We start from the raw sequence: 47,626 nt of genomic DNA, 5'->3' as shown, positions 1-47,626 counted from the left end.
TGGCAGGAATCCCGGCGTGAACAGCAGATGTCCCTAGCTCAGGCGCTTTCGCCCTTTTGCGCGAATCACCGACTGGCCGAAACTTCGGCCCTTCTGGCTCTGACCCTGTTCGATCATGCGCTTGTACGCTGGCTTGATTCTCCGCAGCGCACCCTGCGCGAGGTCTTGGATGAGGCCTTCGATTTCGCTGCGATGATTGACGACAAGTGGGCCGTGAAGTCCTGATCCTGCACGCTGAGCGAGGCAAGCGCAGTACTTCCAAGGCGTTCGTCAAAGGGGTAGGCCGTTGAGAATCCTCAGCTGGGCATGACCTGAGGCACCGGAAATTCCGCCGAACAAACGGTTGATGATCGGATCTTTGCGCCCTAGGCAAGATCGCTGTGCTTGGGTACCTTGCGCACGTAAGCTGAACCTACCTAGAAGTCGCAGGTGGCTTGCTGGGATTATGGTCAAAGGTGGATCCCACCGAGTTCCCAAGCATGATAGAGAGCACCAACGAATGAGCATGGAAAGTGCCGCTTGGCATTCCCTTTGGAAACTGTCAGGCGACAAGGGCAAGGCCTACGCTTCCACCACTCCTAAACGAGTGCTCGGCTTCGCCGCCGGCTACAAATCACGCCTGCTGGTATTCGTGCTCTTCTCCATCCTGGCCGCAGTGCTCGCCGTCATCACGCCGGTGCTCGCCGGCCGAGTAGTCGATGAAATCGTGGCCCAGTCCGGGATTCGGATCATCATCAATCTCGCGTTGATCATGGCGGTCATCGCGATCCTGGACTCAGTGGTTTCCGTGGTGGTCCGCTGGTTCTCGTCGCGATTGGGCGAGGGAATCATCTACGACCTGCGTACCGCGGTCTTCGACCATGTGCAGAAGATGCCGGTCGCATTCTTTTCCAGAACCCGTACCGGTGCACTGGTCAGCCGCTTGAACAACGATGTCATCGGTGCGCAGTCCGCTTTCGCCGGAACCCTCTCGGGCTTGGTGTCCAATACCGTGGCGCGTATTCTCACCGCGGCGGTCATGTTCAGCACCTCCTGGCAGGTCACGCTCATCGCGCTGGTGCTCTTGCCGTTCTTCTTGCTTCCAGCCCGCCACTTCGGCAAGTCCGTGGCACTGCTTCGTCGTGAATCTGCGGAACTGAATGCAACCATGGGCAACCAGATGACCGAACGCTTCTCTGCTCCCGGCGCCACCTTGATCAAGCTCTTCGGCCGCCCCAAGGACGAGTCCGAGCAGTTTGCCCTGCGTGCGGGCAAGGTCCGCGACATCGGCGTGAAGATGGCCATGCGCCAGTTCTACTTCGTGGCAGCACTGACCCTCGTTGCCGCGCTGGCCCTGGCCTTGGTCTATGGTCTGGGCGGCATGTACGCGGTGCGCGGGGATTTGGCCGCCGGCGATGTGGTGGTGCTGGGCATGCTGCTCACTCGGCTCTACACTCCGCTGACCGCGCTGGCCAACGCCCGCGTGGAAATCACCAGTGCACTGGTCAGCTTTGACCGCGTCTTCGAGGTGCTTGACCTTGAGCCGCTGATTGCCGATGCGCCCAATGCCCGCGTCTTGGACGCCGGCCCGGTCAGCGTGAAGTTCAACCAGGTCAATTTCTCCTACCCGAGTGCGGATAAGGTTTCGCTGGCTTCGTTGGAAGAAGTGGCGGTCTTGGATACCCGCGGGGGCGAAGAAGTGCTGCACGACATTAATTTCGAGATTCCTGCCGGGCAGACCTTTGCGCTGGTCGGCTCCTCGGGCGCGGGTAAGTCCACCATCGCTTCGCTGCTGGCACGCCTGTATGACGTGGATTCGGGCAGCGTGGAATTGGCTGGCGTGGATATCCGCCAGCTGCAACTCGGATCGCTGCGGTCCACGGTGTCCATGGTGACCCAAGATGGCCACCTGTTCCACGAGAGCATCCGCTCCAACCTCACCTTGGCCAGGCCCGAAGCTACCGAAGAGCAGATTTGGGAAGCGCTGGAACGTGCCCGGCTCAAGCCGGTCATCCAGTCCCTGCCCGACGGCCTGGATACCGTAGTGGGTGAACGCGGCTACCGGCTGTCGGGCGGCGAACGCCAGCGCATGACCATTGCGCGCCTGTTGCTGGCGGCGCCCCAGGTGGTCATCCTGGATGAGGCGACCGCGGCGTTGGACTCGTCGAATGAGGCGGCGGTGCAGGCGGCTCTGGGCGAGGCGCTGGAGCACCGCACTGCGCTGATCATCGCCCACCGCCTGTCGACCATCCGCTCCGCCGACCAGATCCTGGTCGTGGAGGGCGGGCGCATCGTCGAGCGCGGCACCCACAGCGACCTGCTGGCACTTGGCGGGCGCTACAGCGAGCTGCACGCCACCCAGTTCGCGCAGTAGCGCGCCGGTTCGGAGGTTCCGGAGGTGATCAGGTACCAGCTGGAACTGCCGGATGCGGGATCAGTCCGCGGCGGCCACCAGCTGACGGCCCAGTTCACGGGCGGCTTCCTGCAATACCGGCACGGCCCTCTTCGTGAAGGCCTCATCAACTCGGGTCACCGGGCCGGACACCGAGATGGCCATGGGCGTTGGCGCGCCCGGTACCGGCACCGCGATGCAGCGCACGCCCAGTTCCTGCTCTTCCTCGTCGATGGCGTAGCCACGTTCGCGGGTGGCCTCGACATCGGTGAACAGCTTGCCCAGGGTGGTGATGGTGTTGGCGGTCTTCGGCGGCATGCCGGCCTGCGAGACCAGGCGCTGCACGCGCTCGTCGTCGAGGACCGAGAGCACGGCTTTGCCGACCCCGGAATTGTGCAGCATGGCGCGGCGGCCGACCTCGGTAATCATGCGCATCGAATGCGCTGACTGGACCTGGGCGATGTAGGTGACCATGTCGCCATCGAGCACAGCGATATTCGCCGATTCGCCCAGTTTCGCGACCAGTTCCTTCAAGGCAGGGGAGGCCAAGGCGCCCAGCTGGCGGTTGGCTACCTCGCCGAGCCGGATCAGCCGCGGGCCCAGCGAATAGCGGCGGTTGGGCAGCTGGCGCACATAGCCGACGCCCACCAGGGTGCGCAGCAGCCGGTGGATGGTCGGCAGCGGCAGAGGAGTGTCGGCGGCAAGCTCGCTGAGCGCCGCTTCGCCGCCGGCCCGCGCGATGACTTCCAGGAGCTCAAAAGCACGTTCGACTGACTGGACGCCGCCGGTGGTGGACTTGCTGGCAGTCTGCGTCATCTTTGCTCCTCGTAAAGGCCTTGGTTTTCGGAAACGGACTGCACTTTTCTTCTACGATGCGAAATCCTAGTCCCAAGAATAGCGCAGAAACAGCCATTTCTTCCACGATCCGATATTGAGCCGTCAAAAAATCGTGCTCCGCACCACAAAACACTCTTGCATTTTCATTTTGAGGATAATAGTATCCACTATACGGAAACTTTTTACAGGAGGAACTGATGGCAGCACCAAGCCCGGGGTATTCATTGACGCTTCGCGTACAGACGCCAGCTTCGATCACCGCGACCAGCGAACTGGCCAGTGCTGTTGGCTCGGCCGGCGCCCACATCACCGCCTTGGACGTCACTGAATCGCACCACACCCACATGGTGGTCGACGTTTCCTGCAACACCACCGACGTCTCCCACGGCGAAATCGTGCGCGATGCGCTGAACAACCTCGACGGCGTGAGCGTGCGCAACATTTCGGACCGCACCTTCCTGATGCACCTGGGCGGAAAGCTCTCGGTCACCCCCAAGGTGGCCCTGCGCAACCGCGATGACCTCTCCCGCGCCTACACCCCTGGTGTTGCCCGCGTGTGCTTGGCCATCGCCGAGAACCCCGCCGATGCACGCAACCTGACCATCAAGCGCAACACCATCGCTGTGGTCACCGATGGTTCAGCCGTCCTTGGCCTGGGAAATATCGGCCCAGCCGCCGCCCTGCCGGTCATGGAAGGCAAGGCCGCGCTGTTCAAGCAGTTCGCCGACGTCGATGCCTGGCCGGTCTGCCTGGACACCCAGGACACCGATGAGATCGTGAAGATCGTCAAGGCTCTGGCCCCGGTCTACGGAGGGGTGAATCTCGAGGACATCGCGGCACCGCGCTGCTTCGAGATCGAAGCCCGGCTGCGCGAAGAACTGGACATCCCGGTCTTCCATGACGACCAGCACGGCACCGCCATCGTTACCCTGGCTGCCCTGCTCAATGCGGTGAAGGTCGTGGAGAAGAAGATCGCCGACCTGCGCATCGTCCTCTCCGGCGTGGGCGCCGCCGGCAACGCGATTATCCAGCTGCTGATGGCCCGCGGGGCGAAGAACATCATCGCCTGCGGACGGGCTGGGGCGATCAACCGCAGCGAAAGCTATGCCGATGCGCATCGCAGCTGGCTGGCGCAGCACACCAATCCGGAAAACTTCACCGGATCCCTCAAGGAAGCCATGGTCGGCGCGGATGTCTTCATCGGCGTTTCGGCACCGAATGTGCTCGATGAGAACGACATTGCCGCCATGAACGAGCGCGCAATCGTGTTCGCCATGGCTAACCCGGATCCCGAGGTGGACCCGGAGATTGCCGGCCGCCATGCGGAGGTCGTCGCCACCGGCCGCAGCGACTTCCCCAACCAGATCAACAACGTCCTGGCATTCCCAGGTTTCTTCCGCGGGCTGCTGGATGCAGGGGTCATCGAGATCACCGACGCCATGCTCCTAGCCGCAGCGGATGCCATTGCCGCCCGGGTCAGCGCATCAGAGCTCAACCCCGGATTCATCATCCCGTCGGTGTTCGACCCACAGGTCGCTGCCGATGTCGCTACAGCGGTGCAAGAAGCGGCGGCCGGCAAGTAGGCCCCGCGCGCAAGACCTTCAAGGTGCACGTCAACGCACCGATCATTGGAACAGAGCACAAGAAGCAAGGAGCAATCCATGAGTATTGAAATCACCGCCATCCCCGACGTCGCAGATGCCAAGCAGATCCTCTCGCCCGAAGCACTGGCCTTCATCGAGAAGCTGCACCAGAAATTCGTCGGCACCCGCGACGAGCTGCTGGCCGCACGCGGCGTGCGTCGCCAGCAATTCTCCGCCGCCAAGTCCATCGACTTCGATCCGGAAACAGAATCCGTGCGCACCGGCGACTGGAAGGTCGCCGAAGCCCCTGAGGCGCTGCGCGACCGCCGCGTGGAGATCACAGGCCCGGCCTCCCCGGCCAAGATGGCCATCAACGCACTGAACTCCGGTGCGAAAGTCTGGTTGGCCGACCTGGAAGATGCCTCGACCCCGAGCTGGTTCAACGTCATCGACGCGATTTCCAACCTCTCGGCCGCCGCCCGCGGCACCTTGGCCTTCACCGATGCGAAGAGCGGAAAGTCCTACGCGCTGCGCACCGACGCGCCACGTGCTGTCGTGGTTGTCCGCCCGCGCGGCTGGCACCTGCCGGAGAACAATGTGCGCATCGACGGCAAGCCGGCCGTGGGCGCGCTGGTGGACTTCGGTCTGCACTTCTTCCACAACGCCAAGGTGCTCGCCGAGTCCGGCCAAGGCCCGTTCTACTACCTGCCCAAAATGGAGCACTACCTGGAATCGCGCCTGTGGAATGAGGTCTTCACCTTCGCTCAGGAACAGCTCGGCATTGATTACGGTACCGTGCGTGCCACGATGCTCATTGAAACCATCCCGGCAGCCTTCCAGATGGAAGAATTCCTCTACGAACTACGCGACCACGTTTCGGGACTGAACGCCGGGCGCTGGGACTACCTGTTCTCGATTATCAAGACCTTCCGTGAAGCCGGCGAAGCGTTCATCATGCCTGACCGCTCCGCGGTCTCGATGACCGCGCCAATGATGCGCGCTTACACCGAACTGCTGGTCAAGACCTGCCACAAGCGTGGTGCCTTCGCCATGGGCGGCATGGCAGCCTTCATCCCGAACCGCCGCGAACCAGAAGTCACCGCTGCCGCCTTCGACAAGGTCCGCGAGGACAAGACCCGCGAGGCCAATGACGGTTTCGACGGCTCGTGGGTGGCCCACCCGGACCTGGTGGAACTGTGCAAGGAAATCTTCGACGCGAAGCTGGGCGAAAAGCCGAACCAGCTCGATCGCCAGCGCCCGGAGGTAGAGGTCACCGCAGCCCAGCTGCTGGATGTGGCCAGTGCACCGGGCGATGTCACCGAAGCCGGGGTGCGAGCCAACCTCTACGTGGCAGTGAATTACGTGGCCGTCTGGCTTTCGGGCAACGGCGCGGTCGCCATCCACAACCTGATGGAAGATGCCGCCACCGCCGAGATCTCCCGCTCGCAGATCTGGCAGCAGATCCGCAACAAGGTGGTCGCGGCCGACACCGGCAACACCATCACCGCCGAACTGGTCGCTGGCATTCTTGCCGAAGAAGTTGAACGCCTGCGCGGCGAGGTGGGCAATGAAGAGCACTTCAATGCCTACTACCAGCCGGCAGCGGAGCTGATCGCCAAACTGACCAGCGGCAAGGACGAGGACTTCGCAGACTTCCTCACCACCGGTGCCTACGAACTATTGGAAAAGGAATACGTGACCAAGCCATGAGCAGCACCTTCGATGAGACCACGCTAGCCAGCGTAGAAGCAAAGCTGGCCGCCACCGACCGGCTGCTGGAAACCTCTTACCCGGGAGACTCCGGCGCGCGCCAGCCGATCCACACCGTGTACGTCCCAGGGGACAAGTACACCGCGGATCTGCCTGCCGCCTGGGGTGCCAACGCCCTGGCCGCCGCGGGCGACGCCGCAGGCCTGGCCGAGCTCGCCGCGAAGCTGAACTTGGCCGAGCCCGAGCGCCTGGGCGAGCTGGTCGCCGCGAAACTGGTTAGCGAACCCATCGAAGACCTGCGCCTCGATTTCGAGGACGGCTACGGCAACCGCCCGGATGCCGAGGAGGACGCAGCAGTCATCGCTGCCGCCGACTCGGTGTCCGCGGCGGTATCCGCTGGCAAGGCTCCGGCCTGCATCGGCATCCGCTTCAAATGCTTCGAGGCCCCCACCCGGGCCCGCGGCATCCGCACCCTGGACCTGTTCATCACCCGGCTGCTGGAAAACGGGCCGCTGCCCGAAGGCCTGCGCCTGACCCTTCCGAAGGTCACCACGGTGGCGCAGGTCGAGGCCATGGTGCACCTTGCCGAGCAGGTCGAACGGGTCCATGGTCTGGAAGCTGGACGGATCCGTTTCGAGGTGCAGGTGGAAACCCCGCAGGTCATCCTGGCCGCCAACGGAACCCATCCGGTAGCCCAGCTGATCGCCTCGGGCAAGGGCCGGGTCTCCTCGCTGCACTACGGCACCTACGACTACTCCGCCTCGCTGGGCGTGGCCGCCGGCTACCAGTCCATGGAGCACCCGGTGGCAGACTTCGCCAAGGACGTCATGCAGGTAGCCGTGGCCGGCACCGGCGTGGAACTGTCCGACGGCTCCACCAACATCATCCCGGCCGGCGACCCGGAGAACATTGCAGCCGCCTGGGAGCTGCACGCCCGTCTGGTGTCCCGCCACCTGTCCCGCGGCATCTACCAGGGCTGGGATATGCACGAAAACCACCTGGTCACCCGCTACCTGGCAACCTTCGCCTTCTTCCGCGAAGGCCTGCAGGCAGCTGGCACCCGGTTGCGCAACTACGTCCACCAGATCAACTCGGCCATCATGGACGAACCAGCCACCGCGCGTGCCCTGGCCCGCTACATCCACCGCGGGGTCGCCTGCGGTGCTGTCACCGCCGACGAGGTCACCGAACTGGCCCAGATCACCCTGCCCGAACTCGAGACGATCGCCTTGAACCGCTCCCACGCCTAAGGACTGCACCATGACTGTTCCTGCCATCCAGAACTCCTCGTCCTACTACTCGAACTTCGGCGGCCATCCGCCGCAGAGCGATCTGCTCACCGACCGCGCCATCGTCACCGAGGCCTACACTGTTATCCCCAAGGGCGTGCTGCGCGACATCGTCACCAGCGTCTTCCCCGAGTGGACCAACACCCGCGCCTGGGTGCTCAACCGTCCGGTTGCCGGTGGGGCCACCACATTCTCCCAAGCCATTGTGGAAGTCGCCCCCGGCGGCGGTGCCGAGAAGCCGGAACCGCAGGCGCAGGTGCAGGGATTCATCTTCGTGCTCACCGGCCAGCTGACCCTTCTCATCGAGGGCACCGAGCATGTGCTGGTGGACGGCGGCTTCGCCTACCTGCCAGCCGGCGCCACCTGGTCAGCCCGCAATGACGGAACCGAGCTGACCAGCTTCCACTGGCTGCGCAAGCGCTACGAAGTCCTAGAAGGAGTGGCCGCACCGGCTCCCGTGGTGGGCAACGAGCGCGATATCGAACCTGGCCCGATGCCGGGCACCGATGGCAAGTGGCGCACCACCCGCATGCTGGATCCCAACGACGTCGCCTTCGACTTCGGCGTGAACATCGTGACCTTCGAACCAGGCGCATCGATTCCGTTCGCCGAAACCCACGTCATGGAGCACGGCTTGTACGTGCTTGAAGGCAAGGGCGTGTACCGGATGAATGGCGACTGGGTCGAGGTCGAGGCAGGGGATTACATGTCCCTGCGCGCCTTCTGCCCGCAGGCTTGCTACGCCGGCGGCCCGGATAACTTCCGCTACCTGCTCTACAAGGATCAGAACCGCCAGATCGCGTTGTAAGCGTTCATTTCCAGAGACTGCCGGGGCCGCACCCCGCGCTGACCCGCCGATTATCGGCACACCGTGTCCTTTTCATGTTCCAGTGATGTTTCCTTTGCTCGGACGTGGTGGGCTGACGGCAGGGTCGCGCGGGATGCGGCCTTCGGCTTTGGAGTCCCGGGGTTGTTTCGTGAGGGCTAAACCATCATTCGGAACTCTTCATCACACACATCGGCAATACCGGTCCCATCCCCTGAAATCGCGGGCCCCACCAAATCGACCAACGTTGGTTGATCTGGAAGTGGGTTGCGACCCTGCACCCGTGGGAGAGTGAAATCGACCAACATTGGTCGATTTCAAAGTGGGGATCAAGCCCGAAAAGCGCAGGCAGCACTTTAGTTGTTTCCGCAGGAAAGTTAGTGGATACGGGTTCGCGTCTTTTCGTGGGTCACCGTCGCGCCCGCCGCCAGGCCACCAGACAGACCAGGAAGTCCAGAACCGATCCATGCGCCCGGGGGTGTTCCCGACTCGAGGTAGTACCTCGTCAACGCAGAAACGCCGTCACGATCCCCATCGCCGATGACGACAGAGTTCAGCAGATACCGGTATCCGTCACCGGCGGTCATCACCCTGATCGACACCGTCACACTCGACAGGTGCGCTACGACCTTTCCAACTGGACTACACCGAGGATGAGGTGCTTCCTGGGCGATAGTTGGCGCTAACGAGGTCCGGTCTTCCTGACGGAAGATTCAACATACTCAAGGAATCTGATGCGACGCTCGACAGTGTCTTTGGGTCCGTCCATCGAACCAAGGATGTGGGTCTTGTCCAACCTGATGCCGCAGATTCCGAGGACGTGTTTGCGCAACAGCCGTGCGGGCGAGTTCGGGATAAGCCTGGTGTAAAAGCCGGGCGCCCAGCTTGTCGCAATCAGGGACGCGGTCTTGCCTTGCATGAGACGTTCCGGTCTTGAGTGATTCATTCGGTAGGCGTAGCCGGGAGTGAGCACACGCTCGAACCATCCGTGCAGCACGGATGGAAACGTCGTCCACCACACGGGTGTGATGATCACGAGGTGGTCGGCCCAGGCGAGGTCGGCTTGGCTGCGCTCGATGAGCTGGTCGGGTTCCATCCGTTCGCGGTACCCGTATCTGAGCACGGGGTCGAAGTCCTCGATCCCGAGGTTGATTTCGCGCACATTTTCGGCGCCAGTATGAGTGCGTAAGCCGCGCTGATAGGCGTCGGCGACGGCCTGACCGAAGCTCGCAGTGTTGGGGTGGCCCTGGATGATCAGCGTCTTCATCAGCGGCGCGCCTGCAAACGCGTCATTTCTCGCTCGACCTGTTCCTGTCGCACCCGGAATGGCGTCCTGCCGTAGATGGCAAGGCCCCAAATCACGGCGGCGATGCTCATGCCGAGGACGGGCCAGATGACCCAGAAGTATCCGCTCGGTGTCGTCAGCCACCAGATGAGCAGCATCCCAACAGCGGCGATCGCCCAGAGTGAGACGACGCCTTTGTAGACGTTGCGGGCGATGACGATGGCGCGCGCGCGGCGTTCCAGGTCGTGCTCGTCGATGTTCATGCTTCTCCTCCTGTTGTGTCGGGATCCGTGGGATGTTCGGCTTCGAGCGCGAGGCCGAGCTCGTAGTGCGCTAGTCGTCGCAGCGCGAGCAGGACTGGCTCGTAGAGCGCAGTACCGAGCACCGCAAACGCAATCGCGGCGTCGGGCTGCTCCCAGGGGATGCGAGCGAAGTCGGCGCGGGCAATCACGCGGGCTGCGTCGCCGTAGACCGCGATCTGTGCGTCGTCTAGCGTGATCCCCACGCTCTCTGCCAGTTCCAGAGCGGTCTCAAGCTGCCGGACGCTGGGGGTGTCTGCCGCGAAGCGGTAGCCGAGACTCGCGAGCAGCCGGAGTGCCCGTCTCGGTTCCTCGGTGGGCGAATCGTTGCCGCTGGTTCCGATCGTCGGCAGGGCTGAGGTCGCTTTCCCCATCGCTTCGAGCGGGCTCTGGTCGGGGGTCTCGATGATCGAGAGCACCTCGCGAACCTGTGTGACAGATGCGCCGAGAACGTGCACCATGCCGCGGATCAGCCGCAGCCTCGCCAGGTGCTCCTCGGAGTACGCCGACTCGCGTGCGTTGAGCACCTCGCCGGGAGCAAGGAGCCCCTCGCGGAGGTAGTACTTCACCGTCGCGACGGGCACGCCCGAGCGTTCCGAGAGTTCCGAGATGCGCATCGTGCCTCCTGGGTTGACCAACCACTGGATAACAATGCTATCTTGTGAGTGTCAATAGTGCAACTATCCAGTAAGCTTTAGGAGGCCGTCATGGTGCAGCAGGGTCAGGGTTCGAGGCTCGGAGGGGTGATCGCGGCCGCATCGATTCCGATGTTCATGGCAGCGCTGGACAACCTCGTGATGACGTTCGCTTTGCCCGTCATCCGTGACGATTTGGGAGCGACGCTGACCGAGCTGCAGTGGTTCGTGAACATCTACACATTGCTCTTCGCGACGCTGATGATGCCGGCAGCAGCTCTCGGGGATCGAGTCGGGAGGCGGCGGGTGTTCCTCGCCGGGATCGTGATCTTCACTGCGGCTTCGGTCGGTGCGGCACTCTCCGACAGTGTGACGGCCCTCATTCTTGCGCGGGCTATCCAGGGCGTCGGTGCTGCGGCGATTGTGCCCCTGTCGCTCACGATCCTCTCGGTCGCCAGCCCACCTGCACGGCGAGCGATGGCGATCGGGATCTGGGGCGGTGTGAACGGGCTAGGGATCGCAGTCGGGCCGATCGTGGGCGGAGCAGTCCTCACCGGTCTCCACTGGTCGGCGATCTTCTGGCTCAACCTCCCCATCGGCGCACTCGCCCTCATCCTTGGCTGGCGACTTTTGCCTGAGAGCCTCGGTCGACCCAGCAAATTCGACGCCCTCGGCATCGTGCTCGCCGCGGTGTTCGTCCTGCCCCTCACCTGGGCGATCGTCGAGGGCATTGAGCGTGGCTGGACAGCAACCCCCGTGCTCGCAGCGTTCGCCCTCTCAGCAGCCGGGCTGATCGGGTTCCTCTTCCGAGAGCACTACAGCTCCGCAGCGTTTCTCCCGTTGCGACTGTTCCAGAATCGCACGTTCTCTCTGGCGAACCTCGCCGGGTTCCTTTTCTCCGCCGGAGTCTTTGGGGCGATCTTCCTGCTCAGCCAGTTCCTCCAAGTCTCGATGGGGTACGGGGCGCTCGAAGCCGGGCTGAGGGCCACACCGTGGACGCTCGCACCCATGTTCGTCGCACCCCTCGCAGGCCTACTCGTCGCTCGCATTGGAGTACGCACCGTCCTGATCACCGGAATGAGCCTGCAGACACTCGCCCTGCTACTCATGACGCTTATCATCACCGCCGACGTCGAGTACCCGTTGATCGTCGCGCCAATGCTGCTGGCAGGGATCGGCATGGGCCTGAGCTTCGCGCCCCTGTCCACCGCAGTGCTCACCGGACGCCCCGACACAGAACATGGAATCGCCTCGGGCGTGAACAGCACACTCCGGCAACTCGGCATCGCAGTCGGCATCGCCATCTGCACCGCGATCTTCGCCACCACCGGCGAGTACCTGCCCGGTCAACCGTTCGTTGACGGCCTGCAACCCGCTCTCATCGTCTGCACCGTCATCCTCGCCGTCGCGACCCTCAGCGTCGCCGTGCTGCCCCAGCGCGCGAAGCACTTGGCTCACGGTTCCAAGGCCACCGAATGGAACTGAAGCCGCCAGCGTCACCTAGGGTTCCGGGAGCTACTTCCGGCGCGACTATGGATGCTTCGCTCAAGATGTTCGCCAGATCCATGGAAGAGGGCGATGTAGGACCACGGTCCTCGCCGAGGGCCAACCGAAGTGGTCGAACAGCTCGGCAAGCCTATGACTAGCCATGCAGACAAGAAGCCGCGCACTTGCTCGCAAGGACGTCCAATGCTGGTGCGGGAGCAGACAGCGTCTTCTCCGTCCGGGCCGGTACGAGTGTCGTCAGCGAAGGTGGTGTTCACAATCTCTGGCTGGGCACGGGTGCAAGGGCCGTCAGGCGATGCGTTCCTCGAAGCGGGGAGCATACTGACAATCCCACCAGGGATGGAATGTCACGGGTTCCCTGAAGGGTATACGCGGACAGTGACGTTCTACATTCACGCAGACTACCTGGCCGACCAGCTGCGATGGCTGCCCGTCACACATCCACTCGTGCACCACCTGCACGGTGCACTGAACGGGTGCGCCGATCTGCAGACGCTGCAACTCGCGTCGACGACAATGCATGCTCTCACACCTGCTCTACTCGGCCTGACCCAGCCTCGGGCCGACTGGCAGGGAGACTTCGCGATGTTGTCGAACGCATCCGAAGTATTCGATGCAGTGGGACGATTCAGCGGCGTCTCGACGGGAAATCGCGACGTTGCAGGGATGTGGCCCCGCCGGGAGATCGCCGTCGCGATTGCGTTGCTGCGAGCGGATCTGAGCAGACCCTGGAGGGTTGATGAGCTCGCACGCGAGATCTCGGTGTCTCCGGCACACTTGGCTCGGCTATTCCGCGCCCAGATCGGGATCTCACCGGCGGCGTTTCTTCGTCAAATCCGTGCCGACCATATGGCCGAGTTGCTGCTGACCACGGACCTCACCGTGAGGGATGCGGGTGCCGCTGTGGGATGGGAGGATGCCGCGGTCGCATCACGCTCGTTCAAGCAGCGACATGGGGTGGCTCCGCGGGTGTACGCGAGCACGTATCGGCGATCAGTGGCAAAGTTCGAGACTTTACCGCGCCAATCACCTAAGCCGTGACCAGCGACCCTTGCCCGAGGCGGGATGTGACTTCCGATGCGATTCGTCATCGTCCATCGTTGATTGCCGATCGTGTGTGGAAGAAAGCTGGCGCTAGAAATCAGCCAGCCGCAGGCACCTCTGGCCTGTTTCGTGCCATGTTTTGAAATCGTAAGACCGATATGAATGTTGACTTGCAGCTTTAGGTGGCACCAAAGCGTGATGTGGTTACTAAAAATAGGTATTTCGGTACGCTGAAGAGCATGGGATCACGATTCATTCGCAAAGTTCGCACCGCATCCGGTGCGATAGCAGTGCAAATCGTGGAGAAAAACGGCAGAACCGTGATCGGCATTGAGCATCTCGGCTCCGCCAACACCGACGAAGACCTTGCCGTCCTGCTTGCTTCAGCCAAGGAACGGCTGCTTCCTGGCCAGGACACCTTGGATTTCAGTGTCGAGCAAAAACCCGTCGCAATGGGTGATCTTCCGAACTGGACCGCTCAAGAACTACCCGCAGAAACACGCTCCGCAGGCAGGCCACGCAGCGCACCGGTTGCTGCCGACGCGAAGGTAATCGCTTCGCCAGCCACTGAGCTCTGGGAGATCCTCGAAGCAGCTTACGACCGGCTGGGATTCAACATCCTTGATGACACTGCATTCAAAGCCATGGTGCTGGCGAGGCTGATCGAACCCATCTCGAAAGCCCAGAGCATTCGAGTGCTCCAACAGATCGATGCACCCCACCCGTCCCTGCGTACGCTGTTCCGCAGCCTGGGCGCCTGCATCGAGAAGGACTACCGCGACCAGCTGGCCAAGGCCATGGTCGCCTAGCGGTCATTAACCGCAGGCTTGGCATCCTTAGTGATGTATGACGTGACCACCTTACATTTCGAGGCGAAAGACGAAGATAAGCTACGCAAAGTCGGGATGAGCAAAGAACGCCGCGTCGACCCGCAAATCCAGGTCGGGCTACTCGTGGACCCGGCAGGATTCCCGCTGGAACTGCACATGTTCGAAGGCAACAAGGCCGAAACGACCACCATCATTCCCGTGCTCCAAGCATTCCAGGCACGCCACGGAATCACCGACTTGGTCGTCGTCGCTGACGCGGGCATGCTTTCAGCAAACAACCTGAACGCGATCGAGGATCCCGGATTCAAGTTCATTGTCGGCTCCCGGCTGACCAAGGCACCCTATGACCTGCAGGAGCATTTTGATACGAAAGGCAATCGGTTCACCAACGGGCAGGTCCTGGAATCCACGCGGGTGATGGGCACCGGGAAAAACGCTCGGGAACGTCGGATTGTTTATCAGTGGTCGGCCAAGCGTTTTGCTAGAGATAACCGCAATATCAACCTCATGGAGCGCAAGGCTTTGGCGGTCGCCGAAGGGAAATCGCCGATGAAGAAAGTGCGGTTCTTGAAAGTGTCAGGGGCTGAGAAGGAGCTGGATGAGAAGGTCATCGAGCGGGCCAGGATGCTGGCCGGGCTGAAGGGCTATGTCACTAATATGCTCGTCGATTCTGTGCCTGCCACGCTGGTGATCAGTGCTTATCACGACTTATGGCAGGTTGAGGCGTCGTTCAGGATGACGAAATCGGATCTGCGGGCCCGACCGATTTTCCATCGTGAAAAGGATTCCATTGATGCGCATTTGACGGTGGTGTTCGCGGCGTTGGCTATTGGCCGGCATTTGCAGGAATTATCTGGTGTGCCGTTGAAACGGCTGATCACCGATCTGAAAGCTATCCGCTCAGCGAAAGTACTGATCAATGGCCAAGTGTTGACCTTTGCAGCGCAGGTCCCCGAAGGGTTGGAAGAAGTGCTTACGAAGCTTCGTGGTGGTTACTAAGGCATTTGGCACGACACAGGAGGAATCGTGTTCTTAGCAGGGTTAGTTATTGTAAGACTGTTGAAACGCGTTGTTACTAAAGAAACTTAGCAGCACTCTTCCGAGGTCTTTATGGCGTTTCTTCTGTATTGCATATTGAACTTAGGGATGCGCTTTTATTTGTTACATGCGTTGATCTCACGAATCGGCTTCGTCGATCGATGCAAGAATGAGTGGTAGCCTCGCGAAGATTGATGTGTTGATCTATTACTGATGAATCGGTGCCACTCTGTCTGTCAGGGTGGAGCGAGTCCAGCCCTTCGTTGCAACACCTCGCACCCAGACAAGGGCGTGTACCGGATGAATGGCGCTGGGTCGAGGTCGAGACGGGGGATTACATGTCCCTGCGTGCCTTCTGCCCGCAGGCTTGCTACGCCGACGGTCCGGAGAACTTCCGCTACCTGCTGTACAAGGATCAGAACCGCCAGGTCGCGTTGTAGGGCATTAAAGAACGCTGGCTGCGGAACTCGTTGAGTTCCGCAGCCAGCGTGAGCCTTGGGCGTGCCGGAGAGAAGTTCCGGGTGCGCGTGGGGCTTGCTACCAAGCAGGCAGGGCCGGGATCGGACCATCTGCCTCAATGTGCCGCGACTGGCCGCGGGCGAGCCATTCGATGAGGCCTTCGCGGTCCGAGCGGACCTTCAGCGCGCCGTCGCCGATAACCCATTCGTCGCCTTCTTCGGTGACCAGCGTCATGCCCGGGGCGTTCTTCACGCGCATGGTGCGTACCGCGGCCTCCACGGCGTTTTCTTGTGAATCCGGGTCCGCCTCCTCGATGGTCCAGGCGGTGTCCAGATCGTGGTGGTGGATGACGATCTCCGCGATCCGAAGCGCCACGATGGAGGTCGCCGGGATGATCTTGCCGTGCAGATCCACCTCTTCGACCGCCAGCTCGCCGGTGAGACGCTCGGACTGCTCGGCAAAGAACGTCGCCGCGTCGCGGAAACCCGCGAGCAGTTCTTCGCGGGGCAAGGCGGCAAGCTCGGCGATTTCTGCGTTGCGCGCCTCGGTGGACGCATAAAGCTGCTGCGGTTCGCCGGTAATGGCCCAATCGATGAGCTTGACCAGGGTGCGGCCGTTGGATGCGAGGTGGGCGATGACATGCGCTCGGCTCCAGCCCTCGCAGAGAGAATCGGCGGCCAACTCATCGGCGGACAGGGTGTCAATCGTGGCCATCATCATCGAGGTTTCACGGTTGAGTCGGGAGAGGTCTGAATGCAATCGGGCGGTGTTGATCATGCTGTCACCCTACCAATGGGTGGTTTGAAAATGACTCGGAAAACCGATCTATATCGAACGAGTATCGCCGCACCCGTCAGAAGTTTCAGTGCTTGGAGCCTAGCTCTGCAGCTGGATTTGAGTATAAGAAGTCGAAGTTTCAGGAGTAGGGGCTGATGAGTTCATACGCTTCGGTATTGCAATTGAAATTCAGAATCAGACGTACCAGTCCGCCGATCTGGCGCAGGGTTTTGGTTCCAGGTTCGATGCGGCTGGACCAATTGCATCAGGTGATTCAGTACAGCTTCGGTTGGTACGACGCGCACCCGCACCAGTTTGAGCTCAATGGTGTTAATGGGGTGAGCTTCGGTCCGGCTGGTTCCGAGATTAGATCCGATGTTGATGAGTCCACGGTATGCCTCGACGAACTTTTAAGTCACGGGCGGGGAAGGCTCGACTACGTCTATGACTTCGGTGATTACTGGGAAGTCCGTATCGAACTAGAAGGACTGCCACCGGTCGACGCTGCTCTGTTGCCGCGGTGTATTGGCGGACGCAGGATGGCTCCGCGGGAGGACTCGGGAGGTCCGTTGGGGTGGGCCATGGTGATCGAAGCGCTGAAGGACCCGGAGCATCCGGATCGGGCGGAATACCGAGAATGGCTCTTCTTGCGCGACGGTGAGCAGTTCGACGCTTCGCTTTTCGACAAGCAGCGCGTCAACGAAATGTTTGAGTATGCCCGCTAGCTGCTGACCGGACACATTGAGTCCCTCAGGTAAACGTGTAAAAAATTGGGCGCATTTTTCACACGTTTACCCGACATGTAAAAAACCTTTACATGTCTTCTTGGGTTCTAGCCTGCCAGTAGCTCGATGAAGCGGTGATTGATAAATAGCCACTCACGGCCTATTTTGATCTGCGTTAGTCGCCGATTGGAGCTGAATTCATTCAGCCATTTTGTCGCAGTCGGGCGCGAGATTCCACAGCGGCTGACTACGTCATTGATTCGGCAATAAGGCTTTTCGAATAAAAGATCAAGCAGTTCCGCGTTCGGTCCTGCTGAGGATTCAGTTCGCAGCTCGTCGCGCATGACTAGTTGCAACTCTTGGATGCTGTCAATTAGCTGCAGAGTCTCGTCGGCTGTCACTTGAATACCCTTAAGCATGTATAGCAGCCAGCCCTCCCAGTCATTGTCCTTGGTGACGGCTAGGAGCCTAGTGTAGTACTCCTCTTTGTGGCGAATGATGTATCGCGATAAGTAGAGAACTGGCTCCCTTAACAGCTCGACTTCAACGAGTAGGAGGATGTTCAAAATACGCCCGGTGCGGCCGTTTCCATCTGAGAAGGGATGGATCGCTTCGAATTGATAATGAGCGGCGCTCATAATGACCAATGGATCAATGTCTGGGTTTTCGTGAATGAAGCGTTCCCACTCGGCCAATTTTTCTTTGATCCGATCCGGGCCTTCGGGTGGTGTGTACCGGGCTTTGCCAGTCACAGGATTTCCAATGCAGGTGCCCGGAAGAGCGCGAACGTCCATGTCGCGGCCCTTGATATTTGTGCAAACTTCAAGCGCGGTCCGTGTTGTCAACGGACGGCTTTCGATGCTTTGGAGTCCTGTGAAGAGTGCCTCGCGGTAACGCAGAGTTTCTTTGGTGTCGGAGGATGCATGAACTTCTGAATCCGCTGCTAAACGAAATAGGTCGTCGGTAGTCGTTACGATATTTTCAATCTCGGAACTCGCTTGTGCTTCGAGCAACGGCAGTGAGCTTATGAGCACCCCGGGATTAGGTATACGAAGGACGGCTTGATTCATGGCGGCCAGTGAAGCCCGGGCCTTAGTTGTCGCTTTGAGTACCGGCCGGGTTTCAAGCTCACTTGCGGGAGGAGCTGCTAGATCGTTGAACGGTAGTTCTGCTTTCCACATAGGGACAGTCTATCTAAGCCATCAGGAAACGTGTAAAAAAATGTACGTATTTTTTACACGTTTATCTGATATGCAAAAAACCTTTACACGTCTTCTCGGCAATTTTCCCGCTGTAGGCCGAATGCCTGGTTTGTCTTGAGGCATGGGCCTTGGGCACACGGCTCCGAGGAGACGTAATGGCTGAGCGACAAATTTGAGGTGCCGGATCCAATCGCCGCTGCGGCATCGGTCAGACGCTAGATGCGGGCGAACTCGAGCAGATGGCGCTGGCCGGGGTGATCGGGCTTCCTCGCGCGCCCAACGCGAAGTTTTGAGTGCTTGTTACGATGCAGTTGAGCCTGGGTTCCGTGGCGCCGGGGCGATCAAGGAATCGGTCGAGATTGGGTTCTAGGGCCAAGATCGACCGGTAAAAGTAAGACTCCCCAGCAATGGCTTGGCCACTGCTGGGGAGCAAATGCGCTTGTAGGTAGGTTATCGCTGGGTTTCTTCGGGACTGACTTCTGTTGCCGGACCATCGGGGGTCGCCCCGCCTTCGTCGGTCCAGTCATGTCCCGCTTCGTCGGAAAGCGCAGGATCCGAAATGTGATCCTCCAGCGTCTTATCCGAAATATCGGTGGAATTCGTTGGGACGTTTTCGTTCATATCTTCTCCCTTTACTCGAACTTCCGCCACCAGCCACTTGCCTGCCAATAATGGCCAAGGACTAAGGGCTGAGCGATCCTTACTCGGCCAATGTAGCACCAGAATCGCCGGTACGCGAGCGTTTTGGAGCAAGCTCCCAGCTAACTAATCCAGTGCGCTCGGATGGGGTTGAGAAACGAACGGGAGGGCCCGCGAGTATTTATGGTTCCGCCGTTCGCCTTTCAGCGATGATGGGTACTAAACGAGCTCTGCCGCCCCGCCTTCAAGGTTGGTCGCCCGGCGCAGGAGTCCCTTCATAACCAGCATCAGGAGGGCGAACGCGCTTCCGCAGGTCGTGAGGGCAGCAATCGCCAGTGCAACACCAGGTCCGCCCACGCCAATAATTCCTAATAGGTGAACACCAAGAGATAGGGCCAGAAATGTGGCCACGGCGATTGACGCAATGATGGCGTTGACCCAGCCGAAGGCCCGCTGGGTGAAGATGGTCCGACGTTCCACCATGCTCAGCAACTTCCAGGTAGCAGCCAATGAGACCTGCAGGCAGGCAATTGCGACTATGACAACTACCGTATAGGGGGTGGCTAGGAATGCGACCTCGGGAAAGAGCGTCGCATTCTGCGCCGCAAGGGTCGGCACGACCCACGCTTGCCACAGCAGTCCGCCGAGAAAAATCAGCGTAAGGCATACTCGAAGCAGGACCATTAGCAATTTGTTCATAGAGTGATTATCAACAAAAACCTATCGAATATCAATAGGTTGTGTGGTTGAGGCGCTCCCGCGGCGAATGCGGGTTCGGCCAAGCCGTGCCAGCGCCCGCTATTGCCGCAGTGGTAGCTTGAAAGGAATCAAGGAATACCAAAAACCTCGGTCTTCCTCATCTCCCGGAATACGGGACGCCAGATTAGGGGGGCATGCGATGACAGCAACGCCAGAAACCGACATGAGCAATCTTGGGATTGCCTCGCGGGCGGCGCTCAGGCCAATTTCCGAGATCGCCGAGTCGGCGGGGATCCCTGAAGCCGCAGTTGAGTCCTATGGCAGGTACAAGGCCAAGGTCGACCCGTCGCTTTTGACTGCTCGCGGCGTCCGCCCCGGAAAGATCGTTCTGGTCAGCGGAATTTCCCCGACGCCCGCAGGGGAGGGGAAATCCACCATGGTGGTGGGTTTGGGCGATGCGCTGGCGGCCACCGGGGCCAAAACCATGATCGCCTTGCGCGAACCGTCCATGGGCCCGAACTTCGGCATGAAGGGCGGGGCCACCGGTGGCGGATACTCGCAGGTGCTCCCCATGGATGAGATCAATATGCATTTCACCGGGGATTTCCACGTCATCACCAGCGCCAACAACCTGTTGATGGCGCTGCTCGACAATCACCTGCACCAGGGCAATGCCTTGGGCATCGATCCGCGGCGCATCACATTCAAGCGCGTTCTGGACATGAACGACCGCGCGCTGCGCCACGTGGTCATCGGCCTTGGCGGACCAGCCGAGGGAGTCCCGCGGGAAACCGGTTTTGAGATCACCGTCGCCTCCGAGGTCATGGCGGTCTTCTGCCTGGCCACCGGGCTAGAGGACCTGCGCGCCCGGCTTGGCCGCATGACCATCGGATACACCTACGGCAAGGCGCCGGTCACCGTTGATGACCTGGGCGCCGCGGGAGCCATGGCGATGCTGCTCAAGGACGCGATCAAGCCCAACCTGGTCCAGTCCATGGGCGGCACGCCCGCCTTCATCCACGGCGGGCCGTTCGCCAACATTGCGCACGGCTGCAACTCGGCCATCGCCACCAACACCGCACGCGCGCTGGCGGACGTCGTGGTGACCGAGGCAGGCTTCGGTACCGATCTCGGTGCCGAGAAGTTCATGGACATCAAGGCCCGCTATGCCGGATGCGACCCCGACACGGTGGTGATCGTCGCCACCATTCGCGCGCTGAAAATGCATGGGGGAGTACCCAAGGGAGAGTTGGGCAAGGAGAATGTCGCGGCTGTACGCAATGGTTTATCGAACCTCGCCCGGCATGCCTCGAACATCAGGAAGTTCGGCATCCAGCCGGTGATCGGGATCAACCGGTTCACCGCGGATACCGAGGCCGAACTGGCGGTGGTCACCGGCTGGGCCGAAGCGCAGGGCGTTGAATGCGCGATTGCCGACGTCTGGGGCCAAGGGGGCGAGGGGGCCGGCGACCTGGCTGCCGCGGTCTTGCGGGCCATCGAAGCGCCAAACAATTTCGCTCCGCTGTACGAACTGGAGCTGCCCATCGAGGAAAAGATCCTGACCGTGGTGCGCGAGATCTACGGGGGAGCGGGCGTCGAATACTCCGCCGGCGCGCGGCGGATGCTCGAGCAGATCCACGCTAACGGCTGGGACGACCTGCCGGTGTGCATGGCCAAGACCCAATATTCTTTCTCCGATGACCCCAAGCTCCTGGGCGCTCCGGACGGATTCACCTTGCAGGTCCACGACCTGATCCCCAAGACGGGCGCGGGCTTCATCGTGGCCATCACCGGGACGATCATGACCATGCCGGGCCTTCCCAAGGTTCCGTCCGCCATGCAGATGGACGTCGATGGCAACGGGAACGCCGTGGGGCTGTCGTAGGACAGCTAGCCGAAGAATGCCCTATTTCCGAGCCGGAAGGGCCTATCCCACGTAGCCTTGAAACAAAGATATTCAAGCGTGTGAGGGAGACCCGGTGGCCAAGAAGAAGAAAAAGCAAGTAAAGCAGGGACACCCCGGACGCGTTCAGGCTCCGGTGGTGTCCATAGGTCGAGTGAAGGTCGACCGCGGGCTGGATGCGCTGTCGCCTGAATTCGTGCGCTGGTACGGCCAGCGGCGGCAGGATTCGGAAACCGCGTTGCTCGCCTTGGCGGCCGTGCGCGAAACGTTGGGGATGTACGCCGAAGTCGTAGGACTTGAATCCGTCACCGAGTTCAACGCACCCAAGCTGTTCGGGGTGTTGAACTCCATGATCGAATTCGAGGAAGCCGAAGAGCCGGAAGATCTTTCCGGGGAACTGCGCATGGTGCTCTACATGGCCTGGGCAGACTACCTTGATTTTATCGAGGATACCGGCCGCTGGACCCAAGACCCCGCCGAGCTGAGTTGGTTGCGCGGCAATCTGGAGACCGCGGATCCGTTTAGCGCAGAAGCTCTTTCCTCGCCCGGGAATCCTGGTGCGTTGGAGGAGCAGGCGCTCGCCGAACTGCGCCAGCTTCCCATCGTGGAATTGGGGCATGGGCTGGCCCGCTGGTGCATCGGGAAGGGCGCCGCCGAATGGGGTGCTGGCCCGGGAGAACAATTCCTGGCTGCCGCCGCCAAGGCCTTGGAGAGCGAACTTCCCAAGGGGCTGGACGAGGCGCAAACCGAGCTGGTGGTTTCCCAGGCCATCGCTTCGCTCGCGATGGCCGGCATCATCACCCTCGAAGCGCACGCGTCGCCGAAGGCCGGACCCGCCGCCGAGGAATTCCACAAGTCCGAGGGACAGCAGGCGTTCTCCGCGAACTATGCCTTCCTGCAGGCATTCCTCGATCTCTTCCTCGAAGCGCCCGAGGACGCCGATGAAGAAACCTTGGAAGCCTGGGGGCTGTCCAACCTCTGGCTGCTTGAAGCCATCGAAGGATCCGCGCATCTGGTGGCCGCGCCGCGAGATGAGCAATGGTCGCCGGCGGCCTGGGCACAGGCCCACCAGCGGCTGGGCGAATTGCGGATCCTCGGCTTGGTCGAGGAAGGCGAGCGCTACACCCTCCCGCGCCTCGTCGCGGCGACCCTCACCGACCTGGACGATGATGAGCTCGATGAGGAAGATCTGCAAGACGATGAGCTGGACGCGCTCTTCGGCTTCGATTCGGAAGAGCCCAAGCGGGAAAAGCGTGCCGAACCCTATGCGGGCAAGGTGCTGCAGCTGAAGCTGGGCCTGAAAGAGGCCAAGCCGCCGATCTGGCGCCGGGTGCTGGTGCCCTTGGATCTGCACCTGGGCGACCTGCACGACATCATCCAGGCAAGCTTCGACTGGTACGACGGGCATCTGCACGAGTTCCGCTCGGGCGGATATGGCGGCACCAGCTACGGGCCCGATATCGAGCATATGGAGTATGACGAAGACGAGTCAGGTGTCCTGATTTCCGAACTGCTCAAAGCCGAAAAGGACCGGCTGGACTACGCCTATGATTTCGGTGATGGCTGGGAGATCCGCATCGAGGTGGAAAAGGTGCTCGATTCCGAGGCCGGGGCGCTGCCGCGCTGCACCGGAGGCCGCCGCATGGCACCGCTCGAAGACAGCGGCGGCACCTGGGGCTGGTCGGAAAAAGTCGCCGCCATCGGCGACCCCGCCCATCCAGAGCACGGGGAAGTCATGGAATGGCTCGGAGATATGGGCCTCGATGAGATCGATCCGGCCGCCTTCAGCATGCAGCAGATCAACGAAGCACTAGACCAGGAGTTCTAGCCAAAGGTCGCTCAGCCGCACAAGCTTTGGCTAGCCTTGCGGTTGGTCGTTTTGACCGGAGCCTTTTCGGCGCCCTCGATCTCAAGATAGTCCTGGCCGAGGAGCAGCTGGACGCCTTCTATTGGCGCCTTGACGGGACGAAGATCCAGGTCAAGTTCCTTGGCCAAGGCCTTGGCCGTCTGCCGCGCTTCCTGGGTGTCGGCGGCCAGCAGCCGCGTTGCCGCCTGGGGAGCTTCGGCGGTATCAATTTCGGAGACTGAGAAGCCCTGCGCGGTTGCTTTGGCGGCGAACTGCGATGCCAGCTGATTCACTCGCGCGCCGTTGGTGATTTGCACGGCAGTCTCGCGCGAGCTGGCCGCTGGTGCCGCTTCAGCTTTCGAGCTCTCTTCATCGCCTAGATTTACCGGGGTGTCTGCGCTCAACCGCTCGAAGATCGTGGACGCCTCGGGGGCGGGGACAACACGGTTGCGGTTCTGCGGGGCCGGCTGCCAAGGCATGGTCATAAAGGTGATTTCCCCGGTGGGCACCGCTTGGATTCGGGTGGCCAGCGAGGCAAGCTGAGCCAGGGAGCTGAGTCCCGGATCAACGGTCATCGATGAGGTGACCGCATCCAGGAAGGAATAAAGCCGGTCCGGCCGGGTGAGCGTTTCACGGCTCGTGGCCCGTTGGGCGACGGCCGACATCACCATCTGCTGATGGCCCAGGCGGGCGATATCGCTGCCGTCCCCGACGGCATGCCGGGTGCGGGCCAAGGCCAGTGCGTCTTCTCCCTTGACTATTTGATTGCCCGCCGGGAGATCCAGGTTCGCCTTGGGGTCCTGCATCTGATCGGCCAGGCACACGTCGATGCCGTCGAGCGCGTCAACGATGGAAATGAAGCCCTCGAAATTGACTTCGATGAAGTGGTCGAGATCCACGCCGGTCAGGGATTCAACGGCGGCTACCGAGCAGGCGGGACCGTAGTTCAGTGCCGAATTGATCATCCCGTGGCCGCCTGTGTAATGCCCGTGGCCGGTATCCGCGCAGGCGGGAATCTCGAGCAATGTATCGCGCGGGATCTGCACCGCGTCGATGCGCTCATTGCCGGCGGCCAGATGAACGAGCACCATGGAATCGCTGCGCGCCGATCCGTTGTCCTTGCCGAATTCCGTTGAGCTAAAGGTCCGGCTGTCCGACCCCAGCAGGAGGATGTTCATGCCCCGGCTGGAATCGGGTACCCGCTGCTCCGTGGCGCGCATCGCGGCGGTGGAGATATTTCCCTGAAGCCGGAACCAGGCCGCTCCGACACCGACGACCAGTGCCAGGACCAGCGCCGCGGCGATGATGCGAAAATTGCGCTTGCGTCGCGAAGAATTTTTCCTGGTGGGCGTTGCGGGCCGCTGATGGGTCATAGCTCAGGTCTCCTGCGAAAGTCAGGCGGGAATATCTACACCAGCCGACCATGCAAGAGATGGATCGCACCAATAGCCAAAGTGTGCGGACCCATGCATTTTCCCTATGTATCTGCCCGCCACCCGGACTTTCCGCGGGAGCGCAGATTCCGCGAGATCTGCGTCTCACAGGTGATCCAGGAACTCCTCCAGGGCGGGGTTCTTGAACGAGTCCTTCCGGAAGATTGCTCCGATGGGCCGTCCGGCATCGGCGGCTAGCGGAACCTGCAGTCCGCCGAAGACTTCGGCGGTGCTGGCCAGCACCTGGGGAACCATGGTGATGCCGCCAACGGCGATGCTCAGCTGGACCAGGGCGTCGCGCTGCGTGGTGGTGATGATGCGTGGCGCGGTGACGCCGAGGTTTCGGTAGACCTCATCGGTGATCAGCCTGGTGGAGGTCCCCTGCGGCAAGGTGACCAGCGTGAGCCCGCCGAGCAGTTCGGCGTCCAACGCGGTGCGCACCGCGTGGGCCAAATCGGTGGAAAGAACCGCCGTGAACCTCTGCTTGCGCACGAAGCGCGCCTGAAGGTCGGCGGGGATGCGCTCGTCCACGCCGAATGCGAGATCTGCGCGTCCCAGGCGTACCGAGTCGATCAGCTGTTCGTGATCCTCGACGCTGACGATTTCGATTTGGATCCCGGGATGATTGCGGTGGAACGGGCCGAGATATTCCGGAAGGACTCCGGCAATGAGCCCGAATCCAGAGACCGGGTTGAAGAAGCCAGCGCATCGATCGAGGAGATCTCGCGCAGGGCTCGCCGCCCGGCCGGGATGATGCTCCGCCCGGCTTCGGTGAGCAGCATGTTCCGCCCCGCGGCCCGGAAGACCGGCATGCCCAGGGTCTGCTCCAACGCTCGAATTCTGTGTGACAGCGAAGGCTGGGAAATTCCAAGGATATCCGCCGCGGCGGTGAAAGATCCATAGTCCACCACGGTGATAACGGCCGCAATCTGAGCTAGGGAAATATTGCTGGAGTTGAGGTGAGTGGCCATGAATCGGAGGTCCCTTTGAACTATGACTGCATCTGGCGTGATTGCAGGGAAACGCTAGCATGCTCCGGGGCTCCACCGAGCTCCAACACCTGCCTGCGGCATTATCTGGGGGAAGGCGCAGGAGCGTTGGCGGTGCCTGTGGTGGAGGCGCGGATGACCAGCTTCGGGGTGAAGGCAAACTGCTCGCGGACCGCATTTTCGTCCGCTTCGGCTTCGCGCAACAGGACATCGACCGCGGTGCGCCCGATTTCTTCGGCCGGCTGGCGCACGGTGGTGATCGGGACGACGGCCGACTCGGCGAACGCTATATTGTCGTATCCGACCAGCGCAATGTCCTCTGGAACCTTCAGCTTCCCGGACATCACGAACGCCTGCAGGATGCCTAAAGCCAGTAGATCGTTGGCGGCAAAAACACCGTCCGGGCGTTGCCCGGGCGTCATGGCCAAGATGCGTTCTCCGGCGGCGCGGCCTTCGATGACGCTCAGCTGCTTGGTAGGCAGATATTCGAGGGCTGCATCCGAAGTGCCGGCAATGACCGATTGCGCGCCTTCCAGACGATGCCGGACCTGTTCAATGCTTTGCGGACCGCCGACAAAGGCAATGCGCTTTCGTCCCAGCTCGACGAGGTGCTGGACGGCGATTCGGCCGCCCTCTACGTCGTTGACGGAGACCGAAGAGAAGCTGCGGTCTCCGCTTCCGCGGTCCACCAAGACCACCGGGGTCCCGGATTCGCGGATGCGCCAAAGCCGGCTCAGGTCGCTGTGCATGGGGGAGATGAGCACTCCGGCGACGCGCTGCTGATCAAAAAGGTCAAGCAGCTGCTGTTCGGTGGTCAGCGAGCTATCGCTGGCGCCCATCAGCACCGTGTAGCCGTTTTCCAGGGCCCGGTGCTGGGCTCCCTGGGTGACGTCCATGAAGAACGGGTTTCGGGCATCGAGGATCACCAGCCCGAAGCTGCGGCTGTGCCCGGCCCGCAGCTGGCGGGCGGCGTCATTGCGCACGAATCCGAGCTTGTCGATGGCCTCGGTGACCTTGCGAACCGTCGCCGGTGCGACGACCTCTGGGCGGTTGAGTACATTGGAGACCGTTCCGACCGAAACACCTGCCGCGCGAGCGACTTCCTTCACGCTTACCGACACGTAGTTTCCCGCCTTTGCCCCGATGGTCTTCTCCCGAGTATATCGCGCGGCGCCCGCTCGGCTTGCCATGCGGTACAGGATTGAATGGATTCAATTAATTTTGGCAGATTTCTGGATTCTGCTTGAACTTGAGCCATGTTCTGGTCTAAAGTCGGTCAAGTTCGGTGATTGAAACGATTCATTAAGGGTCGATCATCACCGACTCAGCGTCACAAGCATTCAACGAAGAGGGCAACGCATGAACAGGGTTTGTTTTCAGCTGCAGGTCAAGCCGGACCGGCTCGCCGAATACGCCGAACGCCACGCCGCCGTCTGGCCAGAGATGCTGCGGGCAATCAACGACGCGGGACGCCGCAACTACTCGCTCTTTCTCCGTGCCGATGGCCTGCTGATCGGCTACTACGAAACCGCCGACGACGCAGCCGCCCAGGCCGCACTGGATGCGGATCCACGCACCTCGGCCTGGGAGGCGCAGATGTCCGAGTTCTTCATCTCCCTCCACGGACGCCCCGATCAGGGCGCGCCGCGCCTGAGCGAGGTATTCAACCTCGAAGACCAGCTGGCCCAGCTCTAAACGGCGACACCGGCAACCCAATTCCACCACCGCAGAAGGAGAGATCCATGGGCGCTAAGCTGACCCCCGAGATCCTGACCACCCTTGAACGATTGGCCATCGAAGTCCCTTCCTGGGCCTACGGCAACTCCGGCACCCGCTTTAAGGTGTTCGGCACCCCGGGCACCCCACGCGACGCCTATGAGAAGATCGCCGACGCCGCGCAGGTCAACCGCCTGACCGGACTGGCTCCGGCCGTGGCCCTGCACATTCCGTGGGATAAGGTGGCGGACTTCGGCTCGCTGCGCACTCACGCGAACGACCTCGGGGTGGAACTGGGAACCATCAACTCCAACACCTTCCAGGACGACGAATACAAGTTCGGTGCGCTGACCCACGAAGATCCAAAGGTCCGCCGGAAGGCCATCGACCACCACATCGAGTGCGTAGACGTCATGGACGCCACCGGCTCCCAGGACCTGAAAATCTGGCTGGCCGAGGGCTCGAACTACCCGGGTCAGGCAGATATGCGCGGACGTCAGGACCGGCTTTCGGACTCGCTGTCCGAAATCTACGCCCGGCTGAGCGGCGAGCAGCGCCTGGTGCTCGAGTACAAGTTCTTCGAGCCCTCCTTCTATCACACCGATGTTCCGGACTGGGGCACCTCCTACGCCCAGGTGGCCGCGCTCGGCGAGCGGGCGTTGGTCTGCCTGGATACCGGGCACCACGCCCCGGGCACCAACATCGAGTTCATCGTGATGCAGCTGCTGCGCCTGGGCAAGCTCGGCTCCTTCGACTTCAACTCGCGCTTCTACGCGGATGACGACCTGATCGTCGGCTCCGCCGACCCGTACCAGCTCTTCCGCATCATGGCCGAGGTGGCCCGCGGCGGCGGACTGGATATCGATACCCCGATCACCTTCATGCTCGATCAGTGCCACAACGTGGAAAACAAGATCCTCGGCCAGATCCGCAGCGTGCTGAACGTGCAGGAAATGACCGCCCGCGCGCTGCTCATCGACCGGGTCGCCTTAACCGAGGCGCAGCTCTCCGGCGATGTGCTGGCCGCCAACGACCTTTTCATGAACGCGTTCTACACCGATATCCGCAGCGAACTCGCAAACTGGCGTGAATCGCGTGGCCTGCCTGCGGACCCGATGGAAGCCTTCCGCGCCTCGGATTACCAGAGCCGCATCGAAGCCGAACGCGCCGGCGGCGTGCAGGCAGGGTGGGGTGCCTGATGGCAACGGCACTGGCGAAAAAGCGCGGCATCAGCGGCTGGAAAGCCACCATTGCGGTGGCCATGAGCAACTACATCGAAGCCGGGGCAATTATTGCCCTGGCCACCAGCCTGACCCTCTGGCAGGGTGCCTTCGGATTTGATGACGGCATGGTCGGGGTCATCGCGGCGATCTCCGCCAACGCCTTCGGCGCCGCGGTGGGTGCGCTGATCGGCGGCCCATTGTGCGACCGGCTAGGACGCAAATTCATCTACACCTACGACCTGATCGTGTTCATGGTCGGTGCGCTGATGATTACCTTCGCCGCCAGCACCGTGCTGCTGATTATCGGCGTGATCCTCATGGGCATCGCCGTGGGCGCCGGAGTTCCGGCTTCCTGGACCTACATTGCCGAGGAGGCTCCGCAGGAGTCGCGCGCAGCGCACGTGGGAACCGCGCAGCTGGCCTGGTCTTTCGGCCCGGCGGTCGGCTTTGCCCTGGCCATCATGGTGGCACCGCTAGGGGTGAATGGGTCCCGGCTGATCTTCTTCCACCTGTTCATCGTCGCCGCGATCACCTGGTGGGTGCGCCGCGGGCTTCCCGAATCCACCCGGTGGAAGCAGCAGCGCGCGGAGGAAATCGCCTCCGGAGCCAAGATCTCCTTCTTCTCCGGCATCAAGGGGCTGCTGGCCGAACGCAAGAACTGGTCGGCGCTGTTCTTCCTGCTCGGGGTGTACGGACTATGGAATACCGTGGCCGGCCAGGCCGGTATCTTCCAGCCACGCGTGTACGCGGCGGCCGGCGTCGAGTCGGCCACGCAGCAGAACCTGCTGCAGGTTCTGGTCTGGGTGCTCACCGCGGCCGCCACCTACTTCGGCTTCATGAAGTACGGGGACCGGGTCTCACGCCGCTGGCTGTACTTTGGCGGAGCCGCCCTGGGCGTTGTCGCCTGGGTGGTGCTGATCTTCGCCCCTCCGGGAGCCTTCTCCCTGCTGTTCTTCGCCTGCGCCTGGGGCATCTCCGCCGGTTTGGGAGCCCAAGCCTTCTACGGCCTATGGACCGCGGAACTCTTCGCCACCAAATACCGCGCCAGCGCACAGGGCGTGCTGTTCATGCTCGCCCGGGTCCTGGTCGGCTTGCTGTCCCTGGTCTTCCCGGTCCTGCTCTCCGGCATCGGGCTGGAAAAGCTCGGCCTGCTGATCATCGGCCTGCTGGTAGTTGCCCTGCTGATCGGCACCATCTGGGCGCCGGAAACCCGCGGCAAGTCCCTCGAAGAAATCGAAGCCCAGCGCTACGGCACCAAGATCAACGCCTAATACGACTCAAGGATTGAACACAGACATGTCGAGAGAAACCATGACCATCAGCACCGCAGAACAGCTCATCAGCCGTTCAAACCGCCTCGGTGCGGAAAAGAAGAACACCAACTATGCCGGCGGCAACACCTCGGCCAAGGGCTTCGAGCCCGACCCGGTCACCGGAGAACAGATTGAGCTGCTCTGGGTCAAGGGATCGGGCGGAGACCTAGGCACCCTGACCGAGAAGGGCCTGTCGACCCTGCGGCTGGACCGGATGCGCTCGTTGGCCAACGTCTACCCGGGTGTGGACCGCGAAGATGAGATGGTGGCGGCTTTTGACTACTGCCTACACGGCAAGGGCGGAGCCGCACCCTCTATCGATACCGCCATGCACGGCCTGGTGGACGCGCCCCATGTGGACCACCTGCACCCGGATTCCGGCATCGCCATCGCCACCGCCAAGGATGGAAAGGAGCTGACCGCGCAGATCTTCGGCGGCAAGGTGCTCTGGGTGGACTGGCGCCGCCCGGGCTTCCAGCTGGGACTGGATATCGCCGCAATCAAGGATGAAAACCCGAACGCCGTCGGCTGCATCCTCGGCGGACACGGCATCACCGCGTGGGGCGAGACCTCCGAGGAATGCGAAGCCAACTCGTTGTGGATCATCGACACCGCCGCGGACTACATCAGCGAACACGGCAAGGCCCAGCCATTCGGGGCCCAGCTGCCCGGCTTCGAAGCACTGCCGGAAACCGAACGCCTAGCGCGCGCCGCCGCCCTGGCACCGACCCTTCGCGGTCTGGCCTCGAGAGACAAGCCGATGATTGGCCACTTCACCGACGACGAGCGAGTCCTTGATTTCCTGGCGAGCGAAAAACTAGCCGAACTTGCCGCACTGGGCACCTCCTGCCCGGATCACTTCCTGCGCACCAAGATCAAGCCAATGGTGCTGGATCTTCCGGCCACCGCTACCCTTCAGGAGCAGCTGGCCCGATTGGCCGAATTACACGTGGAATACCGTGCCGACTACCAGGCCTACTACGACGCCCACAAGGATGAAAGCTCCCCGGCCATCCGCGGCGCCGACCCGCTGATCGTGCTGATCCCCGGTGTTGGCATGTTCTCCTACGGTGCAAATAAGCAGACCGCCCGCGTGGCCGGTGAGTTCTACCTGAACGCCATCAATGTGATGCGTGGCGCCGAAGCACTGTCAACCTACACGCCGATCTCCGACGCGGAGAAGTTCCGCATCGAGTACTGGGCGCTGGAAGAAGCCAAGCTGGCTCGCATGCCTAAGCCGAAGAGCCATGCCGGGCGCATCGCCCTGGTTACCGGCGCCGCGTCGGGCATCGGCAAGGCGATCGCTACCCGGCTGGCCGCCGAAGGTGCTTGCGTGGTCATTGCCGATCTGGATTTGGCCAAGGCGCAGGCCGCGGCCGCGGAATTGGGCAATGCCGATGTGGCCGTCGGAGTCGCCGCAAATGTGGCCGATGGCGCGGCCGTCCAGGCGGCCATGGACGCCGCGGTGCTCGCCTTCGGCGGTATCGACCTGGTGGTGAACAACGCCGGACTGTCGCTGTCCAAGAAGCTGCTGGAAACCACCGAAGCGGACTGGGACCTGCAGCACGACGTGATGGCCAAGGGCTCCTTCCTGGTGTCCAAGGCGGCGGCCCAGGTGCTGATCGACCAGCGCATGGGCGGAGACATCATTTACATCTCCTCCAAGAACTCCGTCTTCGCCGGCCCGAACAACATCGCCTACTCGGCCACCAAGGCCGACCAGGCCCATCAGGTGCGCCTGCTGGCCGTGGAACTCGGCGAACACGGGGTCCGCGTGAACGGGATCAACCCCGACGGAGTGGTGCGCGGCTCGGGCATCTTCGCCTCGGGCTGGGGCGCCAACCGCGCCGCCACCTACGGGGTAGACGAGGAAGACCTCGGCCAGTTCTACGCGAACCGCACCATCCTCAAACGCGAAGTGGTCCCGGAGAACGTGGCGGATGCCGTGTACGTGCTCACCGGTCCGGAGCTGACCCGCACCACCGGCCTGCACATCCCGGTCGACTCGGGCGTTGCGGCGGCCTTCCTGCGATGAGTTCGAGTTTGGGCACCGCACCTGTTGCGGCCATCGATTTGGGCGCCACCAGCGGCCGAGTAATGCTCGGCCAGCTGGTGGACGGCAAGGTTGAACTGAGCCTGGTGCATCGCTTCGCCAACGGCGCGGTTGCGTTGTCCACCCTGGAAGACGGGGCGGACAGCTCGGCATTGGCCTGGGACATCGACCAGCTGTGGGAAGAAATTCGCCACGGGTTGGCAATGGCCTTCGCCCAGAGGCCCGACATAGCCTCCATTGGCGTGGACTCGTGGGCTGTGGATTACTCCTTGCTGCAGCAGGGGGAGCGATTAGGGCAGGTGCGCCATTACCGGGATCCGCGCAATGAGCTCGCCGTCCCGGCGCTGGAGGCCAGCTTTGACCGCAAGGAATTGTTTGCCCGCAACGGTTTGCAGTTCCTGCCTTTTAATACGGTGTATCAACTGGAAGCCGAACGGCACGAATCCCGGCTGGCCCAGGCCGATACGCTGCTTTTGATCCCGGACTACATCAACTATTTGTTGACGGGAATGGCGCGCAGCGAGTGGACCAATGTGTCCACCACCGGGCTATTGAACCTGGAATCCGGGACGTGGGACGCGGAACTGAGCGAGCATTTGCAGATCTCCAACTTGCTCGCTCCTTTGATTCGCCCGGGTGAAGTTGTCGGAACCTTGCGCGGATCGCTGGCTCAGGAGCTCGGTGCCCAGGGGGAGGTCCGGGTGCTCGCCGTGGCCTCGCACGACACGGCAAGCGCCGTGGCGGCCACCCCGTTGACGAGCGCGCAGTCGGCCTATATCTCGTGCGGCACCTGGGGATTGGTGGGGGTTGAACTTCAATCACCGGTGCTGGAGCCACGGGCCCAAGAATCGGGTTTCACCAACGAGCTGGGCCTCGACGGAACCGTCAGATTCCTGAAGAATGTGAGCGGAACTTTTCTGCTCAGCGAGGCAATACGAGCATGGAATGAGCAGGCCGAAAGCGACGGCAGCGGCAGCGTGACGCTGGAGCAGCTCTTGGCGCAGGCCGAGCAGTTGGAGGTCCCCGCAACGCTCATCGACCCGCAGGCCGATAGCTTCCTTGCCCCGGGGGCAATGCCCGAAAGGATCAGCCACGCGGTCATCGAGGCCGGAGGCGAGAGGCCGGAATCGCGGGCAGAGCTCATTCGAATCGTGGTGGAGTCCCTCGCCGAGAGCTTCGCGAGCCAGTCGTTCAAGGCCGCCGAGCTTGGCGGGTTTGTGCCTGACGCAATTCATCTTGTCGGCGGTGGTTCGCAGGGAAGTTTGCTCTGCCAGCGCACCGCCGATCGCGCGGGAGTTCCGGTCATCGCCGGACCGGTGGAATGCACGGCTCTGGGCAATGTGCTGGTGCAATTGCGTGCCTTGGAATCCCGGCCTTGGCCTCCGGGGGAGATTCGTGAGCTGGTACGAAAATCTGTTGATTGGGTGAGCTACCAGCCGAGGCTGGCAAAAAACTTGGTGTGAGATCCGTGTGGGCATCCCACACCAGCGCTGTTCATAGCCAATGAAAAGCGCCAAGACCTAGTGAACGAAGATCTTCTTCATTCGCTAGGTCTTGCTATTTAATGCTCTGCGAGCCGAAATTGGCGCAGACGAAGGCAGCTACGAATTCGGCGGCTGCCAATGGCGAGTGTCTTGACCGTGTCTAGTGGCCGCGCTGCACGAATACGACGGTATCTTCCAAGGTGGCCGGATTGCCGTCGGGGTCGGTGACCTCGCGTTCGACAATTTCGGCTCGCAGGATTGTCCACGCGCCCGAATCCAGGCTCAGCGATTCCAGCTCAGAATCCGGGGTGGGGAATTTATGCTGAGCCATTTGTTCGTTGGAGGCCCAGGAGGGTGCCGCGGCGTGCGAAACCGCCAGCAAATGCCCGCCCGGGGCTACGAGCGAAGCGGCCTTCTGCATGATTTCCGCCCGCGGAATTTCGAAGGGGGCTTGGAAAAAGCTCAGTGTCACCAGGTCAAAACGGTCTTCGCTGTCCCAGGTGGTGAGATCCTCCGCGATGAAGCTGGCGTCTTTCTCGCTGAGCCCCTGCTCCTTCGCCGCGGAGCGTGCGCGTTCCACCGCGGTCGCAGAAATATCGACACCGGTGGCTTGCCATCCCTTGTTCGCCAGCCAAATGGCGTCGGCGCCCTCGCCGCAACCGAAGTCCAGAGACCTGCCCGCGGGAAGATCTGCCGCGATCTCGGCAAGCATTTTGTTGACGTTCCCGGACCAGATCCGTTCGGACTGTCCGTAGTGGCTCTCCCAAAAGGCCACCGCGTCCGGTGCTGTGGTGTGGTGGTGTTCGTGCATTGAGTCCCCGCTTAGCGATCATTGAAAGTAATGCCTTCAGCCTAAGGTGATTCCGCGGTGCTGGCATCTAGATTTGCCTCACGCGCAAATTTTGGGATTGCGATCGATGAAATTCACCCGCGGTGAGCCAAAGATCGAGATAATTGGCACCCCGGGGGGACACGGGACGAATGAGTGCGCGCCGGGCTCAACCCGTAGGCTTTAACAAAACGAATCCGCACAAGAACCAAGGACATTTCATGGCCAGCAAAAAGAAGCAGGGCAAGAAGAACTCGGGCGCAGGAAACCCCGCAAAAGCAGCACAGCGCGGCCGCAGCGTCTTCAAAGTTCAGGCAGAAATTTCGGTAGATGCAATGCGCGAGGACTACGCCGCGTGGATCACCGAAACCGTGCCGGCCTTCGGCACCGCGGAAGCCGCGCAGATCGCAGAGATCCAGCTGGGCGTGGTGCGCTCGGTCGGCGCCCAATATGCCGAACTGGCCCGCAGCTCGAACCTGCGCGATATCGATCCGGAGCTCTTCGGACAGGTATTCGCCGAATTCCTGGTGAACCTGCCGGAGGGCCTCGAAGCCGAGCCGATATTCACCGCCTGGCTGGACTACTTCTCCTTCCTCACTAGCCGTGGGACATGGGAAGGCGGGGAAGAAAACCTCACCGAACTGCGTGAACTGCTCGACGACGCGCTGAAGGGTTTCGCCGAGGAAGACGCGGAACTGTGCGCACTGCTGCGCGGCACCGAACTGTACGCCAAGGTCAAGGCCTTCTCCGAAGCTCTGGGAGACGGCGTGGACATCAGCGCATTCAGCGAAGCCGGCAATGAGGCGCGGGTGCGCGTGATGAACTCGGTCGGTGTGGACGCGGCGACGGTGAAGGTCGACGAGCCAGCCCCGGATGTGTTCGCCCACGTCTGGAACGCCGCCATCCTCTCAGTCGTTGATCCTTCCGGCGGCAAGATCGTCCGCGACGAAGAAGCCTTCGCGCACTTTGTCGAAGGCGAAGAATCCGAGAGCGCGCAGCTGCTCTTCGAAATGGGCGTCGGCTGCGTGCAGAGCCACCTGATCCCCAACGATGCCTTCACCGAACGCGACGAAGCATTCTTCCTGGTGCTGCGGAATCTGCTGGTCACCGCCGTCACCGGCCGCGAGGCGGACTTCGAAGGGCTACGCCGCAATTGCGGACCGAAGAACTTCGACGCGGTCCTTCCCGAAGCTCGGGAGGCATTGGCTTCGCTAGCTGCTTTCGGGCTGCTTCAGGTCAAGGGCGAAGAGTACGGCGTTGACGAGCGACTGCTTCCGGTCATTTCTGCCGGGCTGAGCGAAGCGGAAAGCCTGATCGAAGAATCGGAATAGGCTTGCCGGCTAGTCCGGGGGGAACCCTCCGCTCTGGCGAAAGCAATCTTGATGAGCTGACGCAGGATCTCCAAGTCGATATCCTCCAGCTTTTTCACGTAAACACAGCCTGCTCCCTCGGTGTATTTTCCTAGCCGGGGGAGCAGCTGGCCGTCTTCGCGGTGCTCACGTGGTCGCCGGTTCGGGCGCTTGGAATATGGAAGAGATCTTGCGGTATTGCTTGCTGCCCATGGCCAGCAAGGCCGCAACCACCATGATTAGCCCCGCGCCGAGGAAGATGAGCGCGATACCTCGTGCATCACCCTGGCCTACAAGCCAGCCGAGGCTCGCATCGCCCTCTTCGGTTTTCATGAATGGAATGATCAGGTACTGGGCCACCGGGGCAATCATGAATGCGGTGATGGGTGCTGCCGCGGCCTCCATCATCTGCGCAAACCCGAAGACCCGCCCCTGGCGCCGGAAGGGTACGACTTTCTGGATCACGGTCTGCTCGGAGGCTTCAACCGCCGGGATCAGGATCATGTACAGCCAGATTCCCAGAATATAGAGCCAGGTCCATTCTCGAATGGTGAAGAGCGCACCGAGCATGCCCATCACCACCACGGCCAGCAAAAGGGTTCGAATCGGGTTCTTGCCCAGACCGAACTTGGCGATGAGCAGACCGCCAATGATGAACCCCGTCGAAGCTAGGCCAAAGACGATGCCCCAGGCTTCTACGCTCATGATCGTCAGCCCGTAGGGATCCATCAGCGCCATGTAGACCCCGCCGATGAAGTTGTTGAACATGGAGAATATGATCAGGGCGAACAGGCCAGGGATGGCCAGAACGGTGGTGAATCCGAGTTTGAGGTCGGTCCGCTTGGTATGCCCCGGTTCCACCTCGGGTGCTTCTTCGGGCAGCGAAACCGTCAGCAAATGTATGAGCGTCACCACGACCAGGACCAACGCCAGGGTGAGCGTCCACCCCATGCCCAGCAGGCCAATGGACAACCCGCTGAACACGCTGGTGACGATGAAAGCGATGCCCTGAACCGTACCGACCAGCCCATTGGCGTTGGCGTGGCGTTCCACGGGAATCAGCAGGGTTACGGTGGTCGACAAGGCGATGCCACGCATCTGCTCCACCACGGCGCCGATGAGAATGACTCCGCAGAACAACCAGAATTGCCAGCCGCCGATATTCAGAATGGATTCGGTGGGCAGCCACAGGTAGATCAACGCTGCCAAAGTGAACATGAGCGCGGTGAACACTGCAGAGAATACGAACACCGACTTCTTCTTGTGGTTGTCCACGATGGTTCCGAACACCATGGAGAACAGCGCAATCAGCAGCATGAAGGTACCGCCGATGATTCCGGTGGCCATCACGTTTTCGGTTTCGAGGTAGACCCAGAACGTCAGCGCAAACCACAAGTAGCTCGTGGTGAGGTTTGCTACCGCCGTGTTGACGAGGATATGCATGAAGGATCGTTGCCCGTCGCGTGGAACCCCTGGGTTCGGTGCGATCGAGTCTAGTTCACGATCCGGAGGTACATCGGTCATCGGAAGGGTCCCATGTTCATATGGTGCGCCAGTGTGTAGTAGTGAAAAGAATACTGACAACTACCGACAATGTCAGCGGGCCCGATAGGTAGCAACAGAACTTGTTGGCTCACTTGTCTTCGCGCAGATTATTATTCGGCAGGTCACATCCGGGAAATCAGGCTGTCATCGGATGTTGCAAGGCTATGAATATGGAAATCATCTTCAGGCACGTTAGCGCCTCCGATCCGGCCGTGGAATTATCGATCTCTGAGCATTTGCGTGAGATGAGCCCGACCGCGCCGCCGGAAAGCCGCCACGCGCTGAACAGCACACAGCTCGGGGAAAACCACATGACGATATTTGCCGGCTATCTCGGAGGCCAGATCGCAGCCTTGGGGGCGTTGCGGAACCTGGACAAGTCGAGAGCCGAGTTGAAAAGCATGCGCACCGCAGCGGCGCACCGCGGCAGGGGTTTAGGCCGAGCGATGCTGGAACGTTTGATCGGGCACGCCCGTGCGACCGGCATCAGCGATCTCTATTTGGAGACGGGAACACACGATCATTTCATTCCGGCACGCCAACTATATGCCTCGGCCGGGTTCACCGTTTGCGAACCGTTCGGTTCCTATGCCGAGGACCCGCACAGCGTCTTCATGCATCGTCGGCTCGACTGAATCGGGCGCTGCGCGCCTTAGGCGCCGAGTTTCCCGCCCAAGCGTTCGCGCATTCTCAGGCTTGCCTCGTTGAGGCCCAGTACCTGAACCTGCTTACCGTACTTCTCGTATTTATCCGTCACCGAATCCAGCGCTGCGATCGTGGAGGCGTCCCACAGATGGGAGGCGGACATGTCGATGATGATTCGTTGCGGATCACCGGCGTAGTCGAACTGGGTGTATAGGTCGTTGGAGGAAGCGAAGAACAATTCGCCGTCGACGGTGTAGATGGCCGCTTGGCCGTCCTCCACCCCGGTGACACTGCGTTTGACCGTCACGAAATGCGCTACCCGGTTGGCGAAGAGCACCACTGCGGTGAGCACGCCCAGGCCCACACCGATGGCCAGGTTGTTGGTGGCCACGGTGAAGACCACTGTGACAACCATGACCGCGGTTTCGCTCTTGGGCATCATCTTCAGCGTGCTCGGACGGATGCTGTGCCAATTGAACGTCGTGAACGACACGAAAATCATGATCGCGACAAGCGCCGCCATCGGAATCTGCGCCACGATGTCGCCGAAGAGTACCGCAAGCAAGAGCATGAACACGCCGGCAAACATGGTGGAGATGCGGGTACGCCCGCCGGAGGCCTTCACCCCGATCATGGTTTGGCCGATCATGGCGCAGCCGCAGATTCCACCAAAGAATCCGGTCACGATATTGGCGGTCCCCTGACCCCAGGATTCCCGGGTCTTGCTCGACGGGGTGTCGGTGATGTCATCTACGAGTTTGGCCGTCAGCAGCGATTCCAGTAGGCCAACGAATGCGACTGCCAACGCATAGGGCGCGATCACCTTCAAGGTCTCCACGGTGTAGGGAACCTGCGGGATGATGAAGAAGGGCAGCGAATCGGGCAGCTCTCCCTTATCTCCCACCGTAGGCACGGCGACCTTGGCGAACACGGTGATCAGGGTCAGCACCACGATTGCGACCAGCGGGGCGGGAACCGCCTTGGTGATCTTGGGGAAGAAATAGACTATGCCGAGCCCGAGCAGCACCAGCGGGTAAACGACCCACGGTACAGCCGTCAGCTCGGGCATCTGTGAGAGAAAAATCAGAATGGCCAAAGCATTGACGAAGCCGAGCATTACCTGTCTGGGGATGAACCGCATCAGCTTCGCCACACCTAGCAGGGCGAGGACGACTTGAAAGATTCCGGCGAGAATGACCGCGGCAAAGAGATAGTCCACCCCATGGCTGCGCACCAGGGGAGCGACCACTAGGGCCACCGCGCCGGCAGCCGCGGAAATCATCGCAGGACGGCCTCCGGTAAAAGCGATCACGATCGACATCGTGAACGAGGCGAAGATGCCGATTCTGGGGTCCACACCGGCAATGATCGAGAAGGCGATAACCTCCGGGATCAATGCTAGGGAGACTACTAACCCGGCCAGAAGCTCGGTTTTCAGAAGTCTCGGGGACTTCAGCGTGCGCCATACGGACTGGCGTTCTAGCGGAGTCAGGTCGGTGGCCACGATCGCCATAGGGGCTCCATTCAGTTAGACATCCCCGAATCGAAAATGCTGAGGGGACCTGACAGAATTATCTCATTTACCGAAGCCTCAGCGAGCGCCGAGTGCATGATGCGTACTACATGTCTTAGCCGAGCAGTCCAAACACTATTTTCGATTGGGGTCTCGGAGGATACCCCGAACTACGCTGGCTCTGTGGATGACGTTTTAAGTTCTGTTGGCGATCGGTGTGGGGTTTTCAACCCGGGAAGCCGGTGCGCCCTGTGGTGTGGGCGTGACGGCCATGGACGGCGCCCAACTGCCACCACCGTTTTCTCACGGAACCTCTCGCCGCTCGAGGGCGCCCGGCTTAACCAAGAATTCCCGCCGGCTAAGCCGGCGGGAATTCTAACGATCATCACTCGCACCTTCAATGAGGTAACTCCAGCCTAAGAGTCGACTCTGTGCTGGGGCTGAGTAATTCCGCGAGATAACCCGACAATCCAAGATCGGCCCGCTGACGAGGATTATCTTGTCGATTAACAAGAGCATCCCGCCGGTTGCCCGGCGGGATGCTCCCGATCATCACTCGCACCTTCAATGAGGTAACTCCACTCTAAGACAGGACTCTATGCTGGAGCTTTGGGTGGGCTCCGTATTCAAGCAACGGGTAGGTGGCACGCGATTTATCCCGGCACCGGATCCGCAAGAATTACGGATCCGTCTGGTGGCAGAAGAAGAGGTATCAGGTGAATGAGCTGGATGTTGGGTATTGGCGATCTCCGGCAAACACGGAATCTTGAGTTGGAAGGTCCCGTAGTACCGCTCGGTAGCTGATGCCGAAACGGCGGAAAGGTTTGCCGATCATTCCGTCGACAAATTTCGGGCCTTCGTCTGAACCGTCGGGCTCGGGCCGTCCGGTGAGTTGAACGGTTAAAAGTGAAAAGCTCCCGATGGATACAATCCATCGGGAGCTTTACGATCATCACTCGCACCTTCAATGAGGTACTTATAACTTTAAGCGCGCTTTCTGTGCAGGCACTTTGGCTGCGCTTCGGGTTTCCCGGTTCTAGAGCGTGCCGGGTCCAACGGGTATCTCTTCTCCGACATATACCTTGCCACCGCTTTCAAGGAACTGCCGGCTCTTCTCGGCCATCCCGGCCAATGCAGCCTGTGCCTCGGCGGATCCGTATTCATCCCGAATGTCTTGGGAGATCCGCATGGAGCAGAATTTCGGGCCACACATTGAGCAGAAGTGCGCGGTCTTCGCTGGTTCCGCCGGCAACGTCTCGTCGTGGTATTCCTGAGCGGTGACGGGGTCCAGTGAAAGGGAGAACTGGTCATTCCAGCGGAATTCGAAGCGCGCCTTGCTCAGCGCATCATCCCGCGCCGTGGCGCCCGGGTGGCCCTTGGCGAGATCCGCCGCGTGCGCCGCAATCTTATAGGTGATCACCCCGGTCTTCACATCATCCCGGTTGGGCAGGCCCAGGTGCTCTTTGGGCGTGACGTAGCAGAGCATCGCGGTGCCATAGCGGGCGATTTCGGTCGCGCCGATTGCGCTGGTGATGTGGTCATATCCCGGAGCGATATCGGTGACCAGCGGGCCGAGCGTGTAGAACGGCGCCCCGTCGCAAAGCTCCTGCTGGCGTTCCACATTCTCGCGCACCAGATGGAAAGGGATATGCCCGGGGCCTTCGACCATCACCTGAACATCATATTTCCAGGCACGCTTGGTCAACTCCGCCAAGGTATCCAGCTCGGCGAACTGGGCCGCATCATTCGCGTCCGCGATGGAGCCTGGACGCAGCCCGTCGCCCAGGGAGAATGCGACATCGTAGCGGGAGAAAATCTCGCAGAGTTCGTCGAAGTGGGTGTAAAGGAAATTCTCCTGATGATGCGCAAGGCACCAGCCGGCCATAATCGACCCGCCGCGGGAGACCATTCCGGTGACCCGGTTGGCGGTCAGCGGGATGTAGCGCAGCAGCACACCTGCATGAATGGTCATGTAGTCCACGCCCTGCTCGCACTGTTCGATGACCGTGTCGCGGAAGATCTCCCAGGTCAGTTCGTTCGCTTCGCCGTTGACCTTCTCTAGTGCTTGGTAGATCGGGACGGTGCCGATGGGGACCGGCGAGTTGCGGATGATCCATTCACGGGTGGTGTGGATATCGTCGCCGGTGGAAAGGTCCATCACCGTGTCGGCACCCCATTTGGTGGCCCACTGGAGTTTGGAGACTTCCTCGGCGATCGAGCTGGTCACCGCCGAGTTGCCGATGTTCGCGTTGATTTTTACCAAGAAGGCCTTGCCGATGATCATCGGTTCGGATTCCGGATGGTTGATATTCAGCGGAAGGATTGCCCGGCCGGCCGCTAGCTCGCTGCGCACCAGCTCGACGTCGCATTCTTCGCGCAGGGCCACATAGCGCATTTCCGGGGTGATGACCCCCTGCCGTGCGTAATGCATCTGGGTGACCCGCGTCCCGGGGGCCGAACGCAACGGTGGTGCCGAGCGCCCGGCCCATTCGGCGCTCGCCGTGCCGCGGCGGACCGCGGATCTGCCGTCGTCGTGCAGGTTGCGTTCGCGCCCTGCATAGTTTTCGACATCTCCACGCTCACGAATCCACGACTCTCGAAATGGTCTCAGCCCGGTGGTCGGGTCGCTTCCCGGGCCGCTGGTGCGGTACACCTGCAGCGGTTCGTTCGGCTCGCCGTTGGGGGCATCTGCCAGCTGGATCTGCGTGACGGGAACCGAAATTCCCGCAGACTCACGGTAGGCAAGGGTGTGGGCAGGGTGCTGTTCAAATTGTTCCACTGTGGGAAACTCACTTCCTTCGCCGGCATTACCCGGACAGGTTCAACGGTCGCGGACGGCGCTAGCCCGATCTCAGCCCCTGCGAGGGCACCCGTGTGGTCTCAAACAAGGTATCACGACTGGCAACGTGGTCTTGCAAGGAAGACGAGAAACTTTAAAGTGAAAGGCTCCCGTTGGGCAATATCCAACGGGAGCCTTACGATCATCACTCGCACCTTCAAGGAGGTGTCTACGACATTACCCGGGGTTTCTATGTCAAAGCTGAGCATAAACTCGGCAATTCCGAAGAGTCGGGGCGACTACTTGTTCAGGCTGAGTTCCTGCGATGCGTCGACTTCGATCGCGGGCTTCTTCCCGGCGTTAGGAATGCAGGCCGCCAAGATGGCCGCGACCACGGAAATGCCAGCTCCAAGTATCAGCGCCATGCGGAATCCGGATTCTGACGGTAGTGAAGCTCCGCCGAAATCGGTGGTCATCTGGGCCAGTACCAGGCCGATGACCGCGGCGCCTGTGGTGGTACCCAGTGAACGCATCAGCGTGTTAAAGCCATTGGCCGCAGCCGTTTCGCTGCGGGGGACTGCGCCCATGATGATCGCCGGCATGGCGCCGTAGGCCAGTGCCACGCCACCGTTGATGACGAGGCTGGTGAGCATCAGGCTCCACGCGCTACTCATGCCCAGCAGGGTCAGTCCGTAGCCGACGGCGATGACCGAAACGCCAAGTACCAGCGTGAACTTCGGGCCTCGTGCGTCGGAAAGCCGCCCGCCGACAGGGGAGAGCACCAGCATCATCAGGCCGCCTGGAGCCATCCAGAGGCCGGCTGCGAGAATCGACTGGCCCAAGCCATAGCCGGTCTGCGACGGCAATTGCAGGATCTGTGGCATGACCAGCATGCTGGCGTACATTCCGAAGCCGACGAAGATTGAGGCGATATTTGTCAGCAGCACGCGCGGAATAACAGCGGTGCGCAGGTCAACGAGTGGATCCTTGGTCCGTGTTTCCCAAATGCCCCAGAGCAGCAGCGTGAGGGCGGCGATTCCGAACAGGCCCAGCGTCAGCGGTGCCGCCCAGCCCCAAGAGGAGCCCTTGGAGACGGCAAGCATGAGCGAGATCAGGCCAATGCCCAGCCCAATGGCTCCCAGCCAGTCGAAGCGCTGTCCGGCGGCTCCTGCTGGCAGGGCAGGGATGAGTTTCCAGATGGCGATGACTACCAGCAGCGTGACTACCGCGCTGCCGTAGAACAGGGCGCGCCAGTTGGCGAAATCAATGACGGCGGCTGAGATCGGCATGCCAATTGCACCTCCGACGCCCAGCGTGGCGCTGACCGTGGCGATGGCCGAAGACAGGCGTTCCTTCGGAACCAGGTCACGGAGCATGGCGATGCCCAGTGGCACAATGCCCGAGCCAAGGCCCTGCAGCGCGCGGCCGACGATCATGACCTCCACCGTGGGGGCCATGGCGCACACGATGGAACCGAGGATCAGTGGCAGCGCCAGGATGAGCAGCATGCGCCGTTTGCCAAAGAGGTCGCCCAAGCGCCCGGAAATTGGTACTGCCACCGCGGCTGCAAGTAGCGTGGCGGTGATGATCCACGCGGTGTTTGACGCTGAGGTGCCAAAGATGCTGGGAAGCTGCGGGATCAGCGGCGTGACCATGGTCTGGGTGATCGACGACGCGATGCCCGCGGAGGCGAGAACGGCGACGGCTAGACCTGAGCCGGGAATCCCGGCAGAGGTGGGTTTGGACACGAGAGCCTCTCAGAATGAATGTGTAAGATACATAAAATGTTCATAATACATGTTCGGGTATGATCGAATGAGTAGAAGTGGAGAATTAGGTACATGAAACGCCGCACAGCAGATATCGAGTATGAGCAAACGCTGCTCAGCCGCTACACCATCGCGCAGCGCCGAAGCGGTGATGGCTTGGATCGCAGCGTCTATCTGCTGATGAGCCGCATCGAAGTCCAGGGGCCGATGTCGATCGGTGAAATGAGCACGGTTTTTCTCCTCGACGCCTCGACCCTGCAACGTCAAACCACCACCGCTGTGCGGGACGGCTATCTCGAACGAATCCTCGATCCGGCGGGCAGTGTTGCGCGAAAGTTTGCCTTGACCGAACTGGGGCAGCAGCGGCTCACGGAGGTTCGCGAGCATTCGGTCAGCGCAATCGACCGCATTACCTCGGATTGGCCGGCCGAAGAAGTCAACAAATTCGCAGAACTTCTGCATAAGTTCAACGCGTCAATCGAGGACTACCGCGAACAGCAGGGCGGTAAGTAGTCGGCTACGCGTCAAGGGTGCGTAATGCATATAAATCAGCTCGCTGGTGCTCAAAAGTATGTATGCCTGCCTATATTCCCGGGATTCAAGAGCACCTAATGTTGAGTCCATGACACAGCGCACGCCAGCCGCGGCCCAACCACTAAATGTGGCAATCGTTCCGGACTCCTTCAAAGGCAGCGCCCGGGCCAGCGAAGTCGCGGACGCGATCGCCGCAGGGGTGAATGCGGCTGCTACCTCTGTGGCCCGTACGGTATCGATCACCGCCGTTCCCTTTGCCGATGGCGGCGAGGGAACCCTCGATGCGTTGATCGACGCTTGGGGAACCGAAGCGAAGGTCGTTGAAACAACCGATGCGCTGGGCAGGACCGTCAACTCGCGTTTCGGGTTGTCTGCAGATGGAACGACCGCCGTGATCGAGGCGGCGGAAGCCGCGGGATTGCCCCAGGTCAGTGACGTACCGCGGCAACCACTTCAAGCCACCACTTTTGGGCTGGGCCCACTTGTCATTCAAGCCTTGGAGCTTGGAGTGCAGCGAATCATTCTTTGTCTTGGTGGCTCGGCCACCACCGATGGCGGAGCTGGATTGCTCGCAGCTCTGGGTGCGAAGTTCCTCGATGCTCAGGGCAAAGAATTGGCTGCGGGCGGTGGTGCGCTGAACGACCTGGCGAGCATCGATATCTCCGGTCTGGATTCGCGAGCTTCTCGAGTCAAATGGCAGATCGCCTGCGATGTCACCAATCCGTTGCTGGGAGAAAACGGGGCCGCCGCGGTTTTCGGACCGCAAAAGGGCGCCTCGCCCCAGGAAGTGGAAGCACTGAATGCGGGACTGGCTCGGCTCGCTGACACCTTGGAAACCGCGTCCGGTCGAAAGCTGCGCGAGCAGCCCGGCATGGGAGCCGCCGGCGGCTTGGCGCTCTGCCTTGGATCTTACTGCGAGGTTGAGCTCGTGCCCGGGTGGGAACTGGTAGCGCAGGCTTTGAACGCGCACCAGATTCTTGCCGACGCGCAGCTGGTCTTTACCGGTGAGGGGCGCCTGGATTCGCAATCCCTGCAGGGCAAGGTGGTCAGCGGGGTGCTGCAAGCTGCGCGCAGAGATGCAGACATTATCGTGATCGCCGGATCGGTAGACCTTGCCGAGGAGCTGCTCGCCGAGTCGGGAATTCTCGCAGCCTATTCGATAGCACAGGGCCCGGCCGATCTCGGTGAGCTTTCATCGCAGGCTTTGGAGCTCATCCGGCGCACCGCATATCAGGTGGCGCGCACTTACCTGCATTAAAGTAGGCGCCTATTCGGGCGCTTGCCGGATCGGCGCTGAGCAATCCGGCATTCATGATCACGCGCACCGGCTCCTCGTAATATTTGCCACTGTCCGCATGGCTCCCCGCGTAGTTCGGCAGAAGACCCGAATGATTACACACCTGAGTTGAATCCTTCACACCAAGATTTTCACACCAAATTGGGCGAGTGGCCGTGGTGTGCCGCTGCAGACGGACCCGACACAAACGCCTCGGTCCGGATCCAGCCCTATGGGCGTTGCGCAGGACCAGACGCCCGTGACGTGAAACGCGATGTTGAACAGGAGCATGCAGAGATTCTTGCTTCGGCCCTGGATCGCGATGCGCGATGGGCTGGTGAACTGTTGTGTAACGGCGCGGCGAGGCTCCCCTGTTCTCCGCACGAACCGTCCGCTTCCTGAACGCGTAGTTCAGGACGTAGCTGGTTGCGTAGGAGGGGAAGTCTAGGGCGAACAATCTGGGTCGGCCCGGAAATCGTGGTGTGTATGGAGCCAGGAACCGTGAAATTCAGCTGTTTTTGAGGCCAATCTTTCGAGTCTGAGATGCCGAGTTGGGGGAGTGGCGTAGCTTCAGAAGCGAGTCGCTCAGGGTGGGCGCGCGGATGAATAATCTTTTGAATTGCTCCGAGCAGGCGACCGGGCGGACAGCCGGGAATATCTAGCCTGCATCGTAGCTTGGCACCAGTATGGCAATCAATGACAAATCGGTACAGAGTGAACAACGCACAGCGCTCGTGGTTGGAGCGACGGGCATCGCAGGATCTGCACTTGTGGAGACCCTCGCCACCGCAGGATGGTCAGTTATTGCCTTGTCCCGCAGGCCGGGGGCTGATCGCGACGGAGTGCGCTGGCTTTCCGCGGACCTGACTTCGGCTGAATCAGTGGCGGCCGTTCTCGCTCCTGAACATCCGACGCACGTCTTCTTCACCGCTTGGTCGCGGCAGGACTCTGAGGAAGAGAACATCACTGTCAACGCAGGCATGTTGCGAGTTCTCTTGGCCGCGCTGCGGGACAAGCCGGTTGCCCATGTGGCTCTGATGACGGGGCTAAAGCACTACCTTGGCCCTTTCGAAGCCTACGCCGCCGGCGAGATGCCGGATACTCCGTTCCATGAAGAAGAACCGCGGCTGCCCGTTCGGAACTTCTACTACGCGCAAGAAGACGAGTTGTTCGCCGCGGCCGCCGAGCAGGGGTTCACCTGGTCCGTGCACCGCGCGCACACCGTCATTGGGCATGCTGTGGGAAACGCAATGAATATGGGGCTCACGCTCGCCACGCAAGCAACGCTGTGCAAGGAAACGGGAGAACCGTTCGTCTTCCCGGGCTCAGAAATGCAATGGAACGGGCTGACTGACATGACAGACGCCGGTCTGCTTGCAGAGCATATGCTCTGGGCTTCGACGACCCCTGCTGCTGCCAATGAGGCCTTTAATATCGTCAATGGCGATGTCTTTCGGTGGCGCTGGATGTGGCCGAAGCTCGCCGCGCACTTTGGAGTTGAATGGGAAGGCTACCAACAGGCGCCTCGGCCTCTCGAGCAGGCCATGAGCGGCCGGGAAAGGCAGTGGAGCGAGTTGGCGCTGAAGCACGGGTTGGCGGAACAAAAGCTGGGTCGCATGGCTTCGTGGTGGCACACCGACGGTGACCTAGCCCGGGTATTTCATGACGAAGGC

At 61.3% G+C, this 47,626-nt stretch carries 39 protein-coding genes, 2 pseudogenes and 1 riboswitch; of the genes and pseudogenes, 23 read left to right on the top strand and 18 right to left on the bottom strand.

What is annotated here, in order from left to right:
• The coding region (locus ACT3UA_RS16055) for a hypothetical protein (RefSeq protein ID WP_444617313.1) at positions 1 to 225 on the top strand (225 nt) is incomplete at its 5' end.
• Positions 226 to 499: 274 nt separating this feature from the next.
• Positions 500 to 2,353, top strand: coding sequence for an ABC transporter ATP-binding protein (locus ACT3UA_RS16050; RefSeq protein WP_444617311.1), 1,854 nt, complete (start codon positions 500 to 502; stop codon positions 2,351 to 2,353).
• A gap of 60 nt (positions 2,354 to 2,413) precedes the next feature.
• On the opposite strand, the gene ACT3UA_RS16045 is transcribed toward ACT3UA_RS16050, so the two are convergent.
• Positions 2,414 to 3,187: an IclR family transcriptional regulator gene (locus tag ACT3UA_RS16045; RefSeq protein ID WP_096282724.1), complete on the bottom strand. Its 774-nt coding sequence runs from the start codon at positions 3,185 to 3,187 to the stop codon at positions 2,414 to 2,416.
• A gap of 218 nt (positions 3,188 to 3,405) precedes the next feature.
• Between ACT3UA_RS16045 and ACT3UA_RS16040 the strand changes: the two genes are divergently transcribed.
• The 4 genes from ACT3UA_RS16040 (at position 3,406) to ACT3UA_RS16025 (ending at position 8,598) form a co-directional block, all read left to right on the top strand.
• Positions 3,406 to 4,791, top strand: coding sequence for an NAD-dependent malic enzyme (locus ACT3UA_RS16040; protein WP_096282722.1), 1,386 nt, complete (start codon positions 3,406 to 3,408; stop codon positions 4,789 to 4,791).
• Positions 4,792 to 4,869: 78 nt separating this feature from the next.
• On the top strand, positions 4,870 to 6,501 hold the full coding sequence (aceB, locus tag ACT3UA_RS16035; RefSeq protein WP_096282720.1) for a malate synthase A: 1,632 nt from the start codon (positions 4,870 to 4,872) through the stop codon (positions 6,499 to 6,501).
• Positions 6,498 to 7,751 carry a DUF6986 family protein gene (locus ACT3UA_RS16030; protein WP_096282718.1) on the top strand — a complete coding sequence of 418 codons (1,254 nt, stop codon included), beginning with the start codon at positions 6,498 to 6,500 and terminating at the stop codon, positions 7,749 to 7,751. Before aceB ends, ACT3UA_RS16030 begins: the two co-directional genes overlap by 4 nt.
• A 10-nt stretch (positions 7,752 to 7,761) precedes the next feature.
• On the top strand, positions 7,762 to 8,598 hold the full coding sequence (locus ACT3UA_RS16025) for a bifunctional allantoicase/(S)-ureidoglycine aminohydrolase (protein WP_096282716.1): 837 nt from the start codon (positions 7,762 to 7,764) through the stop codon (positions 8,596 to 8,598).
• Between the two features lie 395 nt (positions 8,599 to 8,993).
• On the opposite strand, the gene ACT3UA_RS16020 is transcribed toward ACT3UA_RS16025, so the two are convergent.
• The 4 genes from ACT3UA_RS16020 to ACT3UA_RS16005 form a co-directional block, all read right to left on the bottom strand.
• Complete coding sequence (locus ACT3UA_RS16020) at positions 8,994 to 9,218, bottom strand: relaxase domain-containing protein (protein ID WP_176484033.1); 225 nt, start codon at positions 9,216 to 9,218, stop codon at positions 8,994 to 8,996.
• Positions 9,219 to 9,298: 80 nt separating this feature from the next.
• Positions 9,299 to 9,883 (bottom strand): NAD(P)H-dependent oxidoreductase, encoded by a 585-nt coding sequence (locus ACT3UA_RS16015; protein ID WP_096282712.1) that lies wholly within the window; start codon positions 9,881 to 9,883, stop codon positions 9,299 to 9,301.
• Complete coding sequence (locus tag ACT3UA_RS16010) at positions 9,883 to 10,164, bottom strand: 2TM domain-containing protein (RefSeq protein WP_096282710.1); 282 nt, start codon at positions 10,162 to 10,164, stop codon at positions 9,883 to 9,885. Before ACT3UA_RS16010 ends, ACT3UA_RS16015 begins: the two co-directional genes overlap by 1 nt.
• A complete protein-coding gene (locus tag ACT3UA_RS16005; RefSeq protein ID WP_096282708.1) occupies positions 10,161 to 10,817 on the bottom strand; it encodes a MerR family transcriptional regulator in 657 nt (218 codons plus the stop codon). The genes ACT3UA_RS16010 and ACT3UA_RS16005 overlap by 4 nt, the downstream gene beginning before the upstream one ends.
• A gap of 90 nt (positions 10,818 to 10,907) precedes the next feature.
• On the opposite strand from ACT3UA_RS16005, the gene ACT3UA_RS16000 reads away from it, so the two are divergent.
• The 4 genes and pseudogenes from ACT3UA_RS16000 to ACT3UA_RS15985 form a co-directional block, all read left to right on the top strand.
• Positions 10,908 to 12,320 (top strand): MFS transporter, encoded by a 1,413-nt coding sequence (locus tag ACT3UA_RS16000; RefSeq protein WP_096282706.1) that lies wholly within the window; start codon positions 10,908 to 10,910, stop codon positions 12,318 to 12,320.
• 606 nt (positions 12,321 to 12,926) lie between these two features.
• Positions 12,927 to 13,382 (top strand): helix-turn-helix domain-containing protein, encoded by a 456-nt coding sequence (locus tag ACT3UA_RS15995; RefSeq protein WP_176484037.1) that lies wholly within the window; start codon positions 12,927 to 12,929, stop codon positions 13,380 to 13,382.
• A 242-nt stretch (positions 13,383 to 13,624) separates the two neighbouring features.
• Positions 13,625 to 15,214 (top strand): annotated as a pseudogene (locus ACT3UA_RS15990) (IS1634 family transposase).
• A gap of 350 nt (positions 15,215 to 15,564) precedes the next feature.
• Positions 15,565 to 15,693 (top strand): annotated as a pseudogene (locus ACT3UA_RS15985) ((S)-ureidoglycine aminohydrolase); the annotation flags it as partial.
• A 97-nt stretch (positions 15,694 to 15,790) separates the two neighbouring features.
• Here ACT3UA_RS15985 and ACT3UA_RS15980 read toward each other — a convergent pair.
• Positions 15,791 to 16,489, bottom strand: coding sequence for a maleylpyruvate isomerase family mycothiol-dependent enzyme (locus ACT3UA_RS15980; RefSeq protein ID WP_096282702.1), 699 nt, complete (start codon positions 16,487 to 16,489; stop codon positions 15,791 to 15,793).
• Positions 16,490 to 16,644: 155 nt separating this feature from the next.
• Between ACT3UA_RS15980 and ACT3UA_RS15975 the strand changes: the two genes are divergently transcribed.
• Entirely contained in the window at positions 16,645 to 17,214 is a 570-nt protein-coding gene (locus ACT3UA_RS15975) for a plasmid pRiA4b ORF-3 family protein (protein WP_096282700.1), read from the top strand.
• Between the two features lie 107 nt (positions 17,215 to 17,321).
• Here ACT3UA_RS15975 and ACT3UA_RS15970 read toward each other — a convergent pair whose 3' ends face one another.
• The 3 genes from ACT3UA_RS15970 to ACT3UA_RS15960 form a co-directional block, all read right to left on the bottom strand.
• Complete coding sequence (locus ACT3UA_RS15970; RefSeq protein WP_096282698.1) at positions 17,322 to 18,395, bottom strand: Fic family protein; 1,074 nt, start codon at positions 18,393 to 18,395, stop codon at positions 17,322 to 17,324.
• Between the two features lie 471 nt (positions 18,396 to 18,866).
• Positions 18,867 to 19,037 carry a hypothetical protein gene (locus ACT3UA_RS15965; RefSeq protein WP_170947924.1) on the bottom strand — a complete coding sequence of 57 codons (171 nt, stop codon included), beginning with the start codon at positions 19,035 to 19,037 and terminating at the stop codon, positions 18,867 to 18,869.
• Positions 19,038 to 19,274: 237 nt separating this feature from the next.
• Entirely contained in the window at positions 19,275 to 19,754 is a 480-nt protein-coding gene (locus tag ACT3UA_RS15960) for a DUF2975 domain-containing protein (RefSeq protein ID WP_096257449.1), read from the bottom strand.
• Between the two features lie 199 nt (positions 19,755 to 19,953).
• Between ACT3UA_RS15960 and ACT3UA_RS15955 the strand changes: the two genes are divergently transcribed.
• Together ACT3UA_RS15955 and ACT3UA_RS15950 are read left to right on the top strand one after the other, a co-directional pair.
• The gene (locus ACT3UA_RS15955) at positions 19,954 to 21,639 is read left to right on the top strand and encodes a formate--tetrahydrofolate ligase (protein WP_096282696.1); all 1,686 of its coding nucleotides are present in this window, start codon (positions 19,954 to 19,956) and stop codon (positions 21,637 to 21,639) included.
• 94 nt (positions 21,640 to 21,733) lie between these two features.
• The gene (locus ACT3UA_RS15950) at positions 21,734 to 23,485 is read left to right on the top strand and encodes a plasmid pRiA4b ORF-3 family protein (protein ID WP_096282694.1); all 1,752 of its coding nucleotides are present in this window, start codon (positions 21,734 to 21,736) and stop codon (positions 23,483 to 23,485) included.
• 11 nt (positions 23,486 to 23,496) lie between these two features.
• Here ACT3UA_RS15950 and ACT3UA_RS15945 read toward each other — a convergent pair whose 3' ends face one another.
• The 4 genes from ACT3UA_RS15945 to ACT3UA_RS15930 form a co-directional block, all read right to left on the bottom strand.
• Positions 23,497 to 24,876, bottom strand: a complete 1,380-nt coding sequence (locus tag ACT3UA_RS15945; RefSeq protein WP_176484035.1) for an LCP family protein — start codon at positions 24,874 to 24,876, stop codon at positions 23,497 to 23,499.
• A gap of 165 nt (positions 24,877 to 25,041) precedes the next feature.
• Entirely contained in the window at positions 25,042 to 25,545 is a 504-nt protein-coding gene (locus ACT3UA_RS15940) for a substrate-binding domain-containing protein (protein WP_255248303.1), read from the bottom strand.
• A complete protein-coding gene (locus ACT3UA_RS15935; RefSeq protein WP_444617315.1) occupies positions 25,509 to 25,907 on the bottom strand; it encodes a LysR family transcriptional regulator in 399 nt (132 codons plus the stop codon). The genes ACT3UA_RS15940 and ACT3UA_RS15935 overlap by 37 nt, the downstream gene beginning before the upstream one ends.
• Before the next feature lie 101 nt (positions 25,908 to 26,008).
• A complete protein-coding gene (locus tag ACT3UA_RS15930; protein WP_444617303.1) occupies positions 26,009 to 27,115 on the bottom strand; it encodes a LacI family DNA-binding transcriptional regulator in 1,107 nt (368 codons plus the stop codon).
• 169 nt (positions 27,116 to 27,284) lie between these two features.
• Here ACT3UA_RS15930 and ACT3UA_RS15925 point away from each other — a divergent pair, with 169 nt between their 5' ends.
• The 5 genes from ACT3UA_RS15925 to ACT3UA_RS15905 are packed head-to-tail and all read left to right on the top strand — an operon-like array spanning position 27,285 to position 33,693.
• A complete protein-coding gene (locus ACT3UA_RS15925; protein ID WP_096257458.1) occupies positions 27,285 to 27,620 on the top strand; it encodes an L-rhamnose mutarotase in 336 nt (111 codons plus the stop codon).
• A 47-nt stretch (positions 27,621 to 27,667) separates the two neighbouring features.
• Positions 27,668 to 28,840 carry an L-rhamnose isomerase gene (gene rhaI / locus ACT3UA_RS15920; RefSeq protein ID WP_096257460.1) on the top strand — a complete coding sequence of 391 codons (1,173 nt, stop codon included), beginning with the start codon at positions 27,668 to 27,670 and terminating at the stop codon, positions 28,838 to 28,840.
• The gene (locus ACT3UA_RS15915) at positions 28,840 to 30,135 is read left to right on the top strand and encodes an MFS transporter (protein WP_205738301.1); all 1,296 of its coding nucleotides are present in this window, start codon (positions 28,840 to 28,842) and stop codon (positions 30,133 to 30,135) included. The genes rhaI and ACT3UA_RS15915 overlap by 1 nt, the downstream gene beginning before the upstream one ends.
• Before the next feature lie 40 nt (positions 30,136 to 30,175).
• Positions 30,176 to 32,212, top strand: coding sequence for a bifunctional aldolase/short-chain dehydrogenase (locus tag ACT3UA_RS15910; RefSeq protein ID WP_096282691.1), 2,037 nt, complete (start codon positions 30,176 to 30,178; stop codon positions 32,210 to 32,212).
• Positions 32,209 to 33,693, top strand: coding sequence for a rhamnulokinase (locus tag ACT3UA_RS15905; protein WP_444617300.1), 1,485 nt, complete (start codon positions 32,209 to 32,211; stop codon positions 33,691 to 33,693). The genes ACT3UA_RS15910 and ACT3UA_RS15905 overlap by 4 nt, the downstream gene beginning before the upstream one ends.
• 181 nt (positions 33,694 to 33,874) lie before the next feature.
• Here the strand turns inward: ACT3UA_RS15905 and ACT3UA_RS15900 are convergent, their stop codons facing one another.
• Positions 33,875 to 34,525, bottom strand: a complete 651-nt coding sequence (locus ACT3UA_RS15900; protein ID WP_096257463.1) for a class I SAM-dependent methyltransferase — start codon at positions 34,523 to 34,525, stop codon at positions 33,875 to 33,877.
• Between the two features lie 239 nt (positions 34,526 to 34,764).
• Here ACT3UA_RS15900 and ACT3UA_RS15895 point away from each other — a divergent pair, with 239 nt between their 5' ends.
• Positions 34,765 to 35,874 carry a hypothetical protein gene (locus tag ACT3UA_RS15895; protein WP_444617297.1) on the top strand — a complete coding sequence of 370 codons (1,110 nt, stop codon included), beginning with the start codon at positions 34,765 to 34,767 and terminating at the stop codon, positions 35,872 to 35,874.
• A 165-nt stretch (positions 35,875 to 36,039) separates the two neighbouring features.
• On the opposite strand, the gene ACT3UA_RS15890 is transcribed toward ACT3UA_RS15895, so the two are convergent.
• Positions 36,040 to 37,416 carry an MFS transporter gene (locus ACT3UA_RS15890; protein ID WP_096257469.1) on the bottom strand — a complete coding sequence of 459 codons (1,377 nt, stop codon included), beginning with the start codon at positions 37,414 to 37,416 and terminating at the stop codon, positions 36,040 to 36,042.
• Between the two features lie 191 nt (positions 37,417 to 37,607).
• Between ACT3UA_RS15890 and ACT3UA_RS15885 the strand changes: the two genes are divergently transcribed.
• Positions 37,608 to 38,072, top strand: a complete 465-nt coding sequence (locus ACT3UA_RS15885) for a GNAT family N-acetyltransferase (protein ID WP_240520576.1) — start codon at positions 37,608 to 37,610, stop codon at positions 38,070 to 38,072.
• Positions 38,073 to 38,089: 17 nt separating this feature from the next.
• Here the strand turns inward: ACT3UA_RS15885 and ACT3UA_RS15880 are convergent, their stop codons facing one another.
• The 3 genes from ACT3UA_RS15880 to ACT3UA_RS15870 form a co-directional block, all read right to left on the bottom strand.
• Positions 38,090 to 39,595, bottom strand: a complete 1,506-nt coding sequence (locus ACT3UA_RS15880) for a SulP family inorganic anion transporter (protein WP_096282681.1) — start codon at positions 39,593 to 39,595, stop codon at positions 38,090 to 38,092.
• A gap of 1,036 nt (positions 39,596 to 40,631) precedes the next feature.
• Entirely contained in the window at positions 40,632 to 42,374 is a 1,743-nt protein-coding gene (thiC, locus tag ACT3UA_RS15875) for a phosphomethylpyrimidine synthase ThiC (protein ID WP_444617294.1), read from the bottom strand.
• A riboswitch (TPP riboswitch) is annotated at positions 42,372 to 42,479 on the bottom strand. (Overlaps the previous gene by 3 nt.)
• A gap of 194 nt (positions 42,480 to 42,673) precedes the next feature.
• A complete protein-coding gene (locus tag ACT3UA_RS15870) occupies positions 42,674 to 44,122 on the bottom strand; it encodes an MFS transporter (RefSeq protein WP_096282677.1) in 1,449 nt (482 codons plus the stop codon).
• A 93-nt stretch (positions 44,123 to 44,215) separates the two neighbouring features.
• Here ACT3UA_RS15870 and ACT3UA_RS15865 point away from each other — a divergent pair, with 93 nt between their 5' ends.
• From ACT3UA_RS15865 to ACT3UA_RS15855, 3 genes are all read left to right on the top strand, one after another.
• Positions 44,216 to 44,656: a MarR family winged helix-turn-helix transcriptional regulator gene (locus ACT3UA_RS15865; protein ID WP_096257478.1), complete on the top strand. Its 441-nt coding sequence runs from the start codon at positions 44,216 to 44,218 to the stop codon at positions 44,654 to 44,656.
• A gap of 109 nt (positions 44,657 to 44,765) precedes the next feature.
• Positions 44,766 to 45,935: a glycerate kinase gene (locus ACT3UA_RS15860; protein WP_096257480.1), complete on the top strand. Its 1,170-nt coding sequence runs from the start codon at positions 44,766 to 44,768 to the stop codon at positions 45,933 to 45,935.
• Positions 45,936 to 46,639: 704 nt separating this feature from the next.
• Positions 46,640 to 47,626: SDR family oxidoreductase (locus ACT3UA_RS15855; protein ID WP_444617291.1), on the top strand; the 987-nt coding region annotated here is incomplete at its 3' end.

This window comes from Glutamicibacter sp. 363 (assembly GCF_052379505.1).
In the GTDB taxonomy this organism is placed as follows: domain Bacteria; phylum Actinomycetota; class Actinomycetes; order Actinomycetales; family Micrococcaceae; genus Glutamicibacter.
The sequence above is the reverse complement of the archived record's forward strand: the minus strand, read 5'-3'. Positions and strand labels throughout refer to the sequence as shown.

Bases quoted from the DNA above. Each gene is read 5' to 3' on its own strand.
- ACT3UA_RS16050 (WP_444617311.1), top strand. From the start codon at position 500: ATGAGCATGGAAAGTGCCGCTTGGCATTCCCTTTGGAAACTGTCAGGC.
- ACT3UA_RS16005 (WP_096282708.1), bottom strand. From the start codon at position 10,817: ATGCGCATCTCGGAACTCTCGGAACGCTCGGGCGTGCCCGTCGCGACG.
- ACT3UA_RS15860 (WP_096257480.1), top strand. From the start codon at position 44,766: ATGACACAGCGCACGCCAGCCGCGGCCCAACCACTAAATGTGGCAATC.
- aceB (WP_096282720.1), top strand. From the start codon at position 4,870: ATGAGTATTGAAATCACCGCCATCCCCGACGTCGCAGATGCCAAGCAG.
- ACT3UA_RS15885 (WP_240520576.1), top strand. From the start codon at position 37,608: ATGGAAATCATCTTCAGGCACGTTAGCGCCTCCGATCCGGCCGTGGAA.
- ACT3UA_RS16040 (WP_096282722.1), top strand. From the start codon at position 3,406: ATGGCAGCACCAAGCCCGGGGTATTCATTGACGCTTCGCGTACAGACG.
- ACT3UA_RS16045 (WP_096282724.1), bottom strand. From the start codon at position 3,187: ATGACGCAGACTGCCAGCAAGTCCACCACCGGCGGCGTCCAGTCAGTC.
- ACT3UA_RS15865 (WP_096257478.1), top strand. From the start codon at position 44,216: ATGAAACGCCGCACAGCAGATATCGAGTATGAGCAAACGCTGCTCAGC.
- ACT3UA_RS16025 (WP_096282716.1), top strand. From the start codon at position 7,762: ATGACTGTTCCTGCCATCCAGAACTCCTCGTCCTACTACTCGAACTTC.
- ACT3UA_RS16030 (WP_096282718.1), top strand. From the start codon at position 6,498: ATGAGCAGCACCTTCGATGAGACCACGCTAGCCAGCGTAGAAGCAAAG.
- ACT3UA_RS15975 (WP_096282700.1), top strand. From the start codon at position 16,645: ATGAGTTCATACGCTTCGGTATTGCAATTGAAATTCAGAATCAGACGT.
- ACT3UA_RS15965 (WP_170947924.1), bottom strand. From the start codon at position 19,037: ATGAACGAAAACGTCCCAACGAATTCCACCGATATTTCGGATAAGACG.
- ACT3UA_RS16015 (WP_096282712.1), bottom strand. From the start codon at position 9,883: ATGAAGACGCTGATCATCCAGGGCCACCCCAACACTGCGAGCTTCGGT.
- ACT3UA_RS15935 (WP_444617315.1), bottom strand. From the start codon at position 25,907: ATGGCCACTCACCTCAACTCCAGCAATATTTCCCTAGCTCAGATTGCG.
- ACT3UA_RS15905 (WP_444617300.1), top strand. From the start codon at position 32,209: ATGAGTTCGAGTTTGGGCACCGCACCTGTTGCGGCCATCGATTTGGGC.
- ACT3UA_RS16000 (WP_096282706.1), top strand. From the start codon at position 10,908: ATGGTGCAGCAGGGTCAGGGTTCGAGGCTCGGAGGGGTGATCGCGGCC.
- ACT3UA_RS15970 (WP_096282698.1), bottom strand. From the start codon at position 18,395: ATGTGGAAAGCAGAACTACCGTTCAACGATCTAGCAGCTCCTCCCGCA.
- ACT3UA_RS15910 (WP_096282691.1), top strand. From the start codon at position 30,176: ATGACCATCAGCACCGCAGAACAGCTCATCAGCCGTTCAAACCGCCTC.
- ACT3UA_RS15955 (WP_096282696.1), top strand. From the start codon at position 19,954: ATGACAGCAACGCCAGAAACCGACATGAGCAATCTTGGGATTGCCTCG.
- ACT3UA_RS15945 (WP_176484035.1), bottom strand. From the start codon at position 24,876: ATGACCCATCAGCGGCCCGCAACGCCCACCAGGAAAAATTCTTCGCGA.
- ACT3UA_RS15930 (WP_444617303.1), bottom strand. From the start codon at position 27,115: ATGGCAAGCCGAGCGGGCGCCGCGCGATATACTCGGGAGAAGACCATC.
- ACT3UA_RS15980 (WP_096282702.1), bottom strand. From the start codon at position 16,489: ATGATCAACACCGCCCGATTGCATTCAGACCTCTCCCGACTCAACCGT.
- ACT3UA_RS15880 (WP_096282681.1), bottom strand. From the start codon at position 39,595: ATGGCGATCGTGGCCACCGACCTGACTCCGCTAGAACGCCAGTCCGTA.
- ACT3UA_RS15915 (WP_205738301.1), top strand. From the start codon at position 28,840: ATGGCAACGGCACTGGCGAAAAAGCGCGGCATCAGCGGCTGGAAAGCC.
- ACT3UA_RS15925 (WP_096257458.1), top strand. From the start codon at position 27,285: ATGAACAGGGTTTGTTTTCAGCTGCAGGTCAAGCCGGACCGGCTCGCC.
- ACT3UA_RS15895 (WP_444617297.1), top strand. From the start codon at position 34,765: ATGGCCAGCAAAAAGAAGCAGGGCAAGAAGAACTCGGGCGCAGGAAAC.
- ACT3UA_RS16010 (WP_096282710.1), bottom strand. From the start codon at position 10,164: ATGAACATCGACGAGCACGACCTGGAACGCCGCGCGCGCGCCATCGTC.
- ACT3UA_RS15995 (WP_176484037.1), top strand. From the start codon at position 12,927: ATGTTGTCGAACGCATCCGAAGTATTCGATGCAGTGGGACGATTCAGC.
- ACT3UA_RS15960 (WP_096257449.1), bottom strand. From the start codon at position 19,754: ATGAACAAATTGCTAATGGTCCTGCTTCGAGTATGCCTTACGCTGATT.
- rhaI (WP_096257460.1), top strand. From the start codon at position 27,668: ATGGGCGCTAAGCTGACCCCCGAGATCCTGACCACCCTTGAACGATTG.
- ACT3UA_RS15900 (WP_096257463.1), bottom strand. From the start codon at position 34,525: ATGCACGAACACCACCACACCACAGCACCGGACGCGGTGGCCTTTTGG.
- ACT3UA_RS15890 (WP_096257469.1), bottom strand. From the start codon at position 37,416: ATGACCGATGTACCTCCGGATCGTGAACTAGACTCGATCGCACCGAAC.